This is a genomic window from Actinopolymorpha sp. NPDC004070 (assembly GCF_040610475.1).
GTDB lineage: Bacteria > Actinomycetota > Actinomycetes > Propionibacteriales > Actinopolymorphaceae > Actinopolymorpha.
The window spans coordinates 56529-112980 of sequence record NZ_JBEXMJ010000008.1 but is presented as its reverse complement, the minus strand read 5'-3'; the positions used below and the strand labels follow the sequence as shown (position 1 = coordinate 112980).

Below are 56452 nucleotides of genomic sequence, written 5' to 3'. Positions count from 1 at the left end.
TGCTCGGCCCCGTCCTCGGCACGGTCCGGCCGAGCCGCCGAGGGAGCGGATTTCGCGGGTAGCCTTGGGCATAGAACTCCGAAGGAAATCGAGTATTTCATCATCTCCAGACAATTCAGGCCCCAGCCGACAGTGCCGGCGGAGCAAGTTTGCGCTCCCGCCGGTTCTCATACGGCAATTTGTTCCACGGCCGAGTTGACGCCCCGCAACCTGGATATATCCGAACCGACACGATCGCGCAGGGAGTACCGGGACCCCCACGCTTTTTGTCCGGCAGATTGTCCGTCGGGCGGTGCACCGGTCGGTAACGGCTGCGGACAAGACCGTGCACTCGTGCCGTAGTGACCGACGTCGCGAAATGCGAGCGTGGTCTAGCCTGAGATGTGGCTTCACCGGGAGGAGGCTCGATGGACGCGGAGACGACGCCGGGTCCTGAGCGACCCAGGGAAGTCCAGTCCGCACAGGACCTGTTGCTTCCGGACCTCAGCAGGCTTCGCCTGGAAACCCTGCTGCGCGAGCTTGTCGACCGCGCTGACCAGCTGGTCGAGAACGAACGCCGGGTACACCGCCTTCTGGACGCGGTCGTCTCGGTGGCGAGCAACCTCTCCTTGCCTGAGGTTCTGGAACGAATCGTGCGTTCGGCCTGTGATCTGGTGAGCGCACGTTACGGGGCTCTCGGAGTGATCGGCCCCGACCGCACCCTCAGCGAGTTCACCTACACCGGATTCACCGAGGAGCTGCGTCGCAACATCGGCCACCTGCCGACCGGCAAGGGAATCCTCGGACTACTCATCAACGAGCCCCACCCCATCAGGCTGCACGATCTCTCCCGGCACCCGAACTCCTCCGGTTTCCCGCCCAACCATCCGCCGATGAGGTCGTTTCTCGGCGTTCCGGTCATGGTGCGCGGAGAGGCGTTCGGCAATCTTTATCTCACCGAGAAAGTCGGCGGCGGCGACTTCACCGACGAGGACGAGGAAGTCGTCGTCGCGCTGGCCGCGGCCGCGGGTATCGCGATCGAGAACGCCAGCCTGTACGACATGTCCCGGCGGCGCGAGGCCTGGCTCATCGCGTCCACCGAAATCACCGCCCACCTGCTGTCCGGCGCGTCGCTCGGGGAGACCCTGGACCTGATCGTCGAGCGCGCCCGCGCGGTGGCCAGCGCGGAGCTGGCGATGCTCGCGCTGGTCGACGAGGAGGGCGGGGACCTCGTCCTGGAGGCGGTGGCCGGCCCGCAGGCCGACCGGCTGCGCAACGAGCGGGTCTCCACCGTGGGCACCCCGATCGGCGACGTCCTGCTCACCAGCCGGCCCTACGTCTACGACGGCGACGCGGCCTCGCTCGGATGGGACGACGGCGGCGGGCGGGCGGCTCAGCTCAAGGGCGGCTCGATGCTGTTCGTCCCGCTCGCCTCCGGCCCGCACATGCTGGGCGTACTGATCGTCACCCGCCCCGACGGCCAGGCCGGCTTCGACTCCACCGACATGCACATGGTGACGACGTTCGCCGGGCACGCCGCGCTGGCGCTGGAGTTCGCCCGCGCGCAGGAGGACCGCGGCCGGCTGGCGGTGTTCGAGGACCGCGACCGGATCGCCCGCGACCTGCACGACCACGTGATCCAGCGGCTGTTCGCGGTCGGGCTCGGGCTGCAGGGCATCTCCCGCCAGGTGGTGCGCGTCGACCTCGCCGACCGGGTGAGCGGGTACGTCCGCGACCTCGACACCACGATCCAGGAGATCCGCCGGACGATCTTCTCCCTGCAGGAACGCGCCACCGACCGGCGCAGCCTGCGCGGTCAGGTGCTCGAGATCGCCCAGGACGCCGCCTCGTCGCTGGGGTTCGAACCTCGGGTCGCGCTGGAAGGCCCGCTGGACTCCGCGGTGCCGGACAGCCTGCGCCCGGAGGTCCTGGCCACCCTGCGCGAGGCGCTGGCCAACGTCGTACGCCATGCGCACGCCAGCCACGCCGACGTCCTGATCCAGGCGGACGTGGGGCACCGGATGTTCCAGCTGCACGTCACCGACAACGGCGTGGGCATCCCCGACGACCCGCCGCGTCGCAGCGGCCTCACGAACATGGCCGAGCGTGCCCGCCGATGCGGTGGCCACCTCACCGTCGAGCCGGGTGCCCAGGGCGGAACGGTGCTCATCTGGCAGGTGCCGCTCAAGCAGTAGGGTCCGGCCGGCCGCCGGGTGGCGGGATGATCACCACCGGGCAGCCGGCGGCCCGCGCACACCGCTGGGCCACCTCGCCCAGCAGCAGGCCGCGGTGCCGGTCCGCGCCCTCCGCCCCCACCACGAGCAGCTCCGCGTCCTGCGACGCCATGATCAGGACCCGGTCGGGGACGCCCTCCTCGACCTGACCCTCGGCGTCGACGCGGCGGTCCCGCAGCTGGTTCACCTGGTCCCACAGGTCCCCCACGGTGTCGCCCACCGACCGGGCCCGGTAGCGGCGGGACTCCACGGTGAGCACCGAGCCCACCACCGGCTCGAGGACGTGCAGGAGGACCAGCCGGGCGCCCCTGCGGGCACACTCCTCGGCCGCCCACTCCACGGCGGCCTCCGACGAGGCGGAGCCGTCCACACCGACCACCACGAACGGACGGCCGTTGGAGCCGTCGACCAAAGGTGCGGTCTCCACCGCCACGTCCTCCGGCCGGGTCTCGCCGCGAGCCGCCGGAACAGCCGGGACAGCTGTGGTCTCGCTCATGGTCGTCCTCCCCGCGGAGCGATCCCCCGTGCCACCACCTTCCCGCGGGATGCGGCAGGCCACTCAGAGCCCTAGTGCCCCACCGGGACACGTCGATGGTCGCCGCGGGTGCGTGCCCCGAGTGGACCGACTGGACCCGAGTGGACCTGAGTGGCCCCGGGTGGACCTGAGTGGCCCCGGGTGAGATCCCGTGCGAGGGCCTTGAGAGGGCGCGGAGCGGTCGCGCTCCGGTAACGGATCGAAGAGTCCCGTAACAGTTCGGCCAAAACTCACATCGCGATGGGCCGCTCACCGACCGTCGACCCCATCCGGAGCCACACTGTCCACGTTGGGATGCGGTTTGCGGCCGGTTGTACTCTTCGCCCGGTGCCCTGTGAGATGCACGCGCCGCCGGAAGGGGTGCCTGATTTCTCGCTCAGCACAAGAGGCCTTACCGTGTTCCAGTTCAATCAGCTCGACATTGTTGTGTCCGCGTTGCGCGCGCATGCCCACATGCGCAGCCGCCCGCCGGCACCGCAATGCCCCCATAGGAGGTGACAAGGCCGTATGTTCGCTTCACGGAACGGCCAACGTCGATACCGGCATTGGGCGGCCGTGAGTGGTTTGTGCGTCCTTGCTCTTGTGGCTGCCGCGTGCAGCCAGGGCACCACGCCTTCTGCTCCGACGACCACTGCGGCCGGAAAGCCCGTCAAGGGCGGCACGCTCAACATGTTGGGCTCCGGCGACGTTGACTACATGGACCCCAACGTCAGCTACTACTCCGTCGGCTATCTCGGCCTGCGGCTGTGGAGCCGGCAGCTGTTCACCTACCCCGCCGAGAACGGCAAGGTGACCACCTCGGTGCCCGACCTGGCGGAGGAGACTCCCACCGCCGACAACAAGGGCATCAGCGCCGACGGCAAGACCTACACGATCTCCATCCGCCAGGGCGCGCAGTGGAACAGCTCCCCCGCGCGGCAGGTCACCGCGGCCGACATGGTCCGCGGCGTCAAGCGGACCTGCAACCCCGTCCAGCCCTTCGGTGGCATCCCGGACTTCGCCGACCTGATCGTCGGCTACCAGAAGTTCTGCGACGGTTTCGCCAAGGTCGGTCAGAAGCCCGCCGACATGGCGAAGTACATCAACGACACCCCGCTCCCGGGTGTCGTCGCCAAGGACGAGCGCACGGTGGTCTTCAAGCTGAACCACCCCGCGAGCTACTTCGTGGACATGCTGACCCTGCCGGCGTTCTCCCCCGCGCCGAAGGAGTTCCTGAAGTACGCCCCGGCCAGCCTCGACCTGGCCAAGAACACGCTGTCCAACGGTCCGTACGCCGTCAAGACGTACTCCCCGACCAAGCAGATCGTGTTCGAGCGCAACCCCGCCTGGAAGGCCTCCACCGACCCGGTGCGCAAGGCGTACGTCGACAAGGTCGTCGTCAACCAGACGGTCAGCCAGGAGTCCACGCAGCAGCAGCTGCAGACGGGCAGCCCGAGTGCGGACATGGAGTGGGACAACTACCCGCCGCCGTCGCAGCTGCCGCAGCTGATCGCCAAGAAGGACCCGAACCTCAACCTCGGTGAGACCGGTTCGTCGAACCCGTACATCGTGTTCAACACGGTGTCGCCGACCAACAACGGTGCTCTGAAGAAGCCCGAGGTCCGTCAGGCGCTGTCGTACGCCATCAACCGTACGAACATCATCCAGGCGCTCGGTGGACCGAAGGTCAACCCGCCGCTGACCCACGTGCTGCCGAGCAGCATCGTCGGCAGCAAGGACTTCGACCCGTACCCGCACAACGTGGCCAAGGCGAAGCAGCTGCTGGCCAAGGCGGGCTACAAGAACGGTCTGACGCTGAAGTTCGTGTACCGCAACGCCTCCGAGGGCGGCCGCAAGACGTTCGCGACCGTGCAGCAGGACCTCAAGGCGATCGGTGTCACCGTCAAGGGCGTCTCGGTTCCCAACGCCGACTTCTACACGAAGTACATGCAGGCGCCGAGCGTGACCAAGCGCGGTGTCTGGGACGTGTCCCTGGCCGGGTGGGGTTCGGACTGGTACGGCAACGCCGCACTGTCCTTCTTCGCCCCGCTGTTCTCGGGCAAGCCGTCGTTCCCGCCGGTCGGCAGCAACTTCGGCTTCTACGACAGCCCCGCGGTCAACAAGCTCATCACGCAGGCCTCGACCGCCAAGGACGAGTCCACCGCGGGGAGCCTGTGGGCGCAGGCCGACCAGCAGGTCATGAAGGACGCGCCGTTCTTCCCGATCACCAACCCGGTGCAGGCCAACTACCACGCATCGCAGACGAAGAACGCCGTCTACATTCCGTCGCTGCAGAACTTCGACCCGGCCAACATCTGGCTGGAGCAGGGCAAGCAGGGCGGCTGACCCCCCGAAGGAGGGCGCGCCGGCCGGACCGGCCGGCGCGCCCTCCTTTGCCTGATGGAGATTCCATGGTCGACAACATCGACAACTCCGCCAACGCCGCGCCGGGCACCCTCCGGTCCGGCACCTCCCCGCTGCTTTCCGTCCGGGACCTGAAGGTGTCGTTCAAGACCCCGGACGGCGTCGTACAGGCCGTACGCGGCATCTCCTTCGACGTGGAGCGCGGCAAGACTCTCGCCATCGTCGGCGAGTCCGGTTCGGGCAAGAGCGTCTCCACTCAGACCGTCGTGGGCCTGACCAGGGGCGCGAGGGTCAGCGGAAAGGCGCTCTTCGAGGGCCGGGACCTGCTCACCATGAGCAAGGAAGATCTGCGCCAGGTTCGTGGCGCGAAGATCGGCATGATCTTCCAGGACTCCCAGTCCAGTCTTCACCCCTACTACCGCGTGGGCTGGCAGATCAGCGAGATGATCCGCGCCCACGACCGGTCGATCTCGAAGTCCGCGGCCCGCGAACGCTCGATCGAGCTGTTGCGCCGGGTCGGCATCCCCAAGCCCGAGCGCCGCGTCGACGACTTCCCCCACCAGTTCTCCGGCGGTATGCGCCAGCGTGCGATGATCGCGATGGCGATGGCGCTGGACCCCGTGCTGCTGGTCGCCGACGAGCCCACCACCGCTCTCGACGTCACCGTCCAGGCGCAGGTGCTGGAGGTCATGGCCGACCTGCAGGCGGAGTTCGGCACGGCGCTGATCATGATCACCCACGACCTCGGTGTGGTCGCCGACGTCGCCGACGAGGTCGCGGTGATGTACGCCGGCCGCATCATGGAGCGCACCGGCCGGCGGGAGCTGTTCTACCGCCATCACCATCCCTACACCGAGGGCCTGATCGGCTCGCTGCCGGCCGAGAGTGGAGAGCGGCGCCGGCTGCGGCCCATCGCCGGCGCGCCGCCGAGCCTGATCAGTCCCCCGTCCGGCTGCCCCTTCCACCCGCGGTGCCCGTACGCCTTCGACCAGTGCCGGTCGGAGACCCCACCGCTGCGGGAGGTGTTCGGCGACCGGGCACACCACAGCGCGTGCTGGCTGCCGACCGACGAGGCCGGCCGCGGTGAGGCACGGGCCGCTCTTACGTCCAGCACGACGAGCACCAGGTGAGGCGATCGGTGAACGCCAGCGACACATCGAACAGCACGCCGGGGTCCTCCGCCAAGCCCAACGGAGGCACCGACCACGACGTGCTGCTGGAGGTGAACGACCTCCGCAAGTGGTTCCCGGTCCGCTCGGACCGGCTGTTCTCCCGCGGCAAGGAGCACGTACAGGCCGTCGACGGTGTCGACCTGCAGGTGCGGGCGGGTGAGACGCTCGGCCTGGTCGGTGAGACCGGCTGTGGCAAGTCGACCCTCGCGCGCTGCATGACCCGGCTGTACGACGTGACCTCGGGCCGGATCACCTTCGACGGCACCGACATCACCTCCCTGTCGCGCCGGGAGCTGCGGCCGCTGCGCCGGGAGATCCAGATGATCTTCCAGGACCCGTACGGCTCGCTGAACCCGCGCCGCCGGGTCGGCTCGATCATCGGCGACCCGTTCGCCATCCACGGAGTCGGCAAGGGACCCGAGCGCAAGCGCAAGGTCCAGGAGCTGATGGAGCTCGTCGGTCTCAATCCCGAGCACTTCAACCGGTTCCCGGCGGAGTTCTCCGGCGGCCAGCGCCAGCGCATCGGTGTGGCCAGGGCCCTCGCGATGCGGCCCAAGCTGATCGTGTGCGACGAGCCGGTCTCCGCGCTGGACGTCTCCATCCAGGCGCAGATCATCAACCTGCTGGACGATCTGCAGCAGGAGTTCAACCTGACCTACGTCTTCATCGCCCACGACCTGTCGGTGGTACGCCACGTCAGTGACCGGATCGCGGTCATGTACCTCGGCAACGTGGTCGAGGTCGCCGACGCCGACTCCCTGCACAAGGAGCCTCGCCACCCCTACACCAACGCGCTGCTGTCGGCGGTGCCGCTGGCCGACCCGGACCTATCCGACCGGCGGGAGCGGATCATCCTGCGCGGCGACGTACCTTCGCCGCTCAACCCGCCGTCCGGTTGCCGGTTCCACCCCCGCTGCCCGAAGGCCGCCGACACGTGCGCCACCGAGGTGCCGCCGCTGATCGCCCGGCTGAACGACGGCCCGGAGCACCTCGCCGCCTGCCACTTCCCGGTGGAGATCGGCGAGAACCTCGTCGAGGCACGGCCAACGATCGCCGCGGAGCGCACCGAGTTCGCTCCTGAGCTGGTGAACGGAGACCAGTCGTGAGCACCACCGAATCCCCGTACGACCTGGAGACCGAGGGGCCCAAGGCCTCGATCGAGGGCCGCAGTCCCTGGCGGCTGGCCTGGGAACGCCTGCGCCGCGACCGGGTGGCGCTGATCTGCTTCGTGGTCATCCTCCTGATCGTCGCGATGGCGGTCTTCGCACCGGTGGTCGCGGCGATCACCGGCCATGGTGTCAACACGCAGTACCGCACCAACGGCCTGACGCCCGACGGCATGCCCAAGGCACCCAGCGGGGAGTTCTGGCTCGGCACCGACGACCTGGGCCGCGACATCCTGGTCCGGATCGCCTACGGCGCCCGGGTATCCCTGCTGGTCGGCGTGGTGGCGACCCTGATCACCGTGGCCATCGGCGTGGTGGTGGGGCTCGCGGCCGGCTACTTCGGCGGGTTGGTCGACACCATCCTCGCCCGGCTGGTCGACGTGGTGCTGTCCTTCCCGTTCATGCTGTTCGCCCTGGCGCTGGTGTCCGTCACCGGGCCGAGCCTGAAGGTCGTGATCATCGCGATCAGCGCGTTCAGCTGGGCCTCGGTGGCCCGGATCGTGCGCGGACAGGTGCTGTCGTTACGAGAACGCGAGTTCGTCGAGGCGGCCCGCTCACTCGGCGCGAGCGACAGCCGGATCATGTTCGTGGACGTGCTCCCGAACATCATGGCACCGGTGATCGTCTACACCACGCTGCTCATTCCGACGGTGATCGTGGTGGAGGCCACGCTGTCGTTCCTCGGCCTGGGCGTGCCCGAGCCTGCCGCGACGTGGGGCGGGATGCTGAACGAGTCGATCGCCTACTACCAGGTCGCCTGGTGGTTCATCCTCTTCCCCGGACTCGCGCTGCTCCTCACCACGCTGGCGTTCAACCTGCTCGGTGACGGCGTGCGCGACGCATTCGACCCGAGCTCGGACCGACTTCTCGTCACCAACGAGCAGAACGCAAAGGGTGAGTGACGATGGCCCGATTTCTCGTCAAGCGAATCCTGCACGGCCTACTGGTGCTGTTCCTCATCACGATCGGCGTGTTCGCGATCTTCTTCGTGGCGCCCAACAACGTCGCCCGCACCCTGGCGGGCCGGCAGGCCACGCCGCAGACCGTGAAACTCATCGAGGAACGGCTCGGCCTGGACCAGCCGGTCTGGAAGCAGTACCTCGACTTCTTGTGGAAGGCACTGCACGGCGACCTCGGCTTCGACTACTACCACCAGGTGCCGGTGACGCACATCATCGGCGACGCGCTGCCGGCCACTGTCGGCCTGGCCCTGGGCGCGGCAATCATCTGGATGCTGCTCGGTGTGTTCAACGGCGTCGTGGCAGCGGTCCGGCCGCGCTCCATCGCGGACCGGGGCATGACCGGGTTCGCGCTGTTCTTCTACTCCATGCCGACGTTCCTGCTGGGTCTGCTGCTGCTGTACTTCCTGTACTTCCAGCTGACTCTGAAGGGTTACCCGGTCTTCCCGGCGGGCGGCTACGTACCCATCACGCAGAACCCACTGGACTGGGCGCGGCACCTGGTGCTCCCCTGGCTCACGCTGGCGCTGGTCCTGGCCGCGACGTACACGCGGCTGACCCGTGGGTCGATGCTGGACGTGCTCGGTGAGGACTACATCCGCACCGCACGGTCCAAGGGCATCTCCGAACGCCGGGTCGTCTACCGGCACGGCCTGCGCAGCGCGCTCACCCCGGTCGTGACGCAGTTCGGCATCGACCTCGGTCAGCTCGTCGGCGGCGTGGTGGTCACCGAGACGGTGTTCAGCATCGACGGTCTGGGCAAGACGGCGATCGACGCGATCAACCAGCAGGACCTGCCGGTGATCATCGGCATCGTCATCTTCGCCGCGGTCGCGGTCATCGTCGCCAACATCCTGGTCGACGTCGCCTACGCCATCCTCGATCCGCGGGTACGCCTCAACTGACGACCTGATGACCTGACGTCGGCCGACTGTCAGGTCGGGGTTGACACGGACGCGCCGGTGCGGAAACGCCCGGCGCGTTCGCGTATCACCGGTTGAACAACACCATCGCGTTGGAGTAGGCCGGGCCCTCGATGGACCCGGGTGGGGCGGAAGTCCCCGATCGCGGCAGTGACGGTTTGTTGCTCGCGGGAGCCACATCCGTACCGCACAAGGTGTTCGGAACCAGGTTTCGCGATCAGGCTTCGTGGTCAGGGATCGCGGCCACGTCGCACGCCGGACTTCGCGGTCGCCTCCCTCGACAGGTGTGAGCGGGATACCGTCGGAAAGGAGCCCGGAAAATACCTGTGGGCAGGTGGGCGATGGACGCGTGGGTCGTGTGGTTGGTCGTGGCGCTGGTTTTCGGCATCGCCGAACTCCTCCGGGTCACGCTCCACCTCGCCCTGGTGTCGGGGGCGGCACTGGTGACGGCGCTGGTGGCGGCCACGGGTCTGGGTGTGCCGTTCCAGATCACGACGTTCGCGCTGGCCACCCTGCTGCTGATGGTGTTCGTCCGCCCGCTCGCCCAGCACGCCCTGCGCAGGGCGCCGGAGATGCGGTCGGGCACGGCGGCGCTGGTGGGCCGGGAGGCGCTGGTGCTCCGTGAAGTGACCAGGCACACCGGCCGGGTCCGGATCGGCGGTGAGGAGTGGAGCGCGCGGGCGTACGACTCCACGCTGGTGATTCCGCCCGGCGCCACCGTCGACGTGATCGCGATCGAGGGCGCCACGGCGCTGGTCTACCCGCGTGAGGACCCCTGGTCGGTGTGATCGCCGGCGTGACGGTCGGTGTGATCGCCGACCTGATCGCCCGCCTCGTGCCTGACCGCGTAACGTACCCCGGGTGCAGGGACGTCGACGGTGAACGGCTGGCTGCGCGCCCTCGCGGTCGCGGTGGTGCTGGCGGTGGCGAGCTGGGCCGTCCTGGCCGTGCTGGCCCGCCGGCTCCCACCCGGACCGCTGCGTGAGCTCGCCGCGTTCATCCCGGACTGTGTGGCGACCGTGCGGGTCCTTCGGCGCGACCCGCGGGTGCCCCGCCGAGCGAAGATCGTGGTCGGGTTCGCCGCGGTGTGGCTGATCTCGCCGATCGACCTGATTCCGGAGTTCCTGCCGGTGATCGGGCCGCTGGACGACGTGCTCGTGGTGGCGCTGGCGCTGCGGTACGCCGCCCGGCAGCTCCCGCGCGAGGTCGTCCTCGAGGCGTGGCCCGGCAACCCGGCGCTGCTGGAGCGGCTGCTCGGGCCGGAACGCCCGGGCCGGAGGGCGGACTGAGCAGGAGCCGGCCCTGAGCGGCTGTGCTGGGGCTCGTCCGGGTGTGGCGCTACTTGCCCGGGCAGGTCCCGGCGATCGTGGTCTTCAGCGACTCCGCGGTGGAGGCGACCTTCATCGCCGCCGTGGTGATCGCGTCCACCGCGGGTGAGGAGGTGGCCTTTCCACCGCCTCCGCCCACCTGCTTGATCGCGGTACCCAGGCTGCCCAGGGCGGCCGACAGCGCGTCCAGCTGCGGTCGCCAGGCCGAGGACGCGGCCGACCGCAGCCTCTTCAGGTCCGAGCGGACGGCGTTCAGCTTGCGCTCCACGCCGTTGGTCCCCTCCGCGCGCACGTCGACGTTCTTCAGCGCGGTCAGCGACGACTGCAGCTTCTTCGCCTCCTTGCACACCGCGGCGTTCGCGGTGCCCGACGGCGAGGACGCCGACTCGGTGGCCGGGCTCGCCGTGGAGGACGAGCCACCGGAGCCGCCGCAGCCGGCCAGGACGACCGCGCAGAGTAGGCCCAGACAGGCCAGCGCGCCGAGAACCACCGCCCGTGGCATACCAGCCGGGGCCGTGACCGTGGCTACCGAGGATCTCCGCATGTCGGGCTCCTTCCCCCGAGATCGCTGATACCCAGGGTGCGGGATGCCGACCCCTCGCGCACCCGCGGCTCCCCCCGTCGCCGCGTCGAACCGGAATCTGCGCGAGGATCTGGGCATGAGCCGACAGTCCGGGCAACCCGACGCCAGCGACCTGCTCGACGTCGCCGCCCTGCTCACCGACGAGGAGCGGGCGATCCAGGCGACCGTACGCCGCCTGCTGGCCGAGCACGCCGAGCCGCACGTCGGAGAGTGGTTCGAACGCGCGGAGTTCCCGCGGGCGCTGGTGCCACGGTTCGCCGAGCTGGGCCTGCTCGGCATGCACCTGGACGGATACGGCTGTGCCGGCACCAACGCGGTGAGCTACGGCCTGGCCTGCCTGGAGCTGGAAGCGGTCGACAGCGCCCTGCGCAGCTTCGTGTCGGTGCAGGGATCACTGGCGATGTACTCGTTGTGGCGGTTCGGCTCGCAGCGCCAGAAGGAGCAGTGGCTGCCCGCGATGGCCGCGGGCACCGCCATCGGCTGTTTCGGCCTGACCGAACCCGACCACGGCAGCGACCCCGCCGCCATGGCCACCACCGCCCGGCGCACCGAGGCGGGCTGGGTGCTCGACGGCACGAAGATGTGGATCACCAACGGCGGCATCGCCGACCTGGCGATCGTGTGGGCACGTACGGACGAGGGCGTGCGGGGGTTCTGCGTGCCCCGCGACACCCCCGGGTTCAGCACCCGCGACATGCATCACAAGCTGTCGCTGCGGGCGTCGGTGACCTCGGAGCTGATCCTGTCCGGCGCGGAGGTGCCCGAGGACGCGATCCTCCCCGAGGCCCGCGGCCTGCGCGCTCCCCTGGCCTGCCTGAACGAGGCGAGGTTCGGGATCGTGTGGGGCGCCCTCGGCGCGGCGCGGACGTGCCTGCTCACCGCGGTCGACTACGCCCGCGAGCGGACGCAGTTCGGCAGGCCGGTGGCGGCGTTCCAGCTCACCCAGGAGAAGCTCGTGGAGATGGCGCTGGAACTCAACAAGGGGCTGCTGCTCGCGCTCCACCTCGGCCGCCGCAAGGACGCCGGGCAGCTACGCCCGGACCAGGTGAGCTTCGGCAAGCTCAACAACGTCCGGGCCGCGCTGCAGATCGCCAGGACCGCCCGGACGATCCTGGGCGCGAACGGCATCTCGCTGGAGTACCCGATGCTGCGGCACGCCAACAACCTGGAGTCGGTCCTCACCTACGAGGGCACCAGCGAGATCCACACCCTCGTCCTCGGCGAGGCGATCACCGGGTTGCCGGCGTTCCGCTGAGGTGAGTCGGCCGACCTGGCGTCCGGGCCGGCCGTGGCTACCAGCGGTCGTGCACCTGCGGGCGGATCAGCTCGTCGTAGACCGCGCGGATCTCGTCGTGCGCACCGGCGGTGAGCCGGGGCAGCTCGGCGGCGCCGGCGTTTGACCACACCTGCACGGGATTGCGGGCGCCCGGGATGACGACGCTCACCTCCCGCTGGTCGAGGATCCAGCGCAGCGCGACCTGGGCCAGCGACGCCTTCGCGGGCACCAGCGGCTCCAGCCGGCCGGCCGCCTCCACGCCGGTGGCGAAGTCGACGCCGGCGAACGTCTCCCCCACGTCGAAGGCCGAGCCGTCGCGGTTGTACGTACGGTGGTCGTTGTCGCCGAACTGCGTGGACGCGTCGTACTTCCCCGACAGCAGGCCACTGGCCAGCGGCACCCGCGCGATGATGCCCACCCCCGCCCGGGCGGCGGCCGGCAGCACCTCCTCCAGCGGCTTGCGCCGGAAGGCGTTCAGGATGATCTGCACGGTGGCCACGCCCGGCCGCTCGATCGCGGTCAGCGCCTCGGCGCACGTCTCCACGCTCACGCCGTACGCGGCGATCCGTTCCTCGGCCACCAGCGTGTCCAGCGCGTCGTAGACGGCGTCGGTGGCGTGGACCGGCGCCGGCGGGCAGTGCAGCTGCACCAGGTCGAGCCGGTCGACGCCGAGGTTCTCCCGCGAGCGGTCGGTCCAGGCGCGGAAGTTGTCCAGGGTGTAGTGGCTCGGGTCCGGCGGTGCCCGCCGGCCCATCTTGGTGGCCACCATGATGTCGGCCTCGGGCCGCTGGCGGAGCAGACGCCCGATCACGCGCTCGCTGCGGCCGTCGCCGTACACGTCGGCGGTGTCGATGAACGTCACACCGGCGTCGACGGCGGCGTTGAGCACCGCGAGCGCCTCGGCCTCGGTGACCTCGCCCCAGTCGCCTCCCAGCTGCCAGGCCCCCAGCCCGACAACGCCCACCTTGCGACCCGTTCGTCCGAGATTACGTTGTTCCACGGGCGAGAGCCTACGGCCCGGTGAACGTACTCGCAGGTAGCGGAGGGAACCCTCGGCGCCCGGCTGGCAGGACCTTCGGCACTACGCCCGGTGGTGGCCGCCACCAAGAATCGGGCGCGAGGGGGTATGGACATGACCGAGACGCAGGAGAGCTCGACCCGCTCCGACACCCAGCAGGCGACCGGCCGCAAGCACCCGGCCGGCAGGCGGGCCCCGCGCGGGACCGCCGCCCACAAGCAGACCGCGGGTCCTGCCATCCCGGGGCCCCGGGCACCGCACCCGGAGGAACACCGCACGCCGCGGGCCGGCACCGCCGCCAGGAAGACTGCCGCCAGAAAGACTGCCGCGAAGAAGGCTGCCGGGAAGCGGGCAGTGGCCAAGGGGACCGCCGGCAGGCAGACCGCCAAGAAGACGGCCGCCAGGAAGACCACCAGCAGGACCACCACCCGGAAGACCGCGACCGGCGGCACCGCGACCAGGCGGACCACCAGGAAGACCGCGGCGGCCCGGACCCGTGGTGCCGGCCTGCCGGGTCTTTCCGGGCTCCCCGGGCTGTCCGGCCTGAGCAGGCTGCCCGAGGTCGCCGGCCGGGCACACCTCCCCGAGGTGCACGCGCCGAAGAACCTGCCCACCCCGTCGATGCCGTCCATGCCGTCGCTGCCGTCGCTGCCCGAGGTCGCCATCGACGAGAAGACCGGCCGTACGCTGTGGTACGGCGGACTGGCTGCGGTCGCCGTCCTCGGCGTGGTCGACTGGCCGGTGGCCGGCCTGGTCGCGGTCGGTTCGTTCGTCCTTGACCGCCGGCTGCGAGCCGCCCGCGAGGAGCAGGCACGTGGTCGCCGCACAGCCACCAGGCCACGCTCGCGCACCCGCCCGCAGAGCGGGACCCGCGGCAGGCCGCGCAGCCGGTCCCAGGGCGGGACCGGAGGCCGCCGGGGGACCCGGGCGGCGCGCGGGGCCTGAACACGCCCGGAGCGCGCAGACGCGAAGCTGGTCTGCTCGTCAGTTCGCCGGAGGTTCGATGGCCGTTCCGCCCACATTCGGTCACTGTCGGCGGCGTTTGGTAGGTGTTTGATCGACACTGTCCTCGATGTGGCCCCGACGTGAGCCTGATGTGACATGGGCCTCAGTGGCTGTTCATCGAGGGGCCGGCACGCCAGGATCGGAGTTCGAACATGACCGCGAATCCCGCGCAGCATGCAGCCGGACGACCGCAGGAGAAACCATGACGGACACCGCTGAGGTCGCCTCGTGCGATTCCGTGCACGGCCACATCGGGCGGATCTGTTTCAAGACCGGACCGCCCACCACGGTCGGCACCGAAATCGAATGGCTCGTCGTCTCACCAGACCACCCGCGTGAGCTCGTCCCTCTCGACCTGCTCCGCACCACGCTCGACCAGGCCGGGCCCCCGCCCGGCGGCAGCACCGTCACCTTCGAACCCGGCGGCCAGGTGGAGCTGAGTTCTGCTCCGGCCCGTGGCGTCGCCGCATGCTGGTCCACCCTGAAGTCCGACATCGACCACCTCCGCGAGGCGCTGGCCACGCTCGACCTGCGGCTGTTGTGGACCGCGATCGATCCCTTCCGCGAACCCCGCCGGCAACTGTCCCATCCGCGCTACGACGCGATGGAGGCCTACTTCGACCGGCGCGGCCCCGAGGGCCGGCTGATGATGTGCTCGACCGCCTCCGTGCAGGTCAACCTGGATGCCGGGACCGACGCGGCCGACATCGCGCGGCGATGGCGGATCCTGCACGCGATCGGCCCGGCGATGGTGGCCGCGTTCGCCAACTCTCCCCTGTTCGCCGGCCGGCAGACCGGGTGGAAGTCCGCCCGGCAGGCAGTGTGGCAGCGGCTGGATCCCCGGCGCACCCGGTCCCCGCACGGACCCGACCCGGTGGCCGCCTGGGCCGACTACGCGCTGGACGCACCGCTGATGATGCGGCGCGACGGCGAGCGGTGGCACAGCGATCCGGGGTTTACGTTCCGGCAGTGGCTGCACCTGCGCACCGACGACGGACACGTCCTGAACGACCTCGACTACCACCTGACGACGTTGTTCCCGCCGGTCCGCCCGCGCGGGTGGTTCGAGATCCGCTACCTCGACGTGGTGCCGGCGGCGTACTGGCCGGTGCCGATGGCGGTGCTGACTGCACTGGTGGACGATCCGCGGGCCGGCGAGCGCGCCCTGGCCGCCACCGCACCGGTCGTCGAGGCGTGGTGGAACGCCGCCCGCGACGGGCTGGACCATCCCGGGCTGGCCCATGCCGCGCGGTGCTGCTTCGAGGCGGCGCTGGAGGCGCTGCACCGGCAGGGCGCCGAGCGCGCTCTGGTCAACCTCGTCGACGACTACCGACTCCGCTACGTCGACCGGGGACGATGTCCGGCCGACGACGGCACCGACCCGCTCACGTCCGATTCCGACCGGGAGGAGTCCCGATGAGCCAGTACGCAGACCTGCGCCCGTCCGCCCGCACAGCCGCCCTGCTCGCCTCCGACGACCACGTGGACCCCGACGCGTTCAAGTCGCTGGTGGCCGCGGAGCTGGAACGCGCCCGCGAACGCAGCTTCGGGCTCACCACCGACGTCCTGGACGAGGCCGACCTGGTGGCCCAGCACTCCCGGCTGATGTCGCCGCTGGTGTGGGACCTCGCGCACGTGGGCAACTACGAGGAGCTGTGGCTGCTGCGGGCCGCGGCCGGGATCGACCCCATGCGGCCGGAGATCGACAGCCTGTACGACGCGTTCGAGCATCCCCGGTCCGAGCGGCCGACGTTGCCGCTGCTCAGCCCGGGCGAGGCCCGCGGCTACATCGACCTGGTACGCCGGAAGGTGCTCGACTCCCTGGAGTCGATCCGGCTCTCCCCCGACAAGCCGTTACTGGGCGCCGGGTTCGTCTACCGCATGGTGATCCAGCACGAGCACCAGCACGACGAGACGATGCTGGCCACGCACCAGCTCCGGCGCGGCGAACCGGTCTTCCCGCCCACCGACCAGGCCCCCGCCCCGCACGACCACCGCGTCCTCGCGCCGGAGGTGCTGGTGGAGGCGGGCGAGTTCGTCATGGGCACCTCCACCGACCGCTGGGCGCTGGACAACGAACGCCCGGCGCACACGGTGTCGCTGCCCGCCTTCTGGATCGACACCACCCCGGTGTCCAACGCCGCCTACCGCGCGTTCGTCGACGCCGGCGGCTACGACGACGAGCGGCTGTGGGATCCGGCCGGCTGGCAGTGGCGGTGCGCGTCGGGCAAGCGGGCACCGGCCTACTGGGTGCGCGACGGTGAGACCTGGTTGCGCCGGCGCTTCGGCCGGCTGGAGCCGCTCGTCGACGACGAGGCGGTGCAGCACGTGTGCTGGTACGAAGCCGACGCGTACGCCCGCTGGGCCGGACGCCGCCTGCCCACCGAGGCGGAGTGGGAGAAGGCCGCCTCGTGGGACCCCGTGCGTGGTGTCAAGCGGCGCTTTCCCTGGGGTGACGAGCCGGGCGGGCCGGGGCACGCCAACCTCGGCCAGACCCGCTTCCACCCCACGCCGGTGGGCTCGTTCCCGGACGGCGCCTCGCCGGTGGGTGCGCGGCAGATGCTCGGCGACGTCTGGGAGTGGACCTCGACCGCCTTCACCGGCCATCCGGGCTTCTGCGTCTTCCCCTACCGCGAGTACTCCGAGGTGTTCTTCGGCAACGACTACAAGGTCCTGCGCGGTGGGTCGTGGGCGAGCGACCCGGTGACGGCGCGGACGACCTTCCGCAACTGGGACTACCCCATCCGGCGGCAGATCTTCGCCGGGTTCCGCTGCGCGCGCGACGCCTAGGAGGCAACGTCCGATGTGTCGTCATCTCGCCTACCTCGGCCGGCCACGCACGCTGCAGGAGCTGGTCCTGGACCCGCCGTACTCCCTCGGGGTACAGGCGTACGCACCACGCCGGCAGGAGCACGGGACCATCAACGTCGACGGCTTCGGGGTGGGCTGGTACACCTCCCGGCGGCCGGAGCCGGTCCGCTACCGCCGGGCCCAGCCGATGTGGGCCGACCAGTCCTTCGCCAGCCTCGCGCCCACCGTGGACGCCGGCTGCGCGGTGGCCGCGGTGCGGTCTGCCACGCCCGGCTACCCGTCGGAGGAGTCCGGGGCAGCGCCGTTCACCCACGGGCGCTGGCTGTTCAGCCACAACGGCGCACTGGGTGACCTGGCACTGGCCCGCAAGGCGCTGCGGGACGAGGTGGCATGGGTGCCCGACGCACTCGCCCCGGTCGACTCCGCGCTGCTGTTCGGCCTGGCGGTGGCCCGCTGGGAGAGCGGCAGCACTCTCGGCGAAGGACTGGCCCGGGTCACCCGCGAGGTCGCCGAGCTGGGCGGCGGCCGGCTCAACCTGCTGGCCGGCGACGGCGAGCGCATCGCGGGCACGACGTACGGCGACACGTTGTTCGTGCACGAGTCCGCCGACGGCGTGCTGCTGGCCTCCGAACCCTGTGACGACGACCCGGCCTGGGCACCGGTCCCACCCCGGTCCCTGGTGGAGGTCGACCGGCATGGTGTGGTGGTCACCACGCTGTAGGGGCCGAGGTACGAAACCCCCACCGGGCAAAGAAGAGCGCATCCCGGCGAAAGCCTGCCTTGACGAAGGTCGTCCAGCCGAGAAGTTCGTCCCGAAAGTTCGCCTTGACGAAGCCCTGACGATGGAGGCCCGCGTGACCGTTTCCCGTGAAGCACCGGAGATCACCTGCCACCTCACCGCCGCCGACCTCGAGGCGAGCCTTGCCCGCGACGTCGCCGAGGGCCTGGTCGGGACGCCGAAATCCCTTCCTCCGAAGTACTTTTACGACGCGCGGGGAAGTGAGCTGTTCGAGCAGATCACCACGCTCGAGGAGTATTACCCGACTCGGACCGAGGAGTCGATCCTCGCCGCCCACGCCGCCGAGATCACCAAGCTCGCCGACGCCGACACCCTGGTGGAGCTGGGATCGGGGTCCTCGACCAAGACCAGGCTGCTCCTGGACGGGATGCGCTCGACCGGCAGGCTGGCACGCTACGTGCCCGTGGACGTCAGTGAGAGCGCCCTGCTCGGTGCGATCGAGTCCCTGCGGGCCGACTACCCCGGGATGGCCATGCACGGCGTCATCGCCGACTTCGAACGCCATCTGGGCCTGCTCCCGCGGAAGGGCACCCGCCTGGTGGCGTTCCTGGGCGGCACGATCGGCAACCTCGCACCGGCGCAGCGGGCACGCTTCCTGAGCGCGGTGCGGTCCGGGCTGGGACCATCCGACCGGCTCCTGCTCGGTACCGGCCTGGTGACCGACCTGGACCGGCTGGTGCGTGCCTACGACGACGCGTCCGGGGTGACCGCGGAGTTCAACCGCAACGTGCTGCAGGTCGTCAACCACTCCTTGCACGCCGACTTCGTGCCGGAGGCGTTCGACCACGTGGCGGTGTGGAACGCCGAGGCGGAGTGGATCGAGATGCGCCTTCGGTCACAGAAGGCGCAGGTGGTCCGGATCGCCGACCTCGACCTGACCGTGGAGTTCGCCGAGGGTGAGGACCTGCGCACCGAGATCTCGGCGAAGTTCCGCCGCGAGGTCGTGGAGCGCGACCTCGCCGAGGCCGGGTTCACGCTCGAGGCGTGGTGGACCGACCCGCAGGACGACTTCGCCCTCTCCCTGGCCGCACCCAACTGACCGGGCTCAGGCGGCGCGGTCGTCGTCGCCGAGCCACGGGGAGAAGCCGTCGTCGTGCCGCTCCCAGTGGTCGAGCCCCCGGGCGAGCTCGGAGTCGGTCATCAGCACGGCGTCGAAGGCGGCACGCACCCGCTCCTGGACGTCCTCGATCCCGGTGACCAGGATCCGGGTCTGCCGGTCGCCGGCCTCCCAGCGGCCGACCGTGCCGATGCTGAGCTGGCCGCCGGCGTTGTCCCACCCGCACACCGCGTGCGGACGGGTCGGCAGCCAGAACCACCCGCGGCTGCGCTGCCGCCCGCCGGCGAGCTCGCCGATCCGGTCGTGCAGCCGCGCGGGGTGGACCGGGCGCCACGAGGTGAGTTCCAGCGTCCACACGCCGTGGGTGTCGGCGGCGCCGGAGTGCGCGGCCCGGCGGTAGTCGCCGCGCTGGGGGCCGCAGCCGCGTGCCGGGCGGTCGAGGGTGCGGGCCAGGTCGAGGTTGTGCAGGTCGGCGCACACCGCGCTGGGCGCGGCGAGGTGGCGGAGCACGGCGAGCTCGCGGGCGTCGGGCACCCGGTCGGTGCGGGTGGCCACCACGTCGGCGGACTCGATCTGGTGCGCCAGCGCCTCGCCCACCGCGCGCCGGTCGTCGTGGGTCAGCGCGATGCCACGTTCGGCCAACAGGTCGTCACCGAACAGGTCGTCGACCAGCCGGGCGAGGTCGACCACTGTCAGGACCCCGGCGAACGTCACGAGGTCGGCAACCTGGCTTCCGCCGACAACGGACCCGCGCAGGGCATCGCGCACCAAACCGGGCTCGGCGGTGACCGGCAGGGACACCACGATGCGGTCCCAGCGTCCGCTGCGCGCGAGCCGCACCACGGTGGGTACGACGTCCTCGCGCAGGGCGCAGCTCAGGCAGGCGTGGTCGAGCGGCACGCCGGTGTCCTCCACCACTCCCCCGACGTCGTAGACCAGGCGGTGCAGCAGGTCGTCGTGTCCGGTGCGGGCGAGGTCGTGCTGCACGACGACGCCGCCGGGGAAGTCCCACAGCACCGCCGAGGCGGCGGTCTGCCGGAGCACACCGTCCATCGCGGCGACGACGTTGACCGGCAGTCGTTCGGTCATGAGCACCTCCTGCCCGGGCCGGCGTCGGGGCCGCCGCGAAAAGTGTCGGACGGCAATGGGTTCAGTTTCCAGCGACCTCCACTGCCACGCAAGGCGCGACGGCACTCCGACCGCGGCAATAACCTGGGCGCGAGGCGGCGACCCATGATCGCGGCTGGTGCGGGGTGGGGGAAGCGGACCTCAGGCTGACGCTCGGCGGGCGCGAGACGGCGCTCTGGATGCCGGTCTCTTTCCTCGTCACGTTCGTGGTGACCCGGCTCATCCGGGCCGCCACCGCGGAGTTCGCCTACCGGCCGGGCCCGCCCGCCCAGCAGGTGGAGGCGGTGATCTTCGCCGCCGGCGCCGCGCTCACGCTGGACGAGTTCGCGCTGTGGCTCTACCTGGAGGACGTGTACTGGACCGCCGAGGCCCGCCGCTCGGTGGGCGCCGTGCTGGTGGCGGCCATGATCGGGATCCTGTTCGTACCGTTGGTGGCGATGATCGGCGCTCCGGCTCGCCAAGCCCAACTCCCCGCGGGCGCACCGGCTGTACGCGGAGGGCGCCATCCCCACCGCCCCTCCTCCGGCAAGCGGGGGTTGACAGGCTGACGGGCTCAGCCGCGCACCCGGGCCAGCGCCTCCTCGTACTCGCTGCGGATCTGGTCGCCGCCGCGCTCGCGCCAGCCCTTCCGCCACTCCGCCAGCGACCGCAACGGCTCCCGGCCGGTGACGATCCCGGTCTGCCGGTCGGAGTTGTACTGCGTCAGCGCGGCGCCCCGGCTGATCGCGAGGTTGGAGACCAGGCCGAGCGTCGGGTCGGGCACCGACATCCGGACCGCCTTCTTCAGCACGTCCTGCGCGAGGACCGCGTCCTCGGCCGCGCCCGGGTAGTAGAACGCGTTCTCCATCGTCTGGCACATGTAGCTGAGCGTGCTCCAGTTGGCCACCCGGTCGTCGTCAACGCTCACCGGGTTGCCCCGGCCGTCGTAGCGGAACTGCCGACCCTCGATGCCGTACGTCATGAAGACGTACTCCTCGCTGCCGAACGGCGCGGCGTAGTAGTCCAGGACCCGCAACAACTCCTTGGCGCGTTCGGTGTTCTCGCCCACCTTCGACGGGATCGCCATGAAACCGAAGTAGCCCGGGCCCTGGAAGATCCGCGGCTTTCCGCCGTCGTGGCCCGGCGGGATCAGCGGGTACGCGTCGGCGTGCGGTTGGTTCCTGCGCAGGCTGCCGCGGGTGCCGGTGCGGCCGAACATCGGGATGTAGCCCTGCGCGAAGTATCCCGTGCGCCCGGACATGAACAGGTCCTGCACCTTCTGGAACTGCATGTTCGGTGCGTCGGGATGGTACACGCCGGCCTTCCACATCCTCGACAGGAAACGCAGCGCCTCCTCGAACTCGTCGGTCTCGATGGAGTTGACCAGCCGGCCGTTCGATTCCTTCCGCCACACGTTCGGCACACCGAACATCTGCTGCACGAGCGTGGTGTCGACGTTGCCGAAACCCCACGTCTGCACCCGGGAGTTGCCGTCCGGGTCGCCCTTGGCGAACGCGGTGAACAGTTCGAGCACCTGGTCTGCGTCGGCCGGCGGGTCGGGGTAGCCGAGCTTGCGCGCCCAGTCCCTGCGGTACAACCCGATCCGGCCGTTGACGATCGGGATCACCCGCGGCACGCCGTAGATGCCGCCCTCGATGGAGGAGTTGCGCCACATGTACGACGGGAGCCGGGCGAGGTTGGGGAACTCCTTCACCGCGTCGCCGCCGATGTAGGGCGTGAGGTCGGTGAACGCGCCCTGGCGGATCACCCGCAGCGCGGCCGGTGCCAGCCCGAGGTGGACGTAGGTGAGGTCGGGCAGCTGACCACTGGCGATCGTGGTCTGCAGCTTGTCGCCGAGACTGGCATCCGGCACCAGGGTGGGCCTGATCTCCACGCCGAGGCGGCGGTTCAGCTCCTGCCACCACGGGTTGTGCTCCAGCGGCGTGGGCGGTGGGCCGTAGAGGATCTGGAACGTCGTGACCGGGCCGCCGCTTCCGGGCGTGGTGTGCACCGAGCGGTACGGCGGGGAGACGAACCGGCGGTAGGCCGTGGGCACGCCGTCGACCCCGCTCGGGACGGCACCCTCCACCGTCGGCTGTGGCGCCTCCCGCGGCAACCGCAGCGGATGGCTGTGCCGAAAGCTGCCGGCCGCCTCGCCCGAACACCCCGCCAGAGCACCCGCGGCGCCCAGCCCCGCGGCACCCAGTCCCGCCGCGGCCAGGAACCGCCGCCGGCTCAGCCCCTCCCTCAGCTCTCGCATGCGCGGCCTCCCTCAGCCCTTGACGGCGCCGGTCAGCACGCCCTTGGTGAAGTACTTCTGCACGAACGGGTAGACCACCAGGATCGGCGCGGTGGCCAGCACCACGATCGCCATCTGCACGGTCTGCGCCGGCGGTGGGTGCGCGTTCGCCTGCTGGCGTACGGCGTCGGCCAGCGGCGAGCCCTCCAGGACGAACTGCCGCAGCACCAGCTGGACCGGCCACTTGGCGGTGTCGTTGAGGTAGAGGAGGGCGTTGAAGAACTCGTTCCAGTACGCCACGGCGTAGAACAACGCGATCACCGCGATCACGGCCTTGGACAGCGGCAGCACGATCCGCACCAGGATCTGGAGCTCGTTGGCACCGTCCATGCGGGCGGAGTCGTACAGCTCCGTCGGAATCTCCATGAAGAAGTTGCGGATCACCACCAGGTTGAACGCGTTGATCACGCCGGGCAGGATCAGCGACGCGTAGGTGTCCAGCAGGCCGAGCTGCTTCACCAGCAGGAAGTTCGGGATGATGCCGGCGCCGAACAGCAGCGTGCCGAGGACCAGGATGAGCACGAACCTGCTGCCCGGCACCTCCCGGGTCCTGCTCAGGCCGTACGCCATCAGTACCGTCATCGCCATGCTGAGCGTGGTTCCCACGAACGTCACGCCGAGGCTCACCAGCAACGACCGGCCGACGACGCTGCTGCCACCGAGCACCGCCCGGTACGCGGCCAGCGTGGGGTTGGCCGGGAACAGGATCAGCCCGCCCTCGCGCACGTCCTGCGGTGAGGAGAAGCTCACCGCGATCACGTACACGAACGGCGCCAGCATCACAACCGTCAACAGGACGAGGACGACCGTCTTCGCCGTCTGGGTCGCCGCCGACGGTTTCTCCATCCAGGGCGGGCGCACCCTCGCCGACGCCATCTAGAACACCCCTCCCGTTCCGGCCCGCTTGGCCAACCGGTTCGCTCCGATCACCAGGACGGTGCCGATGAGCCCCTTGACCAGACCGACCGTGGTGGAAAGCCCCCAGTCGCCACCGAGGACGCCGCGGTAGTAGACGAACGTGTCCAGCACCTGTGCGGCGTCGGCGCCCACCGCGGGCTGTTGCAGCAGGATCTGCTCGAACCCGACGGTCAGCACGCTGCCCAGGCGCAGGATCAGCAGCAGGACGATGACGTTGACGATGCCGGGCAGGGTGACGTGCCAGATGCGCCGCCACGCATTGGCGCCGTCGACCACCGCCGCCTCGTACAACTGCGGATCGATCTGGGTGATCGCGGCCAGGAAGATGATGGTTCCCCAGCCGATCTCCTTCCAGATCACCTGGGCCACCACCAGCAGCTTGAACGTCTCCGGGTTCGACATCCAGTCGATCGGTCCCGCGCCGAAGCTCTGCAAGAGCTGGTTGACAAGTCCCGCACCGCCGAGAATCTCCTGCCACAAGGAGATCAGGATGACCCAGCCGATGAAGTGCGGCAGGTAGACCACCGACTGCACGAAGCGGCGGACCCGCCCGCTCATGATGCTGTTCAGCAACAGCGCCAGCAGGATCGGCGCCGGGAACGCGAAGACGATCTGCAGCAGGCTGATCACCAACGTGTTCTTCAACGCGATGGCCACGTCGGGATCGGTGAACAGGTTGACGAAGTTCGTCAGGCCGACCCAGGCGCTGCCGCTGAACCCGAGATAGGGCGAGTAGTCCTGGAACGCCGCGACGTTGCCCAGCAGGGGAAGGTACCGGAAGACGACGAAGTACAGGAAGCCCGGAAGGATGAAGAGGTACATCCAGCGTTCGCGCCACATCTGCGCCCACACCGAACGGGTGAGCCGTGGCCGGCCCGCACGCACGGTGCCGGGCCGGTCGGTTCGGATCTGGGTCGCCGTCGCCCCCACCTCCGCGCGGTGTCGTGGTCGATGTCCGTACGGTCGCTGCCCGGCTTCGTTGCCTGGGTTCGGTCACGAGGTGCGTGACCGGCGAACTGCCCTGTGCAAGTGGATCGATCGCGGCCATCGACGTCAACCACGCGTGTGCCCGTTGGGCAAACCCGGCCGACATGCTGCCAAGATCGGCACCCCGCGTTGCCCCCGCTTCGGTGATGCGCGAAAGGAGCGCACGCCGCAACACGCTCGCGAAGTGAGTACGACCCCGGCGGTACCCCGTGGTTGGATCGGAGCCATGACCGTGACTCCCCCGCCGCCGGACGGCGGCCCGGCACCGGCGGCACGTACGGATCGCGCAACCGCGCAGGCGCGTGCGTTCGACCTGATCGGCCCGCACTACGACGAGGTGTTCCCGCACAAGGAGTGCCAACGGGAGGCGGGTGACTGGCTGGCCGCCCGGCTCGAGCCCGGCGCGCGGGTGCTCGACGTGGGCTGCGGCACCGGACGCCCCACCGCCCGGCAGCTGGCCGACGCGGGGCTTCGGGTGTGCGGTGGTGGAGGACGCCGGGTTCAAGGTGCTGCAGGTGCGCGACCACACGTACGCACCGGCGAGTACGGAAGCCGACCCGGAGACGCAGCTGTTCGTGTACGCCCGCCGTTGACGGTCAGGCGTTGGTCAGCCGGTCCACCAGCACGCGCGGGTCGGTCTCCACGACCAGCTGTTCACGGTAGGCCGGCCGCAGGAACTCCTCGGCCACCATGTGGTCGAGGAAGGTGAGCATCGGCTGGTAGTAGCCCGCGACGTCCAGCAGGCCGATCGGCTTGTCGTGCAGGCCGAGCTGGGACCACGTCCAGATCTCGAACAGCTCGTCCAGCGTGCCCGCGGCGCCGGGCAGCGCCACGAACGCGTCGGACAGCTCGGCCATCCGCGCCTTGCGTTCGTGCATGGTGTCGACGATCTCCAGCCGGGTCAGCCCGTCGTGCGACACCTCGCGGTCGACCAGGTGACCGGGGATCACGCCGATCACCTCACCGCCCGCGGCCAGGGCGGCATCGGCCGCGATCCCCATCAGGCCGACATTCCCGCCGCCGTAGACCAGGCCGATGCCCTTGTGGGCAAGGAGGACGGCCAGGTCGGCCGCGGCCCGGCCGTAGATCTCCTCGCGCCCCGGCGAGGAGCCGCAGAACACACATATCCGCATGCGCCCTCACGTTAGTGCCCGTGAGCCGGCCCGGGTCCCGCAGTGGGACGCCCGGCCCGTGGCCTCGTCCTAGCGGTGGACGCGGACGGCCTGCATCAGCTCCTCGGCGAGCTCGGCGGACGACGAGGGGTTCTGGCCGGTGTAGAGGTTGCGGTCCACGACCGTGTGCGGAGCGAACGGCGGCGCGCCCACGAACCGCGCGCCCTGCTCCACCAGGCGGTCCTGCAGCAGCCACGGTGCCTTTTCCGCCAGCCCGACCATGGCCTCCTCGGCGTCGGTGAAGCTGGTGAGGCGGTAGCCGGCGAACGGCCAGCTGCCGTCCGGCCTGCGTGCGGCCAGCAGGGCGGCCGGTGCGTGGCACAGGACGCCGAGCGGGGCGCCGCTGTCCAGCACCCTGGTCAGCAGGTGCCCGGACGTGACGTTGGTGGCGAGATCCTCCATCGGGCCGTGCCCGCCGGGGTAGAAGACCAGGTCGTAGGCGTCCGGGTCGACATCCTCCAGCCTGGCCGGATGGCTGAGTTCGTCCTGGATGGTCGCGAGGTAGGCCACCATCGCGTCCGCGCCGTCCTCGCCGCCGTTGGCCTCCGGGGTGAGACTCAAGCGGTCCACCGTGGGGATCACCCCGCCGGGCGTGGCGAGGGTGACGTCGAGCCCGGCCGCCCGAAACGTCCGGTGCGGCACGACCAGTTCCTCCGCCCAGTATCCGGTGGGATGGCGGGTACCGTCCTTCAACGTCCAGTGGTCAGCGCCGCTGATCACGACGAGTGCTGCGGTCATGGTGTCTCCTCAGCAGTTCGCGGTCCAACCCCCATCCTCACCCCGGCGGTCGTCCGGGGCCGCGCACGGGGGTACGACGGGCCGCCCGAACGCCACGGTTCGGACATCCCGCGGCGGCCCCGACCGACCAACGGCTCAGCCGTCGCCGAGCCTGATCGGCCGGAACAGCGCGGAGTTCTTCTCCCCGCCGATCCCGGAGCCCCACTCGATCCAGCCTTCGCGGCCCGCGCCGTCGTTGTCGTTGACGAGGAACGACAGACTCACCAGCCGGTCGTCCGGCTGGAGCGGTGCGAGGCTCGACCAGGGCAGCGCGACCTCGTAGGTGGTCTCCTTCTTCGCCTCGTCCCGGGCCACCGCGACGTCCACACCGGTGACCTCGCCCGGTTGTCCCTGGGCGGCCAGCCAGCGCCACATCCGCGGCCCAGCCGGGGTCAGCGCCACGCCGTACTCGTCCCAGCGTGCGCTCTCCCCCGGCATCCCGGCGGCGACACTGAACTGGAAGCCGTCACCGGCCCAGATGCGTTCGCCGGTCTCCGGCTGGGCCTGGACGTCGTCGTGCACCTTCGCCGACAGGTACAGGTGGCCAGCGTCCCAGGTCCACCACACCGAGCCACTCAGGTCGTCCGCGCCGCCGTAGTTCGGGATCTGGACGACGCCGTCGCGGGCGAGGTCGATCGGGGGTACGCCGCTCAGGTCGTCGAGCGTTCCGTCCACTGTGACCGGCTTCTCCACCAGGGTTCGCAGCTGGTCGGCCGGTGGCAGGACGAGCCGGCCGGCGGTCACCGCGTCGGTGAGGCCGGGCGAGCTGAGCCGTAGCTGCAGCGGGTAGGTCTGGCCCCTGGCGAGGTCGCCCAGTGGGAGCTCGGCCGTCCGGGTGGCGTGCGCGGGGACCGGCGAGGCCAGATCGAGGGTTCCGGACCGGTCACCGATCGTCCAGGCCAGCCTGCTCACCGGCAGGTCGCGGTCGGCGCGGTTGGTGACCCGCACCGAGAGCACGTCCTCGCCGCCTCGCAGGACGTGTGCGAACTTCAGCTGGAACGGATGCACCACGTCGACTCGCGTCTGTAGCCGGGCGACGGGCTGACCACGCACCACGACCTCGCCGATCAGCACCCGGGGGCCGGCCAGGCTCGCCGCGGGCACGCGTACCGGGATCGTGGCCTTCGTACCCGCCGGGACCGACACCGGCACCGACGTACCCGCGATCTCGAAGGTGCCGCGCACCGCGGCCCTCGGCGGCTTGGTGGTGTCCACGGTCAGGGTCAGCGGAATCGGGTCGCCGAGCACCGCCTGGCCGTCGTGGTCGGATGTCAATCCGTACCTACTCGTCAAGGCGATCTTGACATCGCCCGCGACGTAGAGCGGGTCGCCGGACAGTGACAGCTGCACCCGCCCCGCCTGTGGGTGGTAGGTGCGGGTGGCGCCGGTCAGGTCGGTCACGGCCACCGGGTGGTCGGTGATGACGTCGACCACCGACGGCGTACTCGACCACAGCACGCGCAGCGGTCCGTCGGCGCCGTCGAAGACGTAGCTGGAGACGCCGCCGCCGACGTCCTCCGACCTGACGTACCGCGCGCCGGTCAACTGCCGGGTCATCGCCGCGTACGACACGTAGCCAGGCTTGGGTGTCCACCGACCAGCGGGGTCCGCGGTGTTGTGCAGCAGACCGAAGTTGTGCTCGTTGTAGGCGGGGTCGAGCCCGTCGTTCATCACGTCGTACCAGAAGTAGCGCTGGACGCCGTGGGCGAACGCCACCACGTGCGCCCGGACGACGTAGGCGGCCTGGGTCTGTTCGCTCACGCCGTTGCCCGCGTCGTGGGTCGGCCAGCCCTGTTCGGTGATCCAGATGGGCTTGGGCTTCCCGCCGTTGTAGCGCCGGATGAGCGCGTCCAGGTCCTCCAGGCTCCTGGCGGCCTGCTCCGGCTCGGACGGGTAGACATAGGGGTGCACCGACACGACGTCCATGTAGCGCAGGCCGCCCAGCTTGAAGACTGCCTCCAGCCAGTCCAGCGGGACACCCGCGGTGACCGCTCCGGCCACCGTCACGTCGGGCGTACGGGCCTTCACCTGTTCGTAGGTCGCCTTGAGCAGCGGGAAGTAGGACTGCGGAAGGCTGTCGGCCGGACCGTCACCGGCGTCGCCGAAGCCGATGTTGAACTCGTTGTAGACCTCCAGCCACTTCACCCTGTCGTCGTAGTGCGCGGTCGTCGCCGCGGCGTACCGCGCGAACCCGGCGCGGCCCTCGTCGGTGTAGGGCGTGGCGTTGTTGTCGTAGAAGGGGTTGATGTACGCCGCGATCGGCAGCCAGCGCATGCCGGCCTTGTCCACCGCGGACACCAGCGGGTCGTAGCGGCCGAACTCGTAGCTGCCCTTCGTGGTCTCGATCGAACTCCAGAACGCGTCCTCGCGAAGGTTCTTGGCGCCTGCCTTGCCCATCAGGTCCGCCACCCCGAGGTTCTCCGTACCAGACAGGTGGGCGGCCATGCCGAACGGCGAGTCCGCCACCGCGCCGACGTCGAACGCGGTCAACCTCGCCATCGTCGTGTCGCGGGTGGCGAGGACGGCACCGTCGAGGTTTGCGGTCACCGTCAACCGGTAGTAGCCCGGCGTGGTGAGCGGCAGCGTCAGGTCGGCGGCGCCGTCGGTCACGTCCGCGCGGCCCTGACCCACCTGGGTGCCGTCGAGGTCGTACACCGACCAGCCCACCACGTCACCTTTGGTGCGAACGGAAGTGCGTGCGGGTTGCGTTCCCACGAAGATGTTTCCGGGCTGGGTCTGCTCGAACGCCAGGTCGGGCGGGGTGACCGTCATCGTCACGCCGTCGAGGTGCACGATGCCGGTCTTCTGCCCGCCGGTGAGCAGGCCCTTGTCCAGGATCAGTGCCACCTTGGTGGCCGGACCGTGCCAGGTGCCGTCGTCGGCGCCGCCGAAGTGGGAGTAGTTGTCGCCCCCGTCGAAGCGTGCCGCGGTCAGCTGCTGCCAGGAGCCGTCCGCGGTCAGCTTCAGGCGCTGCTGATGTGCCTGCCCGGTGCTGTCGAAGACGCGAAGGACGATGCCGGACAGGTCGGTGGAACGCGCCCACAGGTGCAGCGCGGTGGCGTCCAGGTCGACCGCACGGGAGATGTCGACGTAGTTGCCGCCGCCTGCGAAGTCACCGGTGAGTACGCCGGACCGCAGGCCCTCCTGGTGGTCGGTCCCGTCGAAGTCGAAGCTCCCCTTCGCGCCGGGGAACTCCGCGCCGAGACCCAGGTGCCATCCCTCGTCGGCGGACTCGAAGCCGCCGATCACCTGCTCGACGCCGGAAACCGCCGCGGGGTTCGCGATCGGCGCACCTTCGGCTCCGGCCGCCCGCGCGGTCGGCGCGGCTGCCGATGGGCTCGTGCCGGCCACCGCCGCCGGGGCCGCGGCGGCCGCCACCACCGCGGCCGCCAGGACCGAGCCGAGGACGCGCCGGGACCATCGGGTCCGCCACGCCGCCCTGTTCGCACCCGGCCGTGCTGCCCACGCCGTCCACCGCATGTCCCGTCCGCCCTTCCCCGAGCAGTGAGAACCGAACACATGCCTGTGCGGTGGGCAGCCGCGACCGTGGTGCGCCCTACGCCGTACCCGGACCGGTCAGCCGGTCAGCGCACGTCCTGCGGGCTGTGCTCCTTCAGCCAGACGCGCAGCGGAACGTCCTCGTCGGTCGGCGAGTAGTGGCCGTTGGCGTTGAGGGCATGCCCGAGCAGCTGCCGGCGGATCGGGTCGCTACTCGGCCACAGGTCGCTCACGGTCATGTCGTCCTTGGTACGGATCCAGCGGTAGCCGTAGCCGTAGAACAACACCTTGCGGGTGACGTCGGACCAGTTGGGGCTGGCCGCGTGCCACAGCCGCCGGTCGAAGAACACCGCCGTACCCGGCTTGGCGAGCACCGGCACCGCACCCTCCGGCTGCCCCTTGCCGTCCGGAACCTCGATCCGGTCCCTGCGGTGACTGCCCGGCACCACCCAGAAGTTGCCGCGTCCCTCCTCGCTGGTGTCGGAGAGGAAGTAGGCGACCTTGATGGAAAGCCGCGGCCGCGGGCTCTCCTCCATGTCGAAGTTGACCCGGCCGGAGTCCTGGTGCCAGCCGAACGTCTTGTCCGTGCGCTGCTGACCCGAAGGCGGGGTGACGATGAGGTGCGCGTGGTAGAGGTAGATGTTCCAGCCGAGGATCCCCCACACCTTCGGCAGGATCCGGTCGTAGTCGACGAGGTCGGTGTAGAGCGGCGACACCGGAACGAAGTTCGGGTAGAACATCGCCGCGTCGGGCTTGGCCCGCCCGGCCGCCGACTCCTGGGCGTGCAGCCGGTCGGTCGTCTGCGTCAGCTCGGCGAGGTGGTCGGGGGACAGCGCGTTCTCTATCTGCAGGATGCCGGTTTCCTCGAACGTACGGCGTTCTTCGTCAGTGAGGCGGTGTCGCAGACACGACGGGTCCATGGAAGGTCTCCTCCACGCAGGGAGCGGGCGACGGGCCTCGGCATCATCGCCGAAGTTGGGGAAGGGGCTTCCTGGGAAGCTATCCGGGCGCCTTCGACAGGGTCAAACATCCGGCGCCGTTGTGTCACCTTCCGGCAACGGGCAAACAGGCAGAGCAACCGCTCACCGGCGCGCGCCGCCAGGCTCCTCGACCTCGAGGCTGCCGGTGACCCGGAGCTTGCGCCGGGCCCGTTCGTAGAACGTCGTCCGCCCGAACCGCACCACCAGCGCCGCGGCCCGTACCGGTGTGACGTCGAGGCGTACGCCGGGACCGACGTACGCCTCGACCCGGCCGTCGACCTCCACGGCCAGCCGCCCGGACACCGGCAGCACCTGCAGCGACGGGTACTCGTCGGCGGCCAGCACCAGCGCCCGGTCGAACGTCGAGTGCGCCGAGGCGGCCACGACCAGTACCGCGTCGACGGTGGGCGAGACGATCGGGCCGCCCGCGGAGAAGCTGTACGCCGTCGACCCGGTCGGGGTGGACGCCAGCACCGCGTCGGCCGCGTAGCGTACGAACTCCTGTCCCTGCACCAAGATGGCGATGGCGGCCATGGCCTGGCCGGGGATGCGGACCAGCGCGATGTCGTTGAACGCCAGCACCGGCTTGGGGTCCGGCAGGCATGGCCCGTCCGGGACCACCGAGCGCAACGCCATCCGCGGCTCGACCGAGTAGTGGCCGGCCTCGATGTCGGACAACGCCGTCGGCAGGCCCGTGACGTCGATCTCGGCGAGGAAGCCGAGGCGTCCCAGGTTGACGCCGAGCACCGGGGTGGCGTGGCCGGCGACCAGGCGCATGCTGCGCAGCATCGTGCCGTCGCCGCCGAGGCTGATCAGCAGGTCGGCACGTTCGACGAGCTCGTGCGGCGGAACGGCCACCGCGTCGCAGACCAGCCGGTCCACCTCCTCGGGCAGCCCGAGCACGGTGACGTCTCGGCTTCGCGCCCACTCGACCACGGCGTCGATCGCCCGTTTGGCGTCGCGTTCGGGGTGAAGCACCAGACCGATCGCGTGTAACGGCCCCATCGCTCCACCCTAGGCCCCCACGGTTGACTGGCACGGAGCCGGTTATTTGACGACGTCAATGACATCGTGGCCGTGGTCAACTAACCTTGCGAGGACCGTCGGGAGGCCCGTCCGTCGCGAAGGGAGAACGACCATGGCCGTCGAGCCCGCGCAGGTGGCGCAGGTGCGTACGTTCAACCGCTTCTACACCAAGGTCATCGGCGTCCTGCAGGCCGGACTGGCCGGCACGCCGCACACGCTCACCGAGGCGCGCGTGCTGTACGAGCTGGCCCATTCCGACGAGGAACGACCCGGCCCGATGGACGTCACCACGTTGCGCCGGCTCCTCGACCTCGACGCGGGCTACCTCAGCCGCATCCTGCGGCGCTTCGAGGGCGCCGGGCTGGTGACGCGTGACCAGTCCGCCACGGACGGGCGACGGCAGGTCGTCCGCCTGACCGAGGAGGGAGCGGCCGCGTTCGCCGCCCTCGATGCCGCGCAGGTGGCGGCCGTGGAACGGTTGCTGGCTCCGCTCGCCGGCCCCGACGGCCGGCGCATGCTGGCCGCGATGGACACCATCCGCCAGACGCTGGGCGACTCCGGCTCTTCCAGGCGCCCGGGCTTCGTCCTGCGCCCGCCCGAGCCAGGCGACCTCGGGTGGGTCGTGGCCCGCCACGGCGCGCTCTACGCCGCGGAGTACGGCTGGGACACCCGGTTCGAGGGGTTGGTCGCGAGGATCGTCGCCGACTTTGCCGCGACAGCCGACACGTCCACCGGCGCCGGCAGCGACCGGCGACGCGAGGCCGCGTGGATCGCCGAGGTCGACGGCAAGCCGGTCGGGTGCATCTTCTGCGTGGCCGAGGACGAGACGACCGCGAAACTCCGGCTGCTCCTGGTCGAGCCGTCCGCACGGGGCATGGGCGTCGGTGCGCGACTCGTCGAGGAGTGCCTGCGGTTCGCCGGCCGGGCGGGCTACCGGCGGATCACCCTGTGGACCAACGACGTTCTCACCTCCGCCCGCCGGATCTACGAGCGTGCCGGCTTCCGGCTGGACAGCGAGGAACCCCACCACAGCTTCGGTCACGACCTCGTGGGACAGCACTGGTCCCGCGAGCTGTGACCTCCCCCGCCACCCGGTGAGCCCGATGCCCGCCGCCCGGTTGGGGATCTCCCCGACAAACCGGTTGCCGCCACCGTCGCCGGTCTGTTTCACTCACGCCGACCGGCACTCGAGCCAACGACAGTCCAGCCAACAGAAGGGCGAGCCCCCGATGCGTCCAGCGCTCATGTCCTCCCAGCGGAAGATCGCTATCTACTCCAAGGACATGACGCCTCGTGAAACTGCTCAATCTGGGGATCCTCGCACACGTCGACGCCGGTAAGACGAGCCTGACCGAGCGGCTGCTGCACGCCGCCGGGGTGATCGACGAGATCGGCAGCGTCGACGCCGGCAACACCCAGACCGACTCCCTCGATCTCGAACGCCGCCGCGGCATCACGATCAAGTCCGCGGTGGTCTCGTTCGTGCTCGACGGCGTGACGGTCAACCTGATCGACACCCCCGGCCACCCGGACTTCATCGCCGAGGTCGAGCGGGTGCTGAACGTACTCGACGGCGCGGTGCTGGTGGTGTCGGCCGTCGAGGGAGTGCAGGCCCAGACGCGGGTGCTGATGCGCACCCTGCGCCGCCTGCGCATCCCGACCCTGCTCTTCGTGAACAAGATCGACCGTCGCGGCGCGGACGCCGATCGGGTGTACGCCGAGATCGCCGAGAAGCTCACCCCCGCCGTGGTGGCGATGGGCCGGACGTACGACGAGGGCACCCCACACGCCGGGTTCGTGCCGTACGAGCACGGCGACGCGGCGTTCGCCACCGTCGCGGCCGAGGTGCTCGCCGACGCCGACGACACGTTCCTCGCCGCCTACGTCGACAGCGACGGCGACGTCCTCACCGACGGGCGGGTGCGACACGAGCTGGCGGCCCGGACCGCGCGGGCGCGGGTGCACCCGGTGTTCGCGGGCTCGGCGATCACCGGCGCGGGGATCAACGCCCTGGTGGCGGGAATCCGGGATTTCCTTCCCACCGCCGACGGAGATCCGGACGCGCCGCCGTCCGGCACCGTCTTCAAGGTCGACCGCGGTCCGGGCGGGGAGAAGATCGCCTACGTACGGATGTTCGACGGCACCGTGCGCCTGCGGGACCGCGTGCCCGGTGCAGACGGTGCCGACGGTGTGAACGGGACGAGTGGGACGCTCAGCACGAACGGCACCGGGAGCAAGGTCACCGGGATCCAGGTCTTCGACAACGGTGCGGCCCCCACCCGCCCGGCGGTCAGCGCCGGCCAGATCGGCAGGCTGACCGGCCTCGCGGACGTCCGGATCGGCGACACCATCGGCGTGCCCCGACCTGGCGGGTCCGCCCATCACTTCGCCCCGCCGACGCTGGAGACGGTGGTTCTCCCCGTGCGGCCGTCCGACAAGGGTGCCCTTCATCTCGCGCTCACCCAGCTGGCCGAGCAGGACCCGCTGATCAACCTGCGCCAGGACGACGTACGCCAGGAGATCTACGTCTCGCTGTACGGCGAGGTGCAGAAGGAGGTCGTCGCGACCACGCTGGCCGAGGAGTACGGGATCGAGGTGGAGTTCGCGCGGACGTCGGTGATCTGTGTCGAGCGCCCGCTCGGCAAGGGCGCGGCGTTCGACCTGATCGGCACCGACCCCAACCCCTACTTCGCCACCGTCGGCCTGCGGGTGGAGCCGTCGCCGCCGGGCTCCGGAGTCTCGTTCGGGCTGGACGTCGAGCTGGGATCGATGCCACCGGCCTTCTTCACCGCCGTTGAGGAGACTGTCAAGCAGACCTTGCGTCAGGGGCTGTTCGGGTGGGAGGTCGGTGACATCGCGGTGTACATGACCCACTCGGGCTACTACGCCCGGCAGAGTCACTCCCACGGCACGTTCGACAAGAGCATGTCGAGCACCGCCGGCGACTTCCGTTACCTCACTCCCCTGGTGCTGATGGCAGCGCTGCGGCAGGCCGGGACCATGGTGCTGGAGCCGGCGCACCGCTTCCACCTGGAATGCCCGGCGGACACGTTGGCGGCGGTGGTGCCTGCGTTGGTGCGCCTCGGCGGGGTGCCGGAATCCCAGCAGGTGAAGGGTTCTGGTGCGGTCGTGGAGGGCGGGATTCCGGCCGCACGAGTGCACGAGCTGCAGCAGCAGCTGCCGGGGCTGACCCGCGGTGAGGGGATGCTGGACTCGGCGTTCGAGCGCTACCAGCCGGTGCGCGGGCCGGCACCCACTCGTCCCCGTACCGACCACAACCCGCTCGACCGGCGGGAGTACCTTCGCGTCGTCAAGCGCTGATGCTCGGGAGCGACATCCCGCACTCTTCCGCCGGGGTCGTGCCGTGGTGCTGCCGGGGGAAGCCGCGCGCCGTTACGGTCTGACCGTGACCGACGCTACGAGCCTTGCCCTCCTCGACCACGAGCCGTTCGTCTCCCTGTCGACGTTCCGCCACTCCGGCGAGCCGGTGGCTACGACGGTGTGGATCGTCCGTGACGGCGACGCGTTGTACGTGACCACGGGCGAGAGCACCGGCAAGGTCCGGCGCGTCCGCCGGGACCCGCGGGTCACCATGCGACCCTGCACCCGGTTGGGCCGGGTCGGCGAGGGCGCGCCGTCGGTGTCCGGCGTCGCGGAGGTCGTCACCGACCCTGCCGTCACCGAGCGGGTCATGGCGGCGTTCCGTGCGAAGTACCGCATGCAGTTCCGCCTGGCCATGGCCCTGGAGCGCTTCCGCAAGAAGGGCGGCACGCGCATCCTGCTGCGCATCACCCCCGGCTGATCCACGCGCAAGGCTGCCTTGACGTACTCAGAACGGCGGTAGGTCGTCAGCCGACTGGGTTCCGGCGGTGGCAGATACCGGTTCGGGTGGCGCAGGGTCGGTGAGTGAGGGCGCTCCGCTGTGGTACTGGCGGCCGAAGGGGTCGGTGAGGGTGTGTTCGCCGGGCCCGGTCTGCTTCAGTTTCCAGTCGCGTTCTGTTTTGGCCTTGTGGTGGCGTGGGCACAGGGGTGCGATGTTGTCCACGCCGGTTTCCCCGCCGTCGGCGTACTCGGTGTTGTGGTCCAGGTGACACGTCGCCGCCGGCCTGCGGCACGTGGTCCACGCACACCGCTGGTCGCGGGCATGGACGAGCTCGGCTTGTAGTCCGCGCAGGAACCTCGCCGGTATCGGATGCAAATGAAGTAAGCGTCCGGTGACCGGATGGGTGACACCGACGCTGAATCTGGCTTCGGGGTTGGTGAGGTTGTTCGCCACCAGCCGCTCAGCCACTTCGGTGATGACGGGTCCGAACCCGCCGAGCTCTCCGGGCCGGGTGGACAGTCCCATCAGGGTGGTCAGGGGCATGTTCAGCTGGATCTTGGCGCGCGTTCGGATCGGCCCCCAGCTCGGCTGCGAGGAAGACCAGGCCGGTGGTGGTGGTGTCGAGTTGTCCGGTGGCGGGTCGGGTGGATCAGGCTGCTCCGGCGGGTCGTCCGTTCCCTCGGCTCGGTGGCCCTGCTGCGGGATCTGCCCCGCAGCAGGACGACCGGTGTTGCGACCCTCGCTGTTGGCAACGCCCGCAGCAGGGTCACCTTCAGCCGTGTCACCTTCAGCCGTGCTCTCCTCAGCGCGCTCCGCCGCGTGCTCTGCTGCGTCGTGGGCGGCAGTGTCGTGAACCGGGACGCCGTTGTTCGCGGCCGCACCGCACACACTGCACCTGGCGACCTGAGCCGGGGAGCAGTCACCACACTCACACCAGCTGTCGTGCAGATCATGGTCGGGGAACCGGTGAACGGCGCAGTGCGCGTCCTGGTCGCAGTGCGCGCCCTCGGCCGACTCCTCGGCCGTTTGCTGCTCGCCGTTTACCTGCTCGGCACAAGGCTGCGCTGTGTGGTCCTGCGCTGCGTCGTCCTGCGCTGCGTCGTCCTGCGCTGTGCCGTCCTGCTCCGTCTCCCCCGGCTCGGACCGCTCCGACTCAGCCGCCTGGTCCTGCGCCGCCTGGTCCTGCGCCGTCTGGTCAACCGGGGTCTGGTCCAGGTCGCTGTGACCGTGCGTTTGGTCAGCTTGGCTGGGTGCGGAGCAGCCGGTGATGTCGGCGGTGCCGGCGAGCAGGGAGTAGGCCACGTCCGCACGCAGTTGGCTGAGCCTGCGCGGGTCGCCGCTGGACTTGACGGCCCGGGCGATGGCGTCGACGTAGCCGTACGCCTCCGCGGCCTGGTCCGCCGACAACCCTCGGACGGCGAGGTCGGCGACACCGTCGACGGCAGGCCAGATCGCGACATTGCGCCCCGACCTTGCGGCACGGTGTCGTTTGGCGGCAGCGTCGGGGTCGGCCTTGACCACCTCCGCCTCCACCTTCGCCCGCAACAACCCACCACGAAGCTCCAGCACCTTGGGAAAGATCGCGTCCTCGATCCCGCCCCACAGATGCGGTTCGGCGTCGGTGACCCGGTCCACGATGATGCGGACCTCAGCCAACTCCAACCGCCCCGACACCAACGCCTCCCGCACCCGGGGCAGCCGGGGAAGGGTGGTGGCCAGCGTCAGATACCAGTCGGCGTGATAACCGGACCACCCCAGCAGAGCCTCCAGGACGACCTGGGTCATCGAGTCCAGCTCGACACTGCGTTGCGCCGGCTCCTCAGGCATACCGGGGGCGGTGTGGGCCAACTCGTTCACATCGGACAGGCACTCGGCCTCAAGCCAGCCGATCAGCTTCCGACGCGCCCTGACCAGTTCCTCCAGCTCGAACCCGTTACACAAAGCCCGGTCCACCGAGGCAACCAGCACCGCAAGCCGCGGCCCAGGCAGCATCTCCGCCAACCCCGCAGGCAGCACCCGGCGACACCCCGGGCCCCCACCCGAGTCGTCGCCGAAGAACCCACTGCCGTCGCTCATGCGTTCGATTCTACCCGACAAGATCGACTGATGCGCGCGGGAAACCCCTTACCCACAAGACGAATCAGCGTCAACTTCAGTTTCCTGAGCCGTCGTACTCACATGGTCGACGCCGCCAGCCGGTGGGACGATTCGTTTCACCTACCCCACCCACACACGGGGCGGTGAAGGAACCTGTTCGGGATGGCGCTCAGGACTCGGCTCGGTCGGTAGGAACGCCACTCCCGTGCCCTGGCGAGGATCTGCGCGATCACTGCCGACTTCGCGTCGGCGTAGGCGTTCATGTCCGTCCACTCCCGTCGCGCGAGGTCGCGTTTCGTCACTGCGTACAGAGTCCGATCGGAGTCGTCGAACCGAAGCCAGTCGCGCAGATCCAGGTAGTCGGTGACGGCCTGGTCGGCCGGCTCGTAGACGTGCACGTGCACCTTCCGTTCGGGCGTACGGAACATCCGGTGGCCCGGCTCGCGTACCCGCAGGGCGAAGCCGGCGTCGTACATCGGTGGAGCGTAGTCGTCCTCGGCCTCGACCTGCGCCACCGTCACCAGGATGTCGATGATGGGCTTCGCGGCCAGGCCCGGGACGGAGGTACTGCCGATGTGCTGAACGTCGAGCGCGCGAGTCCCGAGCGCGTCCACGATGCGGGCGCGCAGGGTCTCGAACCTGTCCGGCCAGGCGGGGTCGTAGTCGCGTACGACGATGGTGACCGGCTCCCGGCCACCGATCAGAACCGTGTCCAGGTAGGCGTCTCGCTCTTCGTCGGGCATGGCCGCACTCTAGGGCATGCCCGCGTTGCTCTCCCTTCGGCGGCTCACGTGCACACTGAGGTTGCCGAGTCCGGTCCAGTAGGGCTTGGCGACAAAGGAGCCGCCGTCGAAGGTCCGGGTGCCGTCCGCGGGCGGCTTGCTGGGCGGGAACTCCGCGGAGCCGCCCAGCCGACGTTGCGGACCCCAGCCACATCTGTCCGCCCGGACGAACCAGTCCCAGATCGTAGGCGTTCCGAGGCAGGAGCCACGACCGGACGCGCATCGAGACCGGCAACCAGTCGTCGATCGAGGTGGGGAACCTTTCCAGTGCCAGGCGGCGAATCTCGCGGTACCAACGGTAACGGCTGTAGGGCACGGGCCGGCCGAACAACACCGGCCAGGTCATGAGGCGCAGCATCTTGCCGTGATACCAGTGGGCGTACATCTGGTCGCGTTCCTCACCCGGCCGGGTGTGCGCGTCCACGACGTCGAGGACGTCTCGGACTGCCCGGTAGTACGCCACCGGGTCGAACCGCCGGGCCGAGTGGTGGGCACGTGCGGGACGCTTCAGCCAGTGACAGCACACGTCGTCGGCGAGCACGCTGATGGTCCGTGCTCTGAACTACGCCTCGACGACGAAGCGGTGGTCCTCCAGCCAGGCGGGCCCCTCCGGGAGCCGCAGGTCGTGCCGGAGCAGGAAGCTTCTGCGGAATAGCTTGTGCGGCGTGAGGAATCCGAGCAGGTGGTCGGTCAGGATGTCCGCGCGGTCCCGCGACGCGGCGAACGTGTTCCTCGCCACCCCGCGGCCGTGACCGACGACCTTGCCGACCACGATGTCGGAGCCGCACCGCGTCGCCATGTCGTACATGCGTTCCAGGGCACGTGGAGCCAACCGGTCGTCCTGGTCCAGGAAGTAGACGTACTCCCCCTGCGCCTGCTCCACGCCGGCGTTACGCGGCCCGCCAGGTCCCCCGCTTCGGGGATGATGCACGACCCGAGCCGCCTGCTCCCGCCCGGCGAGGGCGTCCAGCAGTGGCGGCGTCTCGTCGGTGGAGCCGTCGTCGACGAACACGACCTCGTAGTCGCCTCGCGGCATGGTCTGCGCGAGCACGGACTCCGCGCACTCGTCGAGATGTTCCCCGCCGTTGAAGACAGGGACGACCACGCTGACCTTCACCGCCATGATGAAAGTGGTATTGCCTGTCCCGCCGCGACGCAATCCTCACCGCTTGGGCGAATGCAGGGGCGAATGCCAGACATCTCGGGCAGCCCACGCAATGGCGTACGACCGGGGCGATGATGACGGCTATGACTTTGTCGACGGTGTTCACGGAGATGTTCGGCATTCGGCACCCGGTCGCGCTGGCACCGATGGGAGGGTCGGCCGGTGGTGCGCTCGCGGCGGCAGTCTCTGAGGGCGGCGGGCTGGGGATCCTCGGCGGCGGGCAGGGTGACCTGGAATGGCTGGATCGCGAGCTGTCCATCCTCACGGACAGCACCGACCGGCCGTGGAGCGTCGGCTTTCTCACCTGGGCGGTGGACGCCGCCGTGATGGAGTGGACGCTGGAACGCGGGCCGGCCGCGGTGATGCTGTCCTTCGGCGACCCTGCCCCGTTCGCCGAACGTGTCCGCGCGGCAGACGTCACGCTGATCGTCCAGGTCACCGGCCTGGAGGAGGCCCGGCAGGCGGTGGACGTGGGCGCCGACGTCATCGTGGCGCAGGGCACCGAGGCCGGCGGACACGGGGCTCCGCGCGGGCGGTCGACGCTGACGTTCGTGCCCGTTGTGGCCGACCTGGTGGCACCGCTGCCCGTGCTGGCGGCCGGTGGGATCGCCGACGGGCGCGGGCTCGCCGCGGCGTTGACGCTCGGTGCGGCCGGAGCGCTGGTCGGCACCCGTTTCCAGGCCACGTTCGAGGCCCTGGTCGACCCTTCGACCGCGAAGGCGATCGTGGAGGGGCGGGGGGACGACACCGAGCGCAGCCGCGTCCTCGACATCGCCCGCGGGTCCCGATGGCCCTCGAAGTACGCGGCCCGCACGCTCGGCCACCCGTACCTCGACCGCTGGCGCGGCCGGGAGGCCGAACTGGCCTCGGACACCTCGGCCATCCAGGCCTACCAGGACGGGGTTGCCCGAGGCGAGCTGCCGCCGCTGCCGGTGTGGGCCGGCGAGGCCGTCGACCTGATCGACAACCTGGAGCCCGCAGCCGACGTGGTGCGGGCCATGGTGGACGGCGCCGAGGCCGCCCTGGCCCGCGCAACGAGCGGTTGACCCGGCCGTCGTCAGGTTCGACCGGACGGGCCGGGACAGAACGGGGCATCCGTCGATCCCGCCCCTCCCCGTCCCTAACCACTTTAGGGAATACTGTAGTCTCTCTCGGGAAGGAGGGGTGATCATGGCGCGTGCAGGACTGACTGCCGAGCGGCTCGTTCAGACAGGAGCCGAGCTGGCGGACGAGAAGGGCTTCGACCAGGTGACCGTCTCGGCGCTGGCCCGGCGGTTCGACGTGAAGGTCGCCAGCCTGTACTGGCACCTGGACAGCTCCGACGGCCTGAGGAAGCGGATCGCCCTACTGGCGTTGGAGGAGATGGCCGACCGGGCGGCCTCGGCGCTGGCCGGCCGGGCCGGCAAGGACGCCTTGACAGCGCTGGCGAACGTCTACCGCGACTACGCCCGCGAACACCCCGGCCGCTACGCCGCCGCGCAGTACCGGCTCGACCCACAGACGGCGACGGCGAGTGCGGGTGTCCGGCACGCCGAGTACACCCGCGCCATCCTGCGCGGCTACGACCTGACCGAACCGGACCAGACGCACGCCGTACGCATGCTGGGGAGCTTCTTCCGCGGCTACGTGGACACCGAGGCAGGCGGCGGATTCGACCACAGCTCCCCCGACAGCCAGCAGACCTGGGAGCGGCTCCTCGAAGCCCTGGACGCCCTCCTGCGCAACTGGACGACGATCACGAGGTGACCACGACGTGACCATGCCCGACCACAACGACTGGACCACCACGCCCCTCCGCCCCGAGCTGCTGCGCGGTGCCGCGGAGTGGGAGCGCACCGAACGTGGCCTGCTGCCCCACCGGCTTCTCGCGTGGGCCCGCGCCCAGAACACCGACCCGCAGTTGGCGATGGCCGAGTCCCAGCCGTCCGGCGTACGAGTGGTTTTCCGTACCGACGCAACCGCGGTCGAGCTGGACGTGCTGCCCACCAAGCGGGTCTACCCGGGTGCACCGCCTCGCCCGGACGGCGTCTACGACATGGTGGTCGACGGAGACCTCGCCGGCCAGGCCGGCGCCACCGGTGGGGACACCATCACCGTCGACCTGGCCACCGGCGCCGCCGAGCACCAGTCCGGCCCGGTCGCCACCGTCGCCTTCGACGGCCTGCCCGCGCGAACCAAGAACGTCGAGATCTGGCTTCCCCACAACGAGACCACCGAACTCGTTGCCCTGCGTACGAACGCGCCCGTCCGGCCTGTGGAAGCCGACCGTGCACGTCCGGTGTGGCTGCACCACGGAAGTTCGATCAGCCACGGCTCCAACGCCGCGAGCCCCAGCACCATCTGGCCCGCGGTCGCCGCCTCCCTCGGCGGCGTGGAGCTGGTCAACCTCGGGTTCGGCGGTGGCGCACTCCTGGACCCGTTCACGGCCCGGGTGATGCGGGACAGCCGCGCCGACCTGATCAGCGTCAAGCTCGGCATCAACCTGGTCAACGCCGACCTGATGCGGCTGCGCGCGTTCGGGCCCGCGGTGCACGGGTTTCTGGACACGATCCGCGAGGGTCACCCGACCACTCCCCTGCTGGTCGTCTCCGCCATCCACTGCCCGATCCAGGAGGACACTCCCGGCCCGCTGGCGTTCGACCTGGACTCCATCGCCACGGGCACCATGCGGTTCCGGGCCACCGGCGATCCGGACGAGCGAGCCGCCGGCAAGCTGACGTTGACAGTGATCCGGGACGAGCTGGCCCGCATCGTCGCGCAACGCTCGGCCGACGACCCGAACCTGCACTACCTCGACGGCCTCGAGCTCTACGGCGAGAAGGACTTCGCCGAGCTCCCGCTGCCCGACGGGTTGCACCCGGACGCCGCCACCCACCGCCTCATCGGAGAACGCTTCGCCGACATCGCGTTCGCCGACGGGGGTCCCTTGCAGGTGGAGCGACCGCACCAGGACATGCGCTAGACACGGCCTATGGCCTCAGCCGGGCAGCTCGCGCCCGCAGATGACGTTGTTCGGCAAGACTGGCGGTGGCCTGGGCAGCGCGCCGATAGTGCTCGTACGCCGCGGTCAGGTCGCCGGTCTTCTCCAGCAGATGTGCTCGTACGGACAGCAGGCGGTGGTGGCCGGCCATCCGCTCGTCACCGTCCAGAGTGGCGAGCAGGGCCAGCCCGGCCGGAGCGCCCCCGGTCTCGGCGAGCGCGATCGCCCGGTTGAGGGTGACCATCGGGTTGGGCGCAACGCGTTCCAGGATGAGGTACAACGCGTGCACCTGCGCCCAGTCGGTCTCCTCGGCGGTGTCCGCGTCGGCGTGGGTGGCGGCGATGGCGGCCTGGAGTTGGTAGGGCCCGAGCGCAGGGCCGGCCAGGGAGGCCTTGACGAGTTCGGTGCCCTCGGCGATCAGGTCGCGGTCCCACTTCGTCCGGTCCTGCTCGTCCAGCGGCACCAGATCACCGGAGGCTGTCGTACGCGCCTCGCGGCGGGCATGGTTGAGCAACATCAGCGCGAGCAGTCCGGTCACCTCGTCGTCATCCGGCAGTTGCGCTCGCACCATCCTGGCCAGCCGGATCGCCTCGTGCGCGAGGTCGGCCCGGAGCAGCTCGCTGCCGGAGGATGCGGTGTAGCCCTCGTTGAAGATCAGGTAGAGCACGTGCAGGACCACCCGCAGCCGCTCCTCGCGCGCCGGCCCCGAGGGCAGCGTGAACGAACTTCCAGCCGCCCTGATGCGCTGCTTGGCACGGCTGATCCGGGCAGCCATCGTGGCCTCGGGCACCAGGAACGCGCGAGCGATCTCGGCCGTGGTGAGGCCGCCGACCGCCCGCAGCGTCAGGGCCGTCTGCGACGAGGGCGTCAGCGCCGGATGGCAGCACAGGAACAGCAGGACGAGCGTGTCGTCGGCACTGGGTACCTCCTCGGGCACCACCTCGGTGGCGGCCGCGGACTCCCGCTCCCGCCGCGCGTGGTCGCTGCGCATGTGGTCGATCAGCCGCCGGGACGCGACGGTCACCAGCCAGCCGTGCGGGTTGTTCGGCACTCCGTCGGCCGGCCACTGGACCGTGGCGGCGAGGACCGCTTCCTGCACGGCGTCCTCGCAGTCCTCGAACTGGCCGTACCGGCGTACCAGCGCGCCGAGAACCTGCGGCGTCAGCTCACGCAGCAGGTCCTCGACGGCGGGTTCGGTCATGCCTCGAGGTTTCCGTCGGCGAACATCACCTGCCGCACCTCGACTCCGAGCCCCTCGATCGCGGTGTCCGGGATCTGGGCGGCGAGTTCGAGTGCCCGCTCCTTGTTCTCGCAGTCGACCAGGTAGAAGCCGCCCAGGAACTCCTTGGCTTCCAGGAACGGTCCGTCGGTCACCGCCGGCTGGCCGTTTCGTACCGACACCACCGCGGCCTGGGACGGATCGACCAGCGCCAGCGTGTGGATCAGCTCACCGGACTCCTTCAGCGCCTGGATGAACCTGCCGTGACCCTCACCGATCGCCGCCTTCTCCTCCTCGGTCAGCGACTCCAGGACCGCAGGGTTGATGTGCATGCTGATCAGGAACTTCATGTCGAACTCCTTGTGCTTCGCAAGCCCCGGCCGGGGCCCCTTCGACCCGTTGTCGGAGCCGCGAATGCGGTCTTGACATCCCCGGACAGAACTTTCGCACGAGTTCCGCGCCGTCGCGTGCCCGGATCGCGAGGTTCTCACCGTCGATGTCAGGAAGGTCCCGGCCGCTCCGCAACCGGGCAGCGCCGGGGGCTGGCCGGGCTGGTGTTCCTGCCGGACCAGAGCCTGACGGAGACGCTGACCACGGACGCGCCGGGCCGCTCACTGCCGATCGCCGTGCTGGCGCTCGCGTTCGGCCACCTCGCCGAACGTTCAGCGCACGGGTTTTCGTTCCAGCGCCCTCCGGCCGGCGTCGTAGCTGCGAAGTGCCGCACCCAGTGCCGCCGCGACGGTGATCTCGAAGATCTGGTCCTGCGAGCAACCAGAGGCGGTGAGCCGGTCGATGTCGGCGTCGGTGATGCGGTACGACGCATCGCGCACCGTCGAGGCGTAGGACTGCCACGGTTCGGGCAGAGGCTCACCGGCCACGGCCGCGGCCCGCAGCGACCGCTCGGTGCCGGCGGGCGCGTCCAGGACCGCGTGGCGCAGGTTCGCCACGTCGTCGCCATGGTCGGTAGCAGGGCCGTCGGCGAGGAGGAAGGACGGGAAGCGGTAGCCGAACCGGTGCAGCGCCCGCGTCCCGCTGTGCAGCTGGCCTTCCCGGAGTTCGAAGCCGAACGCGTTGGCCAGGCGGTTGACGATGTTCCACACCAGGTTGACGCGCAGCGCCTGCAGCACCGCGTCGTCGGGGAGATCGGCGATCCCGGCGGCCGCCGCGGCGTCCACGGTTTCCACGCCGTCCGGCGTACGGCTGATCAGGTCGAGAAACTCCCGGACTGCGCGCAGCTGCGGCCGGGCGGAATCCGGGTCGTCCGGGTCGATCTCGCCGCCGCCGGCGATCCGGGTGAGCTCCGCGTGTGATTCGACGCAGAACGGGCAGCGGTGCAGCCGCGCCGTGCACATGGCGAGGTACTCACGCTCCCCCGGCGTCCAGTACGACGGCCCGCGCATCGCGTCGGCTGTGAGGTCCAGCAGCGGACGGGTGAGAAATCCCGGCCGGTACAGCAGCATCTTCACGATGTCCGGACTGGCCACGTGTGACGTCGCCGACGTAACTGTCAAGAAGATCTTGACGCGACGGCGGTGGCCATGGTCCAGGATCGACAGTCTCATCGGGACTCCGTGATGTCGAGGTCGTGTAGCCGGCCGGCGAGGAACCGGCGGTCGGCGGGGTTGGTGGCGAGTTCGTGCGCACGCCGGTACGCCGACGCCGCCTCCGTTGTGCGGCCCAGCCGGCGCAACAGGTCCGCGCGGGCCGCGTGCAGCAGGTGGTAGTGGTCGAGCCCGTCGATCTGGTCGATCAGCGCCAGCCCCTCGTCCGGTGTGGTGGCGGCCACGGCGACGGCACGGTTGAGCGCCACCACCGGCGACGGTGTCAGCGTGAGCAGCTGGGCGTAGAGGGCGGCGATGCCCGGCCAGTTCGTACGTTCGTCGGAGTCGGCCTGTGCGTGCAGGGCGGCGATCCCGGCCTGCAGCTGGTACGGCCCCGGCCGGCCCATCCGCAGCGCCCCGTCCAGCAGCCCGACGGATTCGGTGATCGCCTTCTGGTCCCAGCGGGACCGGTCCTGGTCGGCCAGCAGCACAACGTCGCCACCCGGGGTGTATCGGGCGGCGCTGCGGGAGTCGTGCAGGAGCAACAACGCGGCCAGGCCGAGCGCCTCCGGCTCGTCCGGCAGGAGGGTGGCGACCAGCTTGGCGAGCCGGATCGCCTCCTGCGGCAACGCACGACGTTCGGGCCGGTCGTACGCCGCGGTATAGCCGTGGGTGAAGATCAGGTAGATCACCGCGAGCACGCTGGACAGCCGCTCGGGCAGCTGCGCGTCGGCGGGCACCTCCAGACCGATGCCCGCATCGCGGATCTTCCGCTTCGCGCGCACCAGCCGCTGCGCCAGCGTCGGCTCACCGACCAGGAACGCCCGGGCGATCTGCCCGGCGGTGAGCCCGGCCACCGCCTGCAGGGTCAGCGCGACCCGGGCGTCCTCGGCGAGCGCGGGATGACAGCAGGTGAAGATCAGCGCGAGCTGCTCGTCCCCCAGACTGCGCAGGGTGTCCTCGCCGAAGTCCGTCACCGTCGTCACCGCCTCCATCGCGCCGAACTCGCCGGACTCGGCGAGCTGGGCGAGCTGGGCGAGCCTCTCTCGGCCGAGCCGGGCCCGCCGCAGCCGGTCGATCGCGCTGTTGCGAGCCGCGGTCAGCAGCCATGCCACCGGGTCGTCCGGCGGCGACTCACCCCAGGTACGCAGCGCGAGGGCACACCCGTCCTGCAGCGCGTCCTCGGCGAGCTCGAAGTCGCCGAGGACGCGGATCAGGGCCGCCAGCATCCGGGCCCGGTGAGCGCGGTAGACCCCCTCAAGTACCGGCGCGGCGGCCGGTCCGGCATTCATTCGCCGGTGGCCGCCAGGTCCGAACGACGGTGGTCGAGGCCCGGCACACCGGCGATCGGGCGTACCTCGATCCCACCCTGTTCGGCCATCGGGCACATCGCGGCGAGCTCCAGGGCCTCGTCGAGGTTGCGGCAGTCCAGTACGTAGGCGCCGCCGAGGTGCTCGTGGGTCTCGGCGTACGGTCCGTCGGTGATCAGTGTCCGGCCGTCGCGCACGCTGACGGTGGTGGCGGTGTGCTCGCCCTGCAGGGGATGCCCGTAGACGAACACCCCGCGCCGGCGGCACTCGTCGGCGAACGCGTTGACCCTGGCGAGGGCCTCGGCGAAACCCGGATCGCCCGGCTCGGGCCGCTCGCAGTCGTAGATCAACAGCATGTACTGCATGTGTCCTCCACTCACCCGGAGACGCTTTCTCGGAGAGGATGACGAACACGCCGACCGTATCTCGACATGCCGACCCGGATTTCTTCCCGACGCGGTGTGGCGCGGCCGGGCGTCGCGGACGTATTCCGCGCCGAGCGACCGCCGCTGGATGGGGCGGCCCTGTGATCGCCAGGTATCGGACTGCAGACCGCACCGGAGAAGAGCCTCAGCCGGTCTCGGCGCGCTGGTGACTGCGGCGGGCCTCACGGTCGAAGATGCCGAGGACCTCGCAGGGGCCGCGCTCGGTGCCGATGGCGTGCGGAAGCATGGTCGGGAACTCCGCGGCCTGGTTGGTTTCGAGCCGGTAGCGGCCGTGACCCAGCATGAGTATCGCGGTGCCGGACAGGACCAGGAGCCACTCGCGGCCCGGGTGTGCCCGCATGCGCGCGGGGTTGTCCGGCGGCGGCTCGGTCAGGCGCTGGCGCACGACGGTCGTGCCGGGCTCGGCCTTCATGGCCCAGCGCATCATTCCGTGCGCACTGTCGATCACCGGGCTGGTCACGATGTCGTCCGAGGCGGTCTCCACCAACTGGTCCAACGTGGTGTCCAGCGCGCGGGCGAGAGTGACGAGCTGATCCAGTGCCAGGCGGCGCTGGCCGTTCTCGATGCGCGACAGCGTGGACGGGCTGACGCTCGCCCGTCTGGCCAGCTCCTCCAGGGACCAGCCCTGCGCCAGGCGTAGGGCACGGATGCGTTTGCGTACCAGGCTATCCAGCCCGTCGTCTCCTTGCGTCACACGCAAAATCCTAGGCCTGGAGGGCAAGGACCGGGTTAGCGTCGGATGCAGAGGAACCTGATCGGTGGAGACGTGCAGAACGAGAGGTACGAACCATGCCAGTGAGGACCGATCCCGCCGAGAGCGACCCGTTGCCGGACCAGACCGTCGACGCAGTGGTGATCGGTGGTGGCGCCGCGGGCCTGAACGGCGCGCTGATGCTCGCCCGTTCACGTCGTTCGGTCGTCGTGATCGACAGCGGCACACCCCGCAACGCACCCGCGGAGGGTGTCCACGGGCTCCTCGGCCTGGACGGCACCCCGCCTGCGGAGCTGTACCAACGGGGACGCGGAGAGGTCCGTCGCTACGGAGGCCTGGTCGTGTCCGACGAGGTGACGTCCGCAGCACCCGCCGCCCCGTCCGTCGACAGCGACCTCCGCTTCACCGTCGCCCTGGCCAGTGGCCGGACCCTGTCCGCACGACGGCTCCTGGTGGCCACCGGTCTGCGCGACGTCCTGCCTGACGTACCCGGCTTGGCGGAGCACTGGGGGCACGGCGTCGTGCACTGTCCGTACTGCCACGGCTGGGAGGTACGCGACGAACCCATCGGCATCCTCGCCGTCGGCCCCGCGTCCCTGCACCACGCGCTGCTGTTCCGCCAGCTGACCGACGACCTCGTCTTCTTCACCCGAGGCACCGACCTCGATGCCGACACCCGCTCGCGGCTCGCCGCACGGAACGTCCGCGTCGTCGACACCCCGGTCGCCGAAGTTGTCACGGATGCCGACGCGAAGATCTACGGAGTACGTCTGACCGACGGGGAGGTCGTCCCCCGCCGGGTCCTGGCCGTCGCGACCACCATGCTGGCCCGCACAGAGGGCCTGGCCGGCCTGGCGCTGCCGATGGAGGACCTGCCCAACGGCATGGGACGACGCCTCGTCTCCGGCATGGCCGGCGTCACCGACGTCCCCGGGGTATGGGTGGCCGGCAACGCCACCGAGCTGACCGCCCAGGTGGGCGCCTCGGCCGCGGCCGGCGCACTCGCCGGCGCCCAGATCAACGCCCATCTTGCCGTTGCCGACACCGACGCTGCCGTCGCCGCGACCGGGGCTGGGACCGCCGTCCGCGCCTGAGCTCATCCCGGGAAGTTGCCGCGGTCGTCAGTCCGGAGCGCTACAGCCGCCTCACCAGTTGGTGTGGGAGCCGTCGGGCCTTCGAAGGTGGGGCACCTCGTAGGCCGGGTCCGTGACGGCCAGCTTGAGCTGCTCCTCATCGACGTCGATCCCGAGCCCCGGACGGTCCGGTACGGGGTATGCGGCACCGTCGAGGCGCAGTCGATCGATGACGACGGGTGATTCCTGCGAGGAGTTTCGTTCGCCGGAGGTCTCCCTGCACTCCAGCCACGAGTGGTTGGGTATCGCTGCACACAACTGCACGATGGCAGCTGTGCAGACCGGCCCCAGTGGGTTGTGGGGCATGAGGTCCACATAGTGCGCCTCGCACCATCCGGCGACCTTCACCGCCTCGGTGAACCCACCGACGTTGCAGATGTCGAGCCGCGCGTACTGCGCGATGCCGCGCTCGACGTAGGGCAGGAACTGCCACTTCGATGCGAACTCCTCGCCGATGGCGAACGGGACGTTCGTGAGGGTCCGCAAGCTCTCGTACGCCTCCGGCGACTCGTCCCGGATGGGCTCCTCGAGGAAGTCCAGGGTTCCCTCGGGCATCCGCTGACAAAACGATGCCGCCTCGGCGACGCTCAGCCGGTGGTGGTAGTCGATTCCCAGCACCGGCTTGGAGCCGACCGCCTCCCGCGCCGCCGTAAGTCGGGCGGCCGTGCGTGGTATGCACGAGCGCGGGTCATACACGCCACGATCGCTGCCATCGCCTCCGCTCATCGGCAGCCGCAGGCATCGCCATCCCTGTTCGATCAGCGCCTGAGCGCGTTCGACGAGTTCGGGGAGGTCCCGGGCGCCAACCGACGCGAACGTCTCGACCCGGTCCCGCTGGCGACCGCCGAGAAGCTCGTAGACGGGTACACCGAGCGCCTTGCCCTTGATGTCGTAGAGGGCGATGTCGATCGCCGACATCGCACAGGCAAGCACCCGACCGCCCTCGAAGTACTGGCTCCGGTACATCTCCTGCCACAACGCGCCCACCTGCATGGGGTCACGGCCGACGAGGAAACCCGCGTAGTGCTCGATCGCGCCGGACACCGCGCGCTCGCGGCTCGTCAGCCCGGACTCGCCCCAGCCGTGGATACCCTCGTCAGTAACCACTTTCACCAGCAACTGCGGTCGGCCGCCCTTTGTACCGAGGACGTACGGCGTGATTTCGGTGATCTTCATCTGCTCCCCAGCCTCAGCGCATCTGGATGATCTGCCCTGGTTGTTCGTGCCTACCGCTGTTCCTCGGACCAGTAATACTGCTCCGGTTGGGTGAAGCCCGGTGTCGGCACCTGCCCACCGCTTCCTTGCATCTTCTTCGGTACGTTGTGCAGCTCGTTCTGCACGATGCTGTATCCGGTGCCGGGGAGTGCAATACCAATGACAAGGAACTCCTCCTTCGCGATCTGGAGTATCTCCTTGAACAACTCCCGTTGACGTGACCGTTCGGCGGAGGACTTCAACTGGTCGTAGATCTTCATCTGCCGTTTTATCGGGGCCGGTGGCTCGGACCCCTCAGCTCCGCCCGTCTCGTACCAGGTCCCCCACGGCACGGCATACTGGCATCCGGAATTGGATGGGAAATACCAGATCGGGTCCAGCAAGGCGTCGTCGGAGCCCGGGTAGCCGTCGTCGATCGTGGCATCATGCTCGTTGAGCTCCACCTTGTCGAAAACCCGGGTTCCGGGTTCGGTCAGCACCCGGGCATCGATTCCGACCCTCTTCCAGTCGGCCCGGATCATCTCCGCCACGTCCGGCCAGGTCGCGATGCTGTCCGCTCGCACAGAGAGGTTGAACACCATGCGGCGACCGTCCGACCTGAGCCTGAATCCCTTCGCGTCACGACTGCTGTAGCCGGCACGGTCGAGGTGCTCGTTGGCGGCCGGCGGGTCGAACTGCGTGTACTGCTTCGCGAGCTGCTTGTCCAGGAAACTCGACTCCCGCAGCGGCGAGGTCTGCCAAGGCTCACCTTGCCGCTGGAACACGGTCTTGATGATTGCTTCGCGATTGATGGCAAGTGACATCGCTATACGGAAGTCCTTGTTCTGGAACACCTCGCGCAAGGCAGGGTCCTTGTGCGTCAGATTGAAGCACAGGAGTGCGTTGTTCATGTTCGACAGCACCATGTCGATGAGGTGGTAACCGCCGGTCTCGACCGACCGGGCGACGACCGGCTTGTCGCGTAGGGTCATGAACTCGTCCTGCAGGAGGCTGTAACTCCCTTCGGTCGCACGCAGGACCGCCACGGCCGGCTCGGTGATGATGTCGACGACCAACTGGTCCAGGTAGGGAAGTTGCCGACCATCGGGGTCTGTCTTCCAGTAGTACGGGTTTCGCTCGGCGACCATCCGAGCTCCTCCGGTGATAGGCCTGGTCACCCGCCATGGAAATAGTGTGGGTATATCGACGTTCTGCCACCACGCGGTGGCAGTGGCCGCCCCCAGGCCGCCCTTTCCTGTGAACAGAGTAGACCAGTCCGCGTAGCCTTCCTTCTCTGCCAGGCGCTGAACATCGGCGTTGTACTTCGGGTGGAACTGTTTGAAGTAGTTGAGCGGTATTGTGGTGAAGATGTTCGCGGCAGGTGTGTCGAGACGTTGCAGGAAGAGACCGAACGGCTCGGCAAAGATGAACCGCACCGTGTAGTCGTCGACCTTTTCTACCCGGACTGGCTTACCGCCGGCCTTGAGCCAGTCCGGAACAACCGGGAACAGTTTGCGCTCACGCACCACGTCGTCGTACACGAACACGATGTCGTCAGCCGAGTACGGCTGTCCGTCAGATCGCTTCAAGCCTCGCCGCAGATGGAACGTGTACTCGCGTCCGTTGCCCCCGATCTCGAAGGACTCCGCGACGTTGGGGACAACTCCGGTCCAGTCACGGTTCCATCGAGTGAGGCCGGCATCCCCGATGTACTGGTACATCCAGGCGCCGTCGGCGTTCGAGCTTGCCGTACGCCAGACACCGCCGTGGACTCCGACACCGTCAAGGGGCTCGACAACGAGCGGCTTGTCCGGCAGGCGCTGACCCAAAGGTGGGAGGTCGCCGCTCTTGACCTGCGCGGCCAGATCCGGTGCCTCTTTCTGGATCGCGCCACGTCGCCCCTCCGGAGCCTCGCCGCGACGGCCGCGGCCCCGTTTGTCGCTGTCGGGGTTCAGTGAAAGGGCATCGCAGCCGACCAAAGTTGACCCAGCAAGGCCGAGGGCGCTCCATCCGAGCAACTCTCGCCGAGATGCTCCCGGTCGTGGTTCGTCTGTCATTGACGCTCCTACGCATGCTCGGACCGCTGGTCGACCGGATGCGTGAGCTGTTCCGGAAGACAGTCCTGTAACGCGACACAGGTGCTAGCCCCGGCCAGCAAGGGTTGGCCAACACGTGCCACCAGCTGAGTGGCATGTCATGCGGGGCGGCGGAACAATCCACGTATACGTCACCGCCGGGAGTGGGTACAAGGATCGCGTCATCGTCCGGCCACGCGGCGCGACCTGATCGAAGTAGGTCCACGGGCGGCACGGAGCGTGCTCGACGAGCGTCGCGACCGCACGGTTGGTGAGCGTGGCCGGGATACCGAACCGCTTCGTCGCAGCGGTCAGAGCCGGCCTCTTTTGGAAGTCGGACATCCTCAGCGAGCATGGCCGGCCCTCTGTCGGTCGGCAACGTAATACTGTGGGCCACCGCCCGAGGAAGGGAGTGCGACGATGCCTGCGCCGGAAGGTGAGTTCGTCACCGAGACGTTCGAGTACGACGGAGGGCGCCAGGTCACGGTGTACGTGCCGCCGGATGCTCCCGAAGCCGTCGTGTACGCCGGTGACGGTCAGCTGATCCCCCATTGGGGCGTGGATCTTGAGTCGGCCGACCTTCCCCCGACGATGATCGTCGGTGCCCACCGGACCGACGACGAGGACGAGATGGTGCGCATCCGGGAGTACTCCCCGTCGTTCGACGAGGACCGGTTCGCGGCGCACGAGAAGTTCTTCGTCGAGGACGTCGGCAGTTGGGTACGGACGCGCTTCGGGGTCACGCTGCCATCCGAGCGCACCGCGGTGTGCGGAGTGTCGGCGAGCGGGGAACTCTCGCTCGCCATGGGGATCCGCCACCCGGACATCTACGGTGCCGTCTTCTCGGCCTCACCGGGCGGCGGCTACCGTCCACCCGCCGAGATGCCGACGTCACTCCCGCGTACCTACCTTGTCGCCGGCACGCAGGAGCCGTTCTTTCTGGAGAACGCGACCCGGTGGGCCGACGCACTGCGCGATGCCGGGGCTGACGTCGTGATGACCGAACGGCCCGGGAACCACGGCGACCCGTTCTGGCGAACCGAGTTCCCGCTGATGGTCGCCTGGGCGTTCGGCCGCTGAACCAGTGGCCCGGTGTCGGCGCTTCTGTTCCCTGATCGGCGTCGCCTGGCCTATCGTGGTGTCCGGCCGATCACGCCGGCCGGACTCCGAGCCGCGACCCACCCACGCTGGGTTGCCGGTGACGAGGACAAGGGTCGCCGACTCGCGTGTCGCGCGCCGAACAGAACTCATCTCCGTCATCTGAGCCGGTGGGCGTGGGTCATCGGCTGACAGGATGACGTCATGACAGCGGACAAGGCCCGCAAGAAGGCGATCCGCGCCCGCGTCGCCGCGACCGGCGACTCCTACACCCGGGCCCGCAGAAAGATCGCCGGATCGCCAGGCAGGGATTTCCAACCACGTCGCGTCGCGGTGTTCGGAGCCGGCTACATCGGCCTGGTGACCGGCGCCTGCTTCGCCGAGCTGGGTCACCAGGTGATCCTGCGGGACGTACAGCCGGAGAAGATCCGGATGTTGCAGGCCGGCGAAGTTCCGATTTTCGAGCCTGGCCTGGGCGACCTCCTGGCCGCGAACAAGGATCGGTTGTCGTTCACGGTCGACGCGGCCGACGCGGTGCGGGACGCGGAGGTCGTGTACGTGTGCGTCGACACGCCTCCCACCGCATCCGGCGATGCGGACCTGTCCCGGGTCTGGGCGGTCATCGACTCGCTGAAGGGAGTGAGTACGGACCGACTGGCGGCACTGGTCATGAAGAGCACGGTGCCGGTCGGTACGGGTGAGCGTGTGCGGGCCGCGTTGGACGATGCCGGGCTCGCCCACGTCGGTTACGCGGCGAACCCGGAGTTCACTTCCGAGGGCAGGGCGGTGCGCACCTTCCTGCGCCCGGACCGGGTGGTGATCGGCGCGGCGGACGAGGAGTCGGCGGGACTCGTGACGGCTCTGCACGGTGGCGTGGACGGGCCCGTGGAAGTCATGAGGATCGCGGACGCCGAGATGGTCAAGCTGGCATCGAACGCCCTTCTCGCAACGAAGATCAGCTTCATCAACGAGATCGCGACAGTGTGTGAGGCGACCGGCGCCGATGTGGAGGCTGTGGCCAAAGCCATCGGGATGGACAGCCGCCTCGGTCCGCACTTCCTGAGAGCAGGGCTGGGATACGGCGGCTCGTGTTTCCCGAAGGACTCCCGCGCGCTGCGGGTGATGGCCAGCAACACAGGCCATCCGTTCCAGCTGCTCAGTGCCGTCATCGAAGTCAACGAACTGCAGCCGCGGCGCGCCATCCAGCGGCTGAAGAACGAGCTGGGCACTCTCAAGCGCCGCCGGATCGCGCTGTTGGGCATGACCTTCAAGGCCGGCACCGACGACATGCGGGAGGCGCCCTCGACCGTCGTCGCTTCGCGGCTGCTTGCCGAGGGTGCTGACATCCACTGCTGGGACCCGCTTGCCCGCCCCGGGGAGGCGGAGCCGTGGACATCGGCCACCCGTCATGCGAGCCCGGTCCAGGCGATGACGGGAGCCGATGCGGCGATGGTGATCACCGAGTGGCCCCAGCTCAGGCAGGTCGACTGGACAGCGGCCCGTCATGCGATGCGCAATCCGCTGATCTTCGACGGCAGGAACCTGCTCGACCCGAAGAAGATGCGGGCCACTGGTTTCACCTACATCGGCGTCGGCCGGCCATGATTCGCTACGTCGTGGCGACGAGTGATCTGGTGGTCGGGCGGTGCAGTCACCAGGCGCCTTGTAGATAAGGGGTTGCTGGACCGCCCGCGCCGTTGGTAGGACTGGGCGGTCCAGCTGCCGGCGCGCCCTTCAGGGAGGTGTGTAAGCCATGGTGTCCCCCGACCTGCTCCTGGTCACCTGCGTCTACGAGAAGGCCGACGGCCCGCGCGCTGCAAAGGACCTGTACGTCGGGCCTTACTTCGCACGGCTGCGCCGCTACGTGGACCGGCAGGCCAAGCCGTGGTTCATCCTCTCCGGGGAACACGGCCTCATACAACCGGAGGAGTGGCTGGCGCCGTACGACCGGGCCCTGCCGGACACCCCGGCGTGGTATCAGGAGGCCTGGGGGCTGTGGGTCACCACGCGGTTGAGCCTGCTGGCAGGCGACCTGGCAGGGCGGGTGGTGGAGATTCATGCCAGCCGTCACTACGTGGACCAGGTGGCACCCCACCTGGCGGCAGCCGGCGCGACGGTCCGGGTTCCCCTGGCCGGCGTGCCGTGGGACGACCATCTGGACTGGTACGACGAGTACGAGCGTAGGCAGTCGGCGTACGACTGAGGTGATCGCCTACGCGGACAGAGTCGCCTTGGTGACCCCTGCGCTGTGGGCTATGTCCGCTCGTCTTCGCCGAGGAGTCGCCCGATCTCCGCAGCCAGGTCTACGGCACGTGTCGTCGCGGCCTCCCAGACGAGCTCGTCGTCGATGACGGCATAGCCGTGGATGAGCACGTTTCGGAACGCGACGATTTGTGGGAGGTCAGGGATCTGGACAGCGGTAGCTCGGTCGAGGCGACCGAGCTTGTTGAGCGCCTCGCCGATGATCTCGAACTGCCGCTCAACAGCGGAGCGCAGCATCGCGTCGTCTTGGTAATTCTGCCATGTCCGCCCCGCCACGAACTGAGCGATCAGCAACGCTGCACTGCGGGCGTCCCAGAGCAGGCCAGGGCTTTCAGGCTGCATATATCTCCTGCCCGTTCTCCTCGACTGACGCCGCGAAGTAGGGATTCCGGAGTGCAACGGGAGAGACAAGATCGACCGGTCGGTGGAGCAGATCTTCGAGTGCTTCCTTCAGACCGAAGTAGGCATCGAAGCGACTCGCCACATCGTCGCGGAACTCGACAAGGAAGTCGACGTCGCTGGTCACCTCGTCGAAGCGGTCGGTGACGGCGGAGCCGAAGATGACGAGACGCTTGACGCCGAACCGCTTGCAGACTGCGACGATCGCGGCGGTGTCGAGCACAAGGCGCCCAGGCACGACGGCCTCCTTCCCACCCCGATTGG

General features: G+C 69.7%; 51 protein-coding genes. 26 read left to right on the top strand and 25 right to left on the bottom strand.

The window, feature by feature from the left end:
- The first annotated feature begins 407 nt into the window (after positions 1–407).
- Positions 408–2174, top strand: coding sequence for a GAF domain-containing protein (locus tag ABZV93_RS16085; RefSeq protein ID WP_354935968.1), 1767 nt, complete (start codon positions 408–410; stop codon positions 2172–2174).
- Here ABZV93_RS16085 and ABZV93_RS16080 read toward each other — a convergent pair.
- Positions 2164–2709 (bottom strand): universal stress protein, encoded by a 546-nt coding sequence (locus ABZV93_RS16080; protein ID WP_354935965.1) that lies wholly within the window; start codon positions 2707–2709, stop codon positions 2164–2166. The genes ABZV93_RS16085 and ABZV93_RS16080 overlap by 11 nt on opposite strands.
- A gap of 735 nt (positions 2710–3444) precedes the next feature.
- On the opposite strand from ABZV93_RS16080, the gene ABZV93_RS16075 reads away from it, so the two are divergent.
- From ABZV93_RS16075 to ABZV93_RS16045, 7 genes are all read left to right on the top strand, one after another.
- Positions 3445–5073, top strand: a complete 1629-nt coding sequence (locus ABZV93_RS16075; RefSeq protein WP_354935962.1) for an ABC transporter substrate-binding protein — start codon at positions 3445–3447, stop codon at positions 5071–5073.
- A gap of 65 nt (positions 5074–5138) precedes the next feature.
- A complete protein-coding gene (locus ABZV93_RS16070) occupies positions 5139–6221 on the top strand; it encodes an ABC transporter ATP-binding protein (RefSeq protein WP_354935959.1) in 1083 nt (360 codons plus the stop codon).
- An 80-nt stretch (positions 6222–6301) separates the two neighbouring features.
- Positions 6302–7369, top strand: a complete 1068-nt coding sequence (locus ABZV93_RS16065; RefSeq protein ID WP_354936533.1) for a dipeptide ABC transporter ATP-binding protein — start codon at positions 6302–6304, stop codon at positions 7367–7369.
- The gene (locus ABZV93_RS16060; RefSeq protein WP_354935956.1) at positions 7366–8331 is read left to right on the top strand and encodes an ABC transporter permease; all 966 of its coding nucleotides are present in this window, start codon (positions 7366–7368) and stop codon (positions 8329–8331) included. Before ABZV93_RS16065 ends, ABZV93_RS16060 begins: the two co-directional genes overlap by 4 nt.
- Before the next feature lie 2 nt (positions 8332–8333).
- Positions 8334–9293, top strand: a complete 960-nt coding sequence (locus ABZV93_RS16055; protein ID WP_354935953.1) for an ABC transporter permease — start codon at positions 8334–8336, stop codon at positions 9291–9293.
- A gap of 359 nt (positions 9294–9652) precedes the next feature.
- Positions 9653–10099, top strand: a complete 447-nt coding sequence (locus ABZV93_RS16050; protein ID WP_354935950.1) for an NfeD family protein — start codon at positions 9653–9655, stop codon at positions 10097–10099.
- A gap of 90 nt (positions 10100–10189) precedes the next feature.
- Positions 10190–10600: a DUF1232 domain-containing protein gene (locus tag ABZV93_RS16045; protein WP_354935948.1), complete on the top strand. Its 411-nt coding sequence runs from the start codon at positions 10190–10192 to the stop codon at positions 10598–10600.
- Between the two features lie 49 nt (positions 10601–10649).
- Here the strand turns inward: ABZV93_RS16045 and ABZV93_RS16040 are convergent, their stop codons facing one another.
- Positions 10650–11183, bottom strand: coding sequence for a hypothetical protein (locus tag ABZV93_RS16040; RefSeq protein WP_354935945.1), 534 nt, complete (start codon positions 11181–11183; stop codon positions 10650–10652).
- Positions 11184–11298: 115 nt separating this feature from the next.
- Here ABZV93_RS16040 and ABZV93_RS16035 point away from each other — a divergent pair, with 115 nt between their 5' ends.
- Positions 11299–12477 carry an acyl-CoA dehydrogenase family protein gene (locus tag ABZV93_RS16035; protein ID WP_354935942.1) on the top strand — a complete coding sequence of 393 codons (1179 nt, stop codon included), beginning with the start codon at positions 11299–11301 and terminating at the stop codon, positions 12475–12477.
- A gap of 37 nt (positions 12478–12514) precedes the next feature.
- Here the strand turns inward: ABZV93_RS16035 and ABZV93_RS16030 are convergent, their stop codons facing one another.
- Entirely contained in the window at positions 12515–13498 is a 984-nt protein-coding gene (locus ABZV93_RS16030) for an aldo/keto reductase (RefSeq protein ID WP_354935939.1), read from the bottom strand.
- Between the two features lie 132 nt (positions 13499–13630).
- Here ABZV93_RS16030 and ABZV93_RS16025 point away from each other — a divergent pair, with 132 nt between their 5' ends.
- From ABZV93_RS16025 to egtD, 5 genes are all read left to right on the top strand, one after another.
- Positions 13631–14461: a hypothetical protein gene (locus ABZV93_RS16025; protein ID WP_354935936.1), complete on the top strand. Its 831-nt coding sequence runs from the start codon at positions 13631–13633 to the stop codon at positions 14459–14461.
- Positions 14462–14723: 262 nt separating this feature from the next.
- Positions 14724–15941 carry an ergothioneine biosynthesis glutamate--cysteine ligase EgtA gene (egtA, locus tag ABZV93_RS16020; protein ID WP_354935933.1) on the top strand — a complete coding sequence of 406 codons (1218 nt, stop codon included), beginning with the start codon at positions 14724–14726 and terminating at the stop codon, positions 15939–15941.
- Positions 15938–17311: an ergothioneine biosynthesis protein EgtB gene (gene egtB / locus ABZV93_RS16015; RefSeq protein ID WP_354935930.1), complete on the top strand. Its 1374-nt coding sequence runs from the start codon at positions 15938–15940 to the stop codon at positions 17309–17311. Before egtA ends, egtB begins: the two co-directional genes overlap by 4 nt.
- A gap of 13 nt (positions 17312–17324) precedes the next feature.
- Positions 17325–18053: an ergothioneine biosynthesis protein EgtC gene (gene egtC / locus ABZV93_RS16010; protein ID WP_354935927.1), complete on the top strand. Its 729-nt coding sequence runs from the start codon at positions 17325–17327 to the stop codon at positions 18051–18053.
- A gap of 133 nt (positions 18054–18186) precedes the next feature.
- Positions 18187–19170: an L-histidine N(alpha)-methyltransferase gene (gene egtD / locus ABZV93_RS16005; protein WP_354935924.1), complete on the top strand. Its 984-nt coding sequence runs from the start codon at positions 18187–18189 to the stop codon at positions 19168–19170.
- Between the two features lie 6 nt (positions 19171–19176).
- On the opposite strand, the gene ABZV93_RS16000 is transcribed toward egtD, so the two are convergent.
- Positions 19177–20277, bottom strand: coding sequence for a GTP-binding protein (locus ABZV93_RS16000; protein ID WP_354935921.1), 1101 nt, complete (start codon positions 20275–20277; stop codon positions 19177–19179).
- A gap of 218 nt (positions 20278–20495) precedes the next feature.
- Here ABZV93_RS16000 and ABZV93_RS15995 point away from each other — a divergent pair, with 218 nt between their 5' ends.
- A complete protein-coding gene (locus ABZV93_RS15995; RefSeq protein WP_354935918.1) occupies positions 20496–20864 on the top strand; it encodes a hypothetical protein in 369 nt (122 codons plus the stop codon).
- Between the two features lie 5 nt (positions 20865–20869).
- Here the strand turns inward: ABZV93_RS15995 and ABZV93_RS15990 are convergent, their stop codons facing one another.
- From ABZV93_RS15990 to ABZV93_RS15980, 3 genes are read right to left on the bottom strand one after another with little or no spacing between them, the layout of a single operon-like run.
- The gene (locus tag ABZV93_RS15990) at positions 20870–22555 is read right to left on the bottom strand and encodes an extracellular solute-binding protein (protein WP_354935916.1); all 1686 of its coding nucleotides are present in this window, start codon (positions 22553–22555) and stop codon (positions 20870–20872) included.
- A gap of 12 nt (positions 22556–22567) precedes the next feature.
- The gene (locus tag ABZV93_RS15985) at positions 22568–23470 is read right to left on the bottom strand and encodes a carbohydrate ABC transporter permease (protein ID WP_354935913.1); all 903 of its coding nucleotides are present in this window, start codon (positions 23468–23470) and stop codon (positions 22568–22570) included.
- Positions 23471–24442, bottom strand: coding sequence for an ABC transporter permease subunit (locus ABZV93_RS15980; protein ID WP_354935910.1), 972 nt, complete (start codon positions 24440–24442; stop codon positions 23471–23473).
- 428 nt (positions 24443–24870) lie between these two features.
- Between ABZV93_RS15980 and ABZV93_RS15975 the strand changes: the two genes are divergently transcribed.
- Positions 24871–25092, top strand: a complete 222-nt coding sequence (locus ABZV93_RS15975; RefSeq protein ID WP_354935908.1) for a hypothetical protein — start codon at positions 24871–24873, stop codon at positions 25090–25092.
- Positions 25093–25095: 3 nt separating this feature from the next.
- Here the strand turns inward: ABZV93_RS15975 and ABZV93_RS15970 are convergent, their stop codons facing one another.
- The 5 genes from ABZV93_RS15970 to ABZV93_RS15950 all read right to left on the bottom strand — a co-directional run bounded on the left by ABZV93_RS15970 (position 25096) and on the right by ABZV93_RS15950 (position 31931).
- Positions 25096–25632, bottom strand: a complete 537-nt coding sequence (locus ABZV93_RS15970; protein ID WP_354935905.1) for a TIGR00730 family Rossman fold protein — start codon at positions 25630–25632, stop codon at positions 25096–25098.
- Positions 25633–25701: 69 nt separating this feature from the next.
- Complete coding sequence (locus ABZV93_RS15965; RefSeq protein WP_354935902.1) at positions 25702–26409, bottom strand: type 1 glutamine amidotransferase domain-containing protein; 708 nt, start codon at positions 26407–26409, stop codon at positions 25702–25704.
- 135 nt (positions 26410–26544) lie between these two features.
- Complete coding sequence (locus ABZV93_RS15960; RefSeq protein WP_354935899.1) at positions 26545–29928, bottom strand: sugar-binding protein; 3384 nt, start codon at positions 29926–29928, stop codon at positions 26545–26547.
- A gap of 104 nt (positions 29929–30032) precedes the next feature.
- Positions 30033–30866, bottom strand: a complete 834-nt coding sequence (locus tag ABZV93_RS15955) for a phytanoyl-CoA dioxygenase family protein (RefSeq protein ID WP_354935896.1) — start codon at positions 30864–30866, stop codon at positions 30033–30035.
- A gap of 162 nt (positions 30867–31028) precedes the next feature.
- Complete coding sequence (locus ABZV93_RS15950) at positions 31029–31931, bottom strand: NAD(+)/NADH kinase (protein WP_354935893.1); 903 nt, start codon at positions 31929–31931, stop codon at positions 31029–31031.
- A 133-nt stretch (positions 31932–32064) separates the two neighbouring features.
- Here ABZV93_RS15950 and ABZV93_RS15945 point away from each other — a divergent pair, with 133 nt between their 5' ends.
- From ABZV93_RS15945 to ABZV93_RS15935, 3 genes are all read left to right on the top strand, one after another.
- Entirely contained in the window at positions 32065–33030 is a 966-nt protein-coding gene (locus ABZV93_RS15945; RefSeq protein WP_354935890.1) for a bifunctional helix-turn-helix transcriptional regulator/GNAT family N-acetyltransferase, read from the top strand.
- Positions 33031–33245: 215 nt separating this feature from the next.
- Complete coding sequence (locus ABZV93_RS15940; RefSeq protein WP_354935887.1) at positions 33246–35273, top strand: translation factor GTPase family protein; 2028 nt, start codon at positions 33246–33248, stop codon at positions 35271–35273.
- An 85-nt stretch (positions 35274–35358) separates the two neighbouring features.
- Complete coding sequence (locus ABZV93_RS15935; protein WP_354935885.1) at positions 35359–35754, top strand: PPOX class F420-dependent oxidoreductase; 396 nt, start codon at positions 35359–35361, stop codon at positions 35752–35754.
- A 27-nt stretch (positions 35755–35781) separates the two neighbouring features.
- Here the strand turns inward: ABZV93_RS15935 and ABZV93_RS15930 are convergent, their stop codons facing one another.
- The 3 genes from ABZV93_RS15930 to ABZV93_RS15920 all read right to left on the bottom strand — a co-directional run bounded on the left by ABZV93_RS15930 (position 35782) and on the right by ABZV93_RS15920 (position 39777).
- On the bottom strand, positions 35782–37851 hold the full coding sequence (locus ABZV93_RS15930; RefSeq protein WP_354935883.1) for an HNH endonuclease: 2070 nt from the start codon (positions 37849–37851) through the stop codon (positions 35782–35784).
- 137 nt (positions 37852–37988) lie between these two features.
- Entirely contained in the window at positions 37989–38615 is a 627-nt protein-coding gene (locus ABZV93_RS15925; RefSeq protein ID WP_354935881.1) for a GrpB family protein, read from the bottom strand.
- A gap of 601 nt (positions 38616–39216) precedes the next feature.
- A complete protein-coding gene (locus tag ABZV93_RS15920) occupies positions 39217–39777 on the bottom strand; it encodes a glycosyltransferase family 2 protein (RefSeq protein ID WP_354935879.1) in 561 nt (186 codons plus the stop codon).
- A 125-nt stretch (positions 39778–39902) separates the two neighbouring features.
- Between ABZV93_RS15920 and ABZV93_RS15915 the strand changes: the two genes are divergently transcribed.
- From ABZV93_RS15915 to ABZV93_RS15905, 3 genes are all read left to right on the top strand, one after another.
- Complete coding sequence (locus tag ABZV93_RS15915; protein WP_354935876.1) at positions 39903–40865, top strand: nitronate monooxygenase; 963 nt, start codon at positions 39903–39905, stop codon at positions 40863–40865.
- 124 nt (positions 40866–40989) lie between these two features.
- A complete protein-coding gene (locus tag ABZV93_RS15910; RefSeq protein ID WP_354935873.1) occupies positions 40990–41565 on the top strand; it encodes a TetR/AcrR family transcriptional regulator in 576 nt (191 codons plus the stop codon).
- Between the two features lie 13 nt (positions 41566–41578).
- Positions 41579–42781, top strand: coding sequence for a GDSL-type esterase/lipase family protein (locus ABZV93_RS15905; RefSeq protein WP_354936530.1), 1203 nt, complete (start codon positions 41579–41581; stop codon positions 42779–42781).
- A gap of 7 nt (positions 42782–42788) precedes the next feature.
- Here the strand turns inward: ABZV93_RS15905 and ABZV93_RS15900 are convergent, their stop codons facing one another.
- The 6 genes from ABZV93_RS15900 to ABZV93_RS15875 all read right to left on the bottom strand — a co-directional run bounded on the left by ABZV93_RS15900 (position 42789) and on the right by ABZV93_RS15875 (position 48009).
- Positions 42789–44000 (bottom strand): sigma-70 family RNA polymerase sigma factor, encoded by a 1212-nt coding sequence (locus ABZV93_RS15900; protein WP_354935870.1) that lies wholly within the window; start codon positions 43998–44000, stop codon positions 42789–42791.
- On the bottom strand, positions 43997–44368 hold the full coding sequence (locus tag ABZV93_RS15895) for a YciI family protein (RefSeq protein WP_354935867.1): 372 nt from the start codon (positions 44366–44368) through the stop codon (positions 43997–43999). Before ABZV93_RS15895 ends, ABZV93_RS15900 begins: the two co-directional genes overlap by 4 nt.
- Positions 44369–44680: 312 nt before the next feature.
- Positions 44681–45580 (bottom strand): hypothetical protein, encoded by a 900-nt coding sequence (locus tag ABZV93_RS15890; RefSeq protein ID WP_354935865.1) that lies wholly within the window; start codon positions 45578–45580, stop codon positions 44681–44683.
- Positions 45577–46851 (bottom strand): DUF6596 domain-containing protein, encoded by a 1275-nt coding sequence (locus tag ABZV93_RS15885; protein WP_354935862.1) that lies wholly within the window; start codon positions 46849–46851, stop codon positions 45577–45579. Before ABZV93_RS15885 ends, ABZV93_RS15890 begins: the two co-directional genes overlap by 4 nt.
- A complete protein-coding gene (locus ABZV93_RS15880; RefSeq protein ID WP_354935859.1) occupies positions 46848–47249 on the bottom strand; it encodes a YciI family protein in 402 nt (133 codons plus the stop codon). Before ABZV93_RS15880 ends, ABZV93_RS15885 begins: the two co-directional genes overlap by 4 nt.
- A 190-nt stretch (positions 47250–47439) precedes the next feature.
- Positions 47440–48009, bottom strand: a complete 570-nt coding sequence (locus ABZV93_RS15875) for an XRE family transcriptional regulator (RefSeq protein WP_354935856.1) — start codon at positions 48007–48009, stop codon at positions 47440–47442.
- Positions 48010–48104: 95 nt separating this feature from the next.
- Between ABZV93_RS15875 and ABZV93_RS15870 the strand changes: the two genes are divergently transcribed.
- Positions 48105–49121 (top strand): NAD(P)/FAD-dependent oxidoreductase, encoded by a 1017-nt coding sequence (locus ABZV93_RS15870; protein ID WP_354935853.1) that lies wholly within the window; start codon positions 48105–48107, stop codon positions 49119–49121.
- Positions 49122–49172: 51 nt separating this feature from the next.
- Here the strand turns inward: ABZV93_RS15870 and ABZV93_RS15865 are convergent, their stop codons facing one another.
- Entirely contained in the window at positions 49173–50336 is a 1164-nt protein-coding gene (locus ABZV93_RS15865; RefSeq protein ID WP_354935850.1) for a mandelate racemase/muconate lactonizing enzyme family protein, read from the bottom strand.
- A 50-nt stretch (positions 50337–50386) separates the two neighbouring features.
- Positions 50387–52411 carry an ABC transporter substrate-binding protein gene (locus ABZV93_RS15860; RefSeq protein WP_354935847.1) on the bottom strand — a complete coding sequence of 675 codons (2025 nt, stop codon included), beginning with the start codon at positions 52409–52411 and terminating at the stop codon, positions 50387–50389.
- 438 nt (positions 52412–52849) lie between these two features.
- Between ABZV93_RS15860 and ABZV93_RS15855 the strand changes: the two genes are divergently transcribed.
- The 3 genes from ABZV93_RS15855 (at position 52850) to ABZV93_RS15845 (ending at position 55730) form a co-directional block, all read left to right on the top strand.
- Positions 52850–53509: an alpha/beta hydrolase-fold protein gene (locus ABZV93_RS15855; RefSeq protein WP_354935844.1), complete on the top strand. Its 660-nt coding sequence runs from the start codon at positions 52850–52852 to the stop codon at positions 53507–53509.
- Between the two features lie 222 nt (positions 53510–53731).
- Complete coding sequence (locus ABZV93_RS15850) at positions 53732–55132, top strand: UDP-glucose/GDP-mannose dehydrogenase family protein (RefSeq protein WP_354935841.1); 1401 nt, start codon at positions 53732–53734, stop codon at positions 55130–55132.
- Positions 55133–55280: 148 nt separating this feature from the next.
- Positions 55281–55730, top strand: coding sequence for a DUF6884 domain-containing protein (locus ABZV93_RS15845; RefSeq protein ID WP_354935838.1), 450 nt, complete (start codon positions 55281–55283; stop codon positions 55728–55730).
- 50 nt (positions 55731–55780) lie between these two features.
- Here the strand turns inward: ABZV93_RS15845 and ABZV93_RS15840 are convergent, their stop codons facing one another.
- Together ABZV93_RS15840 and ABZV93_RS15835 are read right to left on the bottom strand one after the other, a co-directional pair.
- Positions 55781–56131 carry a HepT-like ribonuclease domain-containing protein gene (locus ABZV93_RS15840; RefSeq protein WP_354935835.1) on the bottom strand — a complete coding sequence of 117 codons (351 nt, stop codon included), beginning with the start codon at positions 56129–56131 and terminating at the stop codon, positions 55781–55783.
- Positions 56121–56426 (bottom strand): nucleotidyltransferase domain-containing protein, encoded by a 306-nt coding sequence (locus tag ABZV93_RS15835; protein ID WP_354935832.1) that lies wholly within the window; start codon positions 56424–56426, stop codon positions 56121–56123. Before ABZV93_RS15835 ends, ABZV93_RS15840 begins: the two co-directional genes overlap by 11 nt.
- Positions 56427–56452: the final 26 nt, after the last annotated feature.

What these genes read in the sequence shown, in the direction of transcription:
- ABZV93_RS16085 (WP_354935968.1), top strand. Translation starts at nt 408, where the DNA reads ATGGACGCGGAGACGACGCCGGGTCCTGAGCGACCCAGGGAAGTCCAG.
- ABZV93_RS16080 (WP_354935965.1), bottom strand. Translation starts at nt 2,709, where the DNA reads ATGAGCGAGACCACAGCTGTCCCGGCTGTTCCGGCGGCTCGCGGCGAG.
- ABZV93_RS16075 (WP_354935962.1), top strand. Translation starts at nt 3,445, where the DNA reads ATGGACCCCAACGTCAGCTACTACTCCGTCGGCTATCTCGGCCTGCGG.
- ABZV93_RS16070 (WP_354935959.1), top strand. Translation starts at nt 5,139, where the DNA reads ATGGTCGACAACATCGACAACTCCGCCAACGCCGCGCCGGGCACCCTC.
- ABZV93_RS16055 (WP_354935953.1), top strand. Translation starts at nt 8,334, where the DNA reads ATGGCCCGATTTCTCGTCAAGCGAATCCTGCACGGCCTACTGGTGCTG.
- ABZV93_RS16050 (WP_354935950.1), top strand. Translation starts at nt 9,653, where the DNA reads ATGGACGCGTGGGTCGTGTGGTTGGTCGTGGCGCTGGTTTTCGGCATC.
- ABZV93_RS16040 (WP_354935945.1), bottom strand. Translation starts at nt 11,183, where the DNA reads ATGCGGAGATCCTCGGTAGCCACGGTCACGGCCCCGGCTGGTATGCCA.
- ABZV93_RS16035 (WP_354935942.1), top strand. Translation starts at nt 11,299, where the DNA reads ATGAGCCGACAGTCCGGGCAACCCGACGCCAGCGACCTGCTCGACGTC.
- ABZV93_RS16025 (WP_354935936.1), top strand. Translation starts at nt 13,631, where the DNA reads ATGACCGAGACGCAGGAGAGCTCGACCCGCTCCGACACCCAGCAGGCG.
- egtA (WP_354935933.1), top strand. Translation starts at nt 14,724, where the DNA reads ATGACGGACACCGCTGAGGTCGCCTCGTGCGATTCCGTGCACGGCCAC.
- egtB (WP_354935930.1), top strand. Translation starts at nt 15,938, where the DNA reads ATGAGCCAGTACGCAGACCTGCGCCCGTCCGCCCGCACAGCCGCCCTG.
- egtC (WP_354935927.1), top strand. Translation starts at nt 17,325, where the DNA reads ATGTGTCGTCATCTCGCCTACCTCGGCCGGCCACGCACGCTGCAGGAG.
- ABZV93_RS16000 (WP_354935921.1), bottom strand. Translation starts at nt 20,277, where the DNA reads ATGACCGAACGACTGCCGGTCAACGTCGTCGCCGCGATGGACGGTGTG.
- ABZV93_RS15995 (WP_354935918.1), top strand. Translation starts at nt 20,496, where the DNA reads ATGCCGGTCTCTTTCCTCGTCACGTTCGTGGTGACCCGGCTCATCCGG.
- ABZV93_RS15990 (WP_354935916.1), bottom strand. Translation starts at nt 22,555, where the DNA reads ATGCGAGAGCTGAGGGAGGGGCTGAGCCGGCGGCGGTTCCTGGCCGCG.
- ABZV93_RS15985 (WP_354935913.1), bottom strand. Translation starts at nt 23,470, where the DNA reads ATGGCGTCGGCGAGGGTGCGCCCGCCCTGGATGGAGAAACCGTCGGCG.
- ABZV93_RS15970 (WP_354935905.1), bottom strand. Translation starts at nt 25,632, where the DNA reads ATGCGGATATGTGTGTTCTGCGGCTCCTCGCCGGGGCGCGAGGAGATC.
- ABZV93_RS15965 (WP_354935902.1), bottom strand. Translation starts at nt 26,409, where the DNA reads ATGACCGCAGCACTCGTCGTGATCAGCGGCGCTGACCACTGGACGTTG.
- ABZV93_RS15960 (WP_354935899.1), bottom strand. Translation starts at nt 29,928, where the DNA reads ATGCGGTGGACGGCGTGGGCAGCACGGCCGGGTGCGAACAGGGCGGCG.
- ABZV93_RS15955 (WP_354935896.1), bottom strand. Translation starts at nt 30,866, where the DNA reads ATGGACCCGTCGTGTCTGCGACACCGCCTCACTGACGAAGAACGCCGT.
- ABZV93_RS15950 (WP_354935893.1), bottom strand. Translation starts at nt 31,931, where the DNA reads ATGGGGCCGTTACACGCGATCGGTCTGGTGCTTCACCCCGAACGCGAC.
- ABZV93_RS15945 (WP_354935890.1), top strand. Translation starts at nt 32,065, where the DNA reads ATGGCCGTCGAGCCCGCGCAGGTGGCGCAGGTGCGTACGTTCAACCGC.
- ABZV93_RS15930 (WP_354935883.1), bottom strand. Translation starts at nt 37,851, where the DNA reads ATGAGCGACGGCAGTGGGTTCTTCGGCGACGACTCGGGTGGGGGCCCG.
- ABZV93_RS15925 (WP_354935881.1), bottom strand. Translation starts at nt 38,615, where the DNA reads ATGCCCGACGAAGAGCGAGACGCCTACCTGGACACGGTTCTGATCGGT.
- ABZV93_RS15920 (WP_354935879.1), bottom strand. Translation starts at nt 39,777, where the DNA reads ATGGCGGTGAAGGTCAGCGTGGTCGTCCCTGTCTTCAACGGCGGGGAA.
- ABZV93_RS15915 (WP_354935876.1), top strand. Translation starts at nt 39,903, where the DNA reads ATGACTTTGTCGACGGTGTTCACGGAGATGTTCGGCATTCGGCACCCG.
- ABZV93_RS15910 (WP_354935873.1), top strand. Translation starts at nt 40,990, where the DNA reads ATGGCGCGTGCAGGACTGACTGCCGAGCGGCTCGTTCAGACAGGAGCC.
- ABZV93_RS15905 (WP_354936530.1), top strand. Translation starts at nt 41,579, where the DNA reads ATGCCCGACCACAACGACTGGACCACCACGCCCCTCCGCCCCGAGCTG.
- ABZV93_RS15900 (WP_354935870.1), bottom strand. Translation starts at nt 44,000, where the DNA reads ATGACCGAACCCGCCGTCGAGGACCTGCTGCGTGAGCTGACGCCGCAG.
- ABZV93_RS15895 (WP_354935867.1), bottom strand. Translation starts at nt 44,368, where the DNA reads ATGAAGTTCCTGATCAGCATGCACATCAACCCTGCGGTCCTGGAGTCG.
- ABZV93_RS15890 (WP_354935865.1), bottom strand. Translation starts at nt 45,580, where the DNA reads ATGAGACTGTCGATCCTGGACCATGGCCACCGCCGTCGCGTCAAGATC.
- ABZV93_RS15885 (WP_354935862.1), bottom strand. Translation starts at nt 46,851, where the DNA reads ATGAATGCCGGACCGGCCGCCGCGCCGGTACTTGAGGGGGTCTACCGC.
- ABZV93_RS15870 (WP_354935853.1), top strand. Translation starts at nt 48,105, where the DNA reads ATGCCAGTGAGGACCGATCCCGCCGAGAGCGACCCGTTGCCGGACCAG.
- ABZV93_RS15865 (WP_354935850.1), bottom strand. Translation starts at nt 50,336, where the DNA reads ATGAAGATCACCGAAATCACGCCGTACGTCCTCGGTACAAAGGGCGGC.
- ABZV93_RS15860 (WP_354935847.1), bottom strand. Translation starts at nt 52,411, where the DNA reads ATGACAGACGAACCACGACCGGGAGCATCTCGGCGAGAGTTGCTCGGA.
- ABZV93_RS15855 (WP_354935844.1), top strand. Translation starts at nt 52,850, where the DNA reads ATGCCTGCGCCGGAAGGTGAGTTCGTCACCGAGACGTTCGAGTACGAC.
- ABZV93_RS15850 (WP_354935841.1), top strand. Translation starts at nt 53,732, where the DNA reads ATGACAGCGGACAAGGCCCGCAAGAAGGCGATCCGCGCCCGCGTCGCC.
- ABZV93_RS15845 (WP_354935838.1), top strand. Translation starts at nt 55,281, where the DNA reads ATGGTGTCCCCCGACCTGCTCCTGGTCACCTGCGTCTACGAGAAGGCC.
- ABZV93_RS15840 (WP_354935835.1), bottom strand. Translation starts at nt 56,131, where the DNA reads ATGCAGCCTGAAAGCCCTGGCCTGCTCTGGGACGCCCGCAGTGCAGCG.